The sequence below is a fragment of the Collinsella sp. An271 genome, assembly GCF_002159695.1.
Classification (GTDB): domain Bacteria; phylum Actinomycetota; class Coriobacteriia; order Coriobacteriales; family Coriobacteriaceae; genus Collinsella; species Collinsella ihumii.
Map to the genome: position 1 here is coordinate 1 of NZ_NFJE01000011.1, position 57,671 is coordinate 57,671.

The following is a 57,671-nucleotide window of genomic DNA, read 5'->3' on the forward strand; positions in this document are numbered from 1 at the left end:
GACTGCGGTGCGCGACCGCCGTTTGCGCTGACAACAACGATTGTCGCCCATCCCGCGGGCATCCGGGGAGGCTCCGACCGATCAGTTATCGGTCATATCTTCTAAGAGCCTTTGTTGACCTCCTTTAGCGTGCTATTCTGCCCAGTTTGTGTCATCGACCCCCTGCTTTCGTGTTTGAGCGCATGTTCACAAGGCGGACGGCGGGCCGATCGGCGCCTCCCCTACGCGTTGAACACGTACCGGTCCAGACGCTCGAATGCTTCCTTCACGCGGGCGAGCGGCAGCGCGAGGTTCACGCGAATGTGGCACGGGCCGTGGAAGGGGCGGCCGTCCTGCCAGCCCACGCCCACGCGCCAGCCGGCGTTCAGAACCCAGTCGATGTCTCGGCCGCAGCGCTCGCACCACTCGGTGCAATCCAGAAAGAGCATGTAGGTGCCCTGGGGCTTGGACACGCGCACGCCGTCGAAATGCGCAGCGATGAAGTCGCATGCCCAGTCCACGTTGCCCGCGATGACCTCGCGCAGCTCGTCGACCCACGCGTAGCCCTCGGGCTCATAGGCGCCGAGCAGCGCGTGCATGGAGAGCACGTTCATCTCGTTGTAGTGCGGCTTGGACGACTGAGAGGTCACGCGGTCGCGCAGGTAGTCGCTGTAGATGATGTGGTAGCTGCCCACGAGGCCGGCCAGGTTGAAGGTCTTGGAGGGGGCGTAGAGGGCCACGGTGCGATTGCGGGCGTCCTCGGACACCGACTGGGTCGGGACGTGCTTGTGGCCGGGCAGGATGATGTCGGACCAGATCTCGTCCGAGATCACCACGCAGTCGTGCTTGGCGTAGATCTCCATGGCGCGCTCGATCTCCTCGCGCTCCCACACGCGACCCGTGGGATTGTGCGGCGAGCAGAAGATGGCGGCGTGGACGGTGCGCTCGGACAGCACGCGCTCCATATCCTCGAAATCCATGCGCCAGACGCCGCTCTCATCGAGCTTGAGCGGCGAATGGACGATGCGGAGGCCCGCGTTGGTGAGCGAGTTGGTGAAGCCGATATAGGTCGGGCTGTGGACGAGCACCTCGTCGCCGGGTGCCGCGAAGGCGTTGAGCGTGGAGATGACGCCGCCCAGCACGCCGTTCTCGTAGCCGATGTGCTTGGGCTCGAGACCGACGACGTCGTTGCGGCGGCTCTGCCACTCGATGATCTTGGAGAAATACTCCTCGCGGGGCGTGAAGTACCCGAAGTGCGGCTGCTTCACGCGCTCGATGATGGCGTCCTGGATGGTGGGGACCACCGGGAAGTTCATGTCGGCGACCCACATGGGGATGAAGTCGAAGCCGTCCTGGGGCGCGGCGGGGGCAGCGCCACTGGGTATGCCGATGCCGTCGACGGCGATTGCATCCTGTCCGTGGCGGTTGATGATTGAGGTGAAATCGAAGCTCATGCGTCCGTCCTTTCATAGAAGTCCGTTCGCAATGATACCCCGATGTGGCGAGACGTTTGGATCGGTGTTTCTACCTGGCGCCCTCCGTTGGGATGACCGGCCGTCATCCCAACGGCGCTATCTCTTCACCGCTTGCAGGTACTTATAGAGGGTCGGCACCGAAACGCCCATCTCCTCGGCAACCACGTGCACGGCGCCTTTCATAAGGAATACGCCCTCGTTATAGATCTTGCGCAGTACTTCGATTCGCTCCATGCAGCTCATGCGGGGCTGGTTGGAGACGGGTTCGTTTCAACCCATCGAGAGTACGCTATAGGCACGCCGCCCTGTCGACGGTACGCCATAGGCACACTTTTGGGCGAAAAACGTGCCTATGCCGTACCGTGGATGGGACGGCGTGCCTATAGCGTACTCTCGATTCGGACGGCACTGCGGGACGCGCGGGAAGCGCCCTGCGGCGCGGGCGGGCATCAGTCACTACATCAGCGCGTCAGCGACTCTAATCTTGCCGTTTCTGGACCAGCGCGCCGACGATCGTGAGCACGACCGTGCCGATGAGGATGGACGTTCCGTGCGCCGCGGAGAATTCCCCGCCGATGTAATCGGAAAGCGCGGTGAACGTGGCCATGGCGTCCCCGGGAACGGCGAGCGTGCCCAGGCTCCCAAAGGCCAAGACCGCCGCGAGCACGTTGGAGACCACGAACGTCGAGCCGGCGTAGGCGGTGCCCAGGCGCACGAACAGGTCGCACCAGCGAAGCGCCGCAAGGCCCACGAGCAGCGCGCCGAGGGCGATAACCACGCCCAGGTAGGCGCTGGCCTCTTGGGGAAGCAAGATGTCAATCACGAAACCAAGAGCCGCACCGGACACGGCGCCGACCAGGAAGACGCCCGCCTTATAGACGAACTTGGACAGCAGGGCCGCCACGACGCCAAGCACCACGGCGACCACGAGCGAAACCGATGAGCCGTCGGTCGACGACAGGCCGATATTCAGCACGCCCAAGAACACGAGCGCGCCGAGCATGAGGTAGAACAGCTTCTTGCCGTAGAAGCACGCGGCAACGCCGACCGCGATGTTCACGAGCAGATACAAGACGACATACTCCATGAAGACAACCCCTTTCAGATCGTCGAAGAGGACCCGCACATGGTACACGACATCGACCGCGCATTTATATATGAGCGGACGCGGTTCCCGTCCATTTACGCAGGGGCAGGCCGCGCGGCGCGCGGAAGAACCCTCGGCGGCAGACAAGAGCACCGAGAAGAGAAGGCGACGCCTCCGCCCAACATGCCGCCCGCTCGCGAACGGCACTGCGACGGCGTAGACATGCGGAAGCAAGGAAAGCGCAGGTGAACCATACCGGTGCAGCCCGAGCCCGCAGGCGTCCGGCGCGGAGGCGCGAGCGCAACGCGAAGCGAGGAGCATCTCCCCGTGCGAGACATGCGCGCATTCGTGAGGTGCGAGGGCGCCGTTCGAACACGAAATCGAGCGCTCGGCCTAATATTCTTGCCCCCTCTCCCCCGTCCACCCCCCGTCCACCATATATTGAACGTGTACGTACCCACCGCGCGCCGCACGGCGCGCACGCAGAAAGGGTTCCCTATGGGAGATGCACACCTCACCTGGAGGGCCGGCGCACGGATCCCGTTGGCGCGACGGCTCGCCTTGGCACTCTGCGCCGCAGCGCTTGCCATCGCGTGCCTGCCGCAGGGCGCGCTCGCGGCGGACGGCACCGCATCCGGCGTCATCCAGATCCTGCACGTCAACGACACGCACGGTCATTACGAGCTCACGCACTATGCCGGCGAGGATGATGAGAAGGGCACGCCGGTCAACGCATACGCGGTACTCGCGGGCCTCATGTCCGATGCGTCGTCCACCGTCGTCCTGGACGCTGGCGACACGTTCCACGGGGACTCGTTCGCCACGGTGAGCGAAGGCGCAAGCATCGCCGAGCTCCTTGACGCCGCGAACGTAGCCGCCACCACGCCGGGCAACCACGACTGGAGCTACGGGGCCGACCGTCTGGCGGAGCTCGACGCCGACCATGACTTTGCGGTGCTTGCGGCAAACGTGGTGAACGCGGACACCGGCGCGCCGTTTTTCGAGCAGCAGTACCAGCTTGTCGACCTCGAGGTCGCAGGTGAGCAGCTGACTCTCGGCATCGTGGGCGTCATCGACGAGTCGTTCTACACCTCGACGCCCGCGGCGAACGTCGAGGGCCTGGCGTTCACCGAGCCCGTCGATGCCGCCGTCGACGCCGCCGAGGCCGCCCGCGCTGCCGGTGCGGACATCGTCGTCTGCCTGACGCACAGCACCGATCCCCAGAGCTTCGCCTCCCACGTGAGCAGCATCGATGCCGTCGTCGCCGGGCATGAGCACGTTCTGATCGACGAGGTCGTGACCGCCGCGGACGACCGCGAGGCCCCCGTGGTCGAGGAGCCCTCGAGCCCGTCCGGCGAGTACTTCGGATCCATCGGCGCGCTCGCCCTCGCCGTTTCCGAAAACGCCGACGGCACCTGGTCGGTCGCCGGCAGCGAAAGCGAGCAGATCGACACCGCGGGCCAGTACGCCCTCGCCGACGAGGGCGTCGAGGCCCTTACCGACGAGCTCGCCGCCCGCAACGCCGAGATCCTCGACGAGGTCGTGGGCACGAGCAGCACCGAGTACGCCTACTCCACCACCGAGCTGCCGGGCGGCTGGGAGCGCATCCGCACTGAGGACATGCCCATCGGCCACGTGGTGACCGGTTCGTATCTGGCACTTACGGGCGCCGACCTCGCCTTCGAGAACGCCGGCGGCATTCGCGGGGGCGTGCCGGCGGGCGACGTCACCGCAGACGACCTCATCTCGATCTCGCCCTATGGGAACACGCTGGCAACCTATGAGCTGACCGGCGCGGACATCCTCGCGACCATCGAGCACTCCCTGTCCATCTCCAAGGCCTGCCGCGACGTCCTGGCCGCGCAGATCGAGGCGCTCGAATCGGGCGAAGACCCCATGCAGTACAGCTGGCCGAGCAACTCCGGCAGCGTGCTGGTGGTGGGCGGCGCCACGATGGAGATCGACTGGGACGCCGCGGACGGCGAGCGCATCGTATCCATCGAGATGGCGGACGGCGGCGCGTTCGATCCGGATGCCACCTACACCGTCGCCATGAACAGCTATCTGCCCGGCGCCACCGACGAGTACCCGGCCTTCGCGACCATGCGGCTCGCGCAGGAATGGGGCAGCTGCGAGCAGGCGCTGCGCGCGCTGGTCGCCGACGCCTCCTGGGAGCAGCAGGTAGACGACCTCACCGGAACGATCACCTACACCGAGCGCGTCTTCCCCGACGCGGACCCGACCGCATGGTATTACGAGGCCGTGGTCTGGGCGGCCGAAAACGGCGTCTTCCACGGTTACGATGACGGCACTTTCGGCGTGGACGACCCGCTCGCGCGCGAGCAGGCCGCCGCGGTGCTCTACAACTATCTGGGCGGCGAGCCGGGCGCGCCGGGCTCCGGACTGGCCGACGTCGCGGACGAGTGGTATACCGACGCCGTGAACTGGACGGTGGCGCACGGCGTCATGACCGGCTACGAGGGCACGAACCTGTTCGGCGTGGGCGAGGCGCTCACCCGCGAGCAGTTCTGCTCCGTGATCGCCAAGGCCACGGGCGCCGACCTGGCGCATGTCGACGAGACCGTACTCGGCGAGTTCGCCGACGCCGAAAGCGTCTCGGACTGGGCGCGGCCCGCCGTCGCCTGGGCCATCCAGCAGGGCATCATCAACGGCGTGGAGCACGACGGGGCCCGCACGCTCGAGGGTGCGCGCGGTGCCACGCGCGCCGAGATGGCCGCCCTCATGAAAAACGCCGTGGATGCGGGCGTCCTGCAGGCGTAGCGCCTTCCCGCGGTTCGGCACGCATCGGAAATGCAGCACGGGGGCGCCCGCGATTCGTCGCGGGCGCCCCCGTGTTTGGAGATGTTTTCCTAGGGAACCACCGGTCAATTGCTTTCGCGGCAGGCGCCCGCCACGGGGCCGACCGGTGCGGAATGAATTGACCGGTGGTTCCCTAAACACCGTCCGGCGTCCCCTAATGGATGCGCGGCAGCAGCACCGTGCGGCGATGCAGGATCATCTCGGCGGCGATGCTCACCGCGATCTCCTCCGGCGTCTCGGCCTGGATGGGCAGGCCGACGGGCATGTGCACCTGCGCGATCTCCTCGTCGGAAAAGCCCGCCTCGGCGAGCTGGGCGCGCACGAACGCGGTCTTCTTGGCGCTTCCGAGGCATCCCAGATACGTCGGGCGGCACGCCAGCGCCTGCGCCACGACCTCGCGGTCGCTCTTGTGGCCGGACGTCGCGCAGACGACGAAGTCGCGCGGCCCGATGGAGCAGAAGTCCCCGATGCTGCCGTAATCGACCAGGCGGCGCTCGACTGTCGCGGGCATGAGGCCCTCCTCGAGCATCTCGGGCCGGTCGTCGCAGGCGACGACGGCAAAGCCAGTCGCCGCGAGCGTCGAGGCGAGCGCGCGGCCCACGTGACCGCAGCCGAAGATGTAGGTGTAGCCCTCGGGGCTGATGGGCTCGAGGTAGCGCTCGCCGGAGATCCCCGCCTTGATGTCGGCCTGGCGCTCCGGGAACACGATGGACGCCGGGACCGAACCCGCAACGGCGCGCTTGGACCCCTCGCCGTGCTCCGTGGAGCCTGCCGCCCCCTCGCCGAACACCGAAAGGTCGAATGAGAGCACGCCCTCGCTGCGCTCGGCCAGGATGCGTCGCTCCTGCACGAAGACGTCGCGCAAAGACGCATCGACCAGCACGTGGCACAGCGTGACCGCTCCCCCGCAGATCATGCCGGTATCGCTCTTCTTTCCGCCGATCGTGTAGCGGACCAGGCAGCTCTGCCCGGCATCGAGCAGGCCGCGCGCATCGGCCATCGCGATGTTCTCGACGCTGCCGCCGCCGACCGTGCCCAGAGCCGACCCGTCGGAGAACAGCGCCATCCATGCGCCCGCCGAGCGTGGCGCCGAGCCGTGCGTCTGGGCGACAAACGTCAGCTCAGCCGGCTCTTGCGCATCCAGCGCCCCCAGCAGGCGGTCAACGATCTCAATCTTGTTCATAGGTCTATCCTTTGCGGTTGAATGCCCGGAAACGGCGCCGAAGGTGTGTCCCCTTCATGCAAACATGCACGCCGAAGGTACGTCCCCCTTGTGCAATAACGCACGCGAAAGGTACGTCCCCGTCATGCACGGAAGTGGCAGAGGGCCTCCAGGACGCCGCCGCCCACGGCGGTCGCCTTGTCCGAAACGGTCTTGACGAACGACGCGTCTCCGCGCGGATCGATGTCGCCCGCCTTCATCCCCTTGAACGCGGGCACGCCGGGCGCCAGCAGGCCGCGCAGCACGCCGTCGATCGTGGCGAGCATGGGCTCGCCCGCCACGCGCCCGACCACCTCGCCCGCCGTGACGATGTCGCCGATCTCGCGGACGCACTCGAACGGGCCGTCGGCGGGGCTCCGCAGCACGCGCTTCGCCCCCACGCCGGCGATGATGCCGGGAACACCCGTGTTGGCGATGGGCGAGCCGGTGTAGAGCACGCGGCCCAGATAGTGGCCGCGCTTGGTCTCCACCGCCGCATGGCAGTCCTCGCCCGCGGTGAAGCCGGGGCCCACGCCGATGACGATGGGCGCCATGTCCATCGTGGTGCCGAGGTTGCGCTTGGCGAGGATGGCGTCGACGACCGCGTCGGGCGCCAGGTCCGCCACGAGCTCGGCGTCGGGATCGACCGCGACCGCGACCTCTCCTTGCTCCATGATCGCACGCAGCTCGTCGGGGGTTGCGCCCAAGCTGGCGCGCACGTCCTCGACGCACGCGCTGCCGCACCGGATGGCCTCGGAGAACGCCACGGTGCGCCGGATGCATGTGGGCTCGGCGATATCCGCCATGACGACCGAGATGCCGGCGCGGTGCAGGCGCAGCGCGATGCCGGTCGCCAGGTCGCCCGCCCCTCGAATGAATGTCAACATGCCTGTTTCGTCCTTTCGCTTATCAGATGCCGCCCGCGCCGTTGCATCCGTGGTACCGTGTCCCACAAACCCCGTAGGCAGGGAGGACCCATGAGCGACATCACGACTCTCGTCGATATCCTGGAGCCGATTCGCGGCATCACCGCCGTGATCGGGGGCGGCGGCAAATCGACGCTGCTCGCACGCGGCGGGCGCGCCCTCTCGCAGCGCGGGCACCGCGTGGCGCTCGCCACCTCGACCCATATGCTTCCCGTAGACGGCCTCGCCTATGCCGCGACGCTCGAAGAACTCGCCCCGGAAGCGCGCAGGGCCCCGCTCATCCAACTCGGATGCCTGGAGGCATCGACCGGCAAGCTCACCGCGCCGGCCGAGCCCTGGGACTCGATCGCCGCGGCCGCCGACTACGTTCTCGTCGAGGCCGACGGGTCGCGCGGCCTGCCGTTCAAGGCGCACAGCGAGCGCGAGCCCCAGATTCCGAGCGGCTGCGCCCGCGTCATCTACGTCGCGGGCGCGACCGGGTTCGGCCTGCCCATCTACGACGTCGTGCACCGCCCCCAGCTCTTCCGCGATCTGCTCGGCGTGGCGATCGACGAGCCGGCGTCGCCCGAGCTCATCGCGGCGGGCATCGTCGCCGAAGGACTCGTGGGCATGCCCGACGACCTCGTGATCGTCAACCAGGCCGAACGCCCGGGCGCCCAACGAGATGCCCGTGCGCTCGCCGCGGCGCTCACGCCGCTCATCGACTGCCCGGTCTTCGCCGGAAGCCTGCGCGACGGCGAGCTCGTCCGCCTCGCGTAGGCGTCAGGCGGCCTCAGCCGGCGCATCCGCCATCGGGGACGGATGCACGCGGCAGGTACGTCCCCGATGATGCACGTCCGGGCTATCCGCGCTCGACGTATCGGCCCGGCTTCTCGCCGGTCGGCTCGCCATCGCGCGCCGCGAGCACGCCGTTCACGTACACCAGGCGCGCGCGGCCGTGAGCCTCGAGGCCTTCATAGGGCGTGTAGTCGACCGCCTGCTGCTGCGTCGCCGCCGAGATGGTCCACCGCGCCGCGGGATCCCACACGCAGATGTCGGCGTCAGCGCCCTCGGCGAGGCGCCCCTTGGCGGGCCACATGCCGAACACCCGCGCCGGGCCCTCGCTCATGAGATGCATGAGCTCCATGGGTCCAAGCTGCCCCTCGAAGCTCGTCGCCATGACGGCGGGGCGGTGCTCGATGCCCGGGCCCCCGTTGGGAATGCGGGTGAAGCTGTCGCGCCCGCGATCCTTCTGGCCGTGAAGGTTGAAGGAGCAGTGGTCGGTCGCGATGGAGTCGACCTCGCCCGCCAGCACGGCCTCGCGCAGGGCGGCGATATCGGCCGGCTTGCGCAGCGGCGGGCTCATCACGTACTTGGCCCCCGCGAACCCGTCGTCGCCCTCCTCCAGGTACCTCGTGTCATCGAGCGTGAGGTACTGCGGGCACGTCTCGACGAAGATGCCCTGCTGGCCGCGGGACCGCGCCGCACGGATGGCGTCGAGGCCGAGGCGCGTGGACAGGTGCACCACGTTGACCTTGGCGCCCGCGATGTTCGCGAGATACAGCAGGCGGCTCACCGCATCGGCCTCCGCCTCGGCGGGACGCGACAGCGGGTGGCCCTCCGGGCCCGTGACGCCCGCCGCCAGCACCTCGCGCTGCAGCTCGTTGACGATGTCGCCGTTCTCGCAGTGCACGCACAGCACGGCGTCCAGATCGCGCACGCACTCCAGGCACTGGAGGGTCTCCGCGTCGGTCAGGCGCAGGTGGTCGTAGGCGAGGTACGTCTTGAACGAGCTCACGCCCGCCTCGCGCATGCGCCGCATCTGCGCCGCGCTGTCCTCGCCCCATTCGGCGATGGCCATATGGAATCCGTAGTTCGCCGTGCACGTGCCGTCGGCGCGCCTGTGCCATTCCGCAAGCGCCTCGTCCATGGTCACGCCGCGGTCGGCCGTGGCGTAGTCGACGACGGTCGTCGTGCCGCCGCAGGCGGCCGCACGCGTACCGGTCTCAAAGCTGTCCGCGGTCCAGTCCATGCCGGTCCAGCACTGAAGGTGCGTATGGGCGTCGATGAAGCCGGGAAAGATCCAGCACCCCGCGGCGTCCTCGACCGTATCGTCGGCCCCGGGCTCTATGCTCGCCGCGATGCGGGCGATCTTGCCTCCATCGAGGGCGATGTCGCCGCGCCGCAGGCCTTCGGGGCACACCAGGGCCCCGCCTTTGATGATGATCATGTGCCAAGCTCCTTTCTTGTTCGGTTCGCGCATGTCGTGTCAGCTCCCGGATGCGCGCTGCCCGCGAGCGCGCATCCGGCAACCGGCCCGAAGCGCCAGCCCCCTATCCCGCCATGCCCTCCAGGGCGCGGCAGACGGCCGCAAGGTCCTCCGGCGTGTCCACGTCCATCAGCTCCTCGGCGCGCATCGCCTCGACCGTAGACACGTCCACGGCCCCGCAGCGCAGAAGCGAGGAGCCCCCGTCCTTGCCGGCAAGGCCCATGAGCGCGCCGAAGCATGCGCGCGGGAACAGCACCGGGCTCGCGGGAGCACCCTGCCATGCCAGGCGCCATGCGCGCGCCGAGTCGCCCTCGAACGCCCGCGCGAGCGCCTCGTAGCTCGCAGGCGACACCAGCGGCTGGTCGCCGGGAACGAACAGGCAGCCGTCCCAGCGCGCGGCGCCCGCCGCCAAACCGGCTCGGACTGAATCGCTGCGAAACCCTCCCTCGTGCAGGGCCACCGGCACCCCGGGCGCCATGCCGTCGAGCACGCGCGCGACCTCGGGCCAGCGCGTGGAGACGACGACCTCGAAGCGCGCCGCGGGCACCGAGCGCACCGTGCGCACGACCAGCGGCACCCCGCCCGCATCGGCGAGCAGCTTGTTGCGCCCCGCGCCGGCGATCCTGGCAAAACGCCTGCCCTCGCCCGACGCCATGATCACGCACCCGATCCGCATCCTGCACCTCCGTCCGCCGCGGCCCGTCCCGTCAGGCCCCGCTTCCACCATAGCAAAATGGGATGCCCCGCAGGGCATCCCATTGGAAGGAGAGGTATCCGAACCTTATGCGCGCGCGATCGTGGTGCCGGTCTTGCCCGCAAGGCCGTCCGCCGCCTTCTCGAGCAGCGTGATGAGCGACGTGCGCCCCTCCTTGCTCTCGACGAACGCGGTGGCAGCCTGGACCTTGGGCAGCATGGAGCCGGTGCCGAACTCGCCGGCCTCGCCGAGCTCGTTGGCGCGCTCGGGCGTCAGCGTGTCCAGCCACTCCTCGTGGTCGGTGCCGAAGCCGATGGCGACCTTCTCGACCGCCGTCAGGATGACGAGCGAGTCGGCGTCGAGCTGCTCGGCGAGCTTCTCGGCCGCGAAATCCTTGTCGATGACCGCTGCCGCGCCCTTGAGGTGATGGCCCTCGGTCGGGATGACGGGGATGCCGCCGCCACCGCAGCAGACGACCACGTGATCGGACTCGACGAGCGCGGAGATGGTGTCGAGCTCCACGATCGAGACGGGCTTGGGGCTCGCCACGACGCGGCGGTAGCCCTTCTTCTCGTCGTGCATGAAGTCGTAGTCGCGCTCGCGCGTGAGCTTGTCGGCCTCCTCCTCGCTCATGAACGGGCCGATGGGCTTGGTCGGGTTCTCGAACGCCGGGTCGGCGGGGTCGACCTGGATCTGGGTCAGCACGGTGGCGACGCCCTTGTTCATGCCGCGGTTGAGCATCTCCTCGCGCAGGGCGTTCTGCAGGTCATAGCCGATGTAGCCCTGGCTCATGGCGCCGCACACCGACAGCGGGCAGGGGATGTACTTCTCGGGATCGGAGCGCGTGAGCTCGGCCATCGCGTTGGCGATCATGCCGACCTGCGGGCCGTTGCCGTGCACGATCACGACCTCGTTGCCCTCCTCGATGAGGTCGACGATGGCGCGCGCGGTGATCTTGACCGCAGCCATCTGCTCGGGAAGATTGGATCCCAGCGCATTGCCACCAAGGGCAACAACAATACGACGAGACATGAAAATCACCTTTCACGATGTGCTTTAAAACTGCAGCAGCGCCCGGGCGCGGCAGAGCGCACCACCCGGGCGCTGCGGCCACGAGAGAGGACAAAGGGTATGTCCGCTTCATGCGGGCTTTACCTGCAAGATCGAGAAGGCATGGGGAGAAAGGAGCAAACCCATGGCGGAGAGGGAGGCAAATGAGCACAACCTTGCAGGTAAAACCCGCATTGCGGGTTCCGGGACGGCCCCTTCTGAGCAGGAGCCGTCCCAAAGATGGGCGATTACGCCTGGTACCAGCGATCCTTGCCGGCAGCCTCGAGAGCCTTGAGGGTCTCGACGGGGTTCTTGCACTTCTGCAGGAAAATCATGGCCGCGATGGCGTAGGGCTTGTACGAGGCCTCCTTGTACATACCGACGCGGTGATCCTCGAAGACGTCAGCGTCGACCTCGCCGTGCTCGCAGGACAGGCCGGAGATGTCGGCCGGCAGCGGATGCATGTAGATGGTCTCCTGGCCGTGAGCGGTCTTCTCCATGAGCTCGCGGGTGGTGCACCAATCCTGGTGAGTGGCGTTCTGGGCCAGCAGCTCCTTCTCGAGCGCCTTGATGCCCTCGTCATCGCCCTCGGCGTAGAGGTTGGTGCGCTTCTCCATGGCGGCGTAGGGAGCCCAGCTCTTGGGGATGACGATGTCAGCGCCCTCGAACGCCTCCTCCATGCTGTGGGTCTTCTTGAAGGTGGCGCCGGACTCGGCGGCGAACTTGCCGGCGATGTCCACGAGCTCGGGCATCAGGTCGTAGCCCTCGGGGTGAGCGAGCGTCACGTCCATGCCGAAGCGGGGCAGCAGGGTGATCAGAGACTGCGGGCAGGACAGCGGCTTGCCGTAGGAGGGCGAGTAGGCCCAGGTGACGGCGACCTTCTTGCCGCGCAGGTTCTCGATGCCGCCGAACTCGTTGATGAGGTAGAGGATGTCGGCGGTGGACTGGGTCGGGTGGTCCATATCGGACTGCAGGGACACGAGCGTCGGACGATGGTCGAGCACGCCGTCGGCATAGGACTCGGCCACGGAGTTGGCGACCTCGCGCATGTAGGCGTCGCCCTTGCCGATATACATGTCGTCGCGGATGCCGATGACGTCAGCCATGAAGGAGATCATGGTCGCGGTCTCGCGGACGGTCTCGCCGTGAGCGATCTGGCTCTTGCCCTCGTCGAGGTCCTGGAGCTGCAGGCCGAGCATGTTGGAGCCCGAGGCGAAGGAGAAGCGGGTGCGGGTGGAGTTGTCGCGGAACAGGGAGACGGCCAGGCCGGAATCGAAGATGCGGGTGGAGATGCCGCGCTCGCGCAGGTTGCGCAGGGCGTCGGCGGTGGCGTACAGAGCGCGGAGCTCCTCCTCGGACTTCTCCCAGGTCAGCAGGAAGTCGCTCTCGTACATGCCGGAGTAGTCGAGGCCGGACAGGGTCTCGAGCAGCTCGTTGAACTTCTGGTCCATGGTCATATCCTCTCTCTTTTCGCCCCTGGCGACAGGGCGGCTGATACACGAAGGGAAGCGGACGCGCGGACGCGTCCCTCGGGAGGGTCCGCGCGGCGAAGCATGGGATGAAGCCGCGCGGACACTCCTCGAAATGGGGTCTTACTGGATGTCGTTGTCCGTGGCGCCGGCGCGGAACACGGTCACGTCATCGATCTTCTTGGACTCGTCGTACAGGTTCAGCGCGGCGGTGTAGAGCGCGGCGCAGGTGACGAGGTCCTGCTTGTAGGTGACCTCGTTGGGAGCGTGGGCCTGGCTCTCGGCGCCCGGGCCGAAGCCGACGCAGGGGATGCCGTAGCGGCCCTGGATGGACACGCAGTTGGTGGAGAAGGTCCACTTGTCGGTCAGCGGGCGGCCGGCGCGCTTGTCCATGGACTGCTCGACGCCGATGCGCTTATCGCCGTACAGGGCGTGGTGGGCGTCGACGAGCGCCTGCACGTGGGCGGCGTTCTCGGCGTTGATCCAGGTCGGGAAGTAGGCCTCGGTCTCGTAGACGGTGCCCTTCCAGCTCGGACGGTCGTACATGTACATGGAGACCTCGACGTCGTCGCCGTACTTCTTGACGGCCGGCAGGTTGCGGATCTCGTCGAGGCAGGAGTCCCAGGTCTCACCGGCGGTCATGCGGCGGTCGATGGAGATGGCGCAGGAGTCGGCGACGGCGCAGCGGCTGGGGCTCGTGTAGAAGATCTGGGAGACGGTGCAGGTGCCGCGGCCCAGGAAGCGGGCGTCCATGTAGTGCTCGGGGTTGTACTTGGGGTCGAGCATCTTGACGAGGCCCTTGATGGACGTGGACTCGTCGCAGCCGTTGTTGTTGAGGGCGCGGACATCGGAGATGATGTCGGCCATCTTGTAGATGGCGTTGTCGCCGCGGTCGGGAGCGGAGCCGTGGCAGGAGACGCCGTGCACGTCGACGCGGATCTCCATGCGGCCGCGGTGACCGCGGTAGATGCCTCCGTCGGTGGGCTCGGTGGAGATGACGAACTCGATCTTCTCGCGAGCGTCCTCCGGACCGTCGAAGTACTTGTTGACGATGTACTGCCAGCACATGCCGTCGCAGTCCTCTTCCTGGACGGAGCCGACGACCATGATCTTGTAGCCCTCGGGGATGAGGCCCATGTCCTTCATCATCTTGGCTGCGTAGGTAGCGGAAGCCATGCCGCCCTCCTGGTCGGAGCCGCCGCGGCCGTAGATGACCTCGTCGTCCTCGTAGCCCTCATAGGGGTCGTGGGTCCAGTTGTCGCGGTTGCCGATGCCCACGGTGTCGATGTGGGAGTCGATGGCGATGATCTTGTCGCCCTCGCCCATCCAGCCGATGACGTTGCCCAGACCGTCGACCTCGACCTTGTCGAAGCCCAGCTTCTCCATCTCAGCCTTGATGCAGGCGACGACCTCGCCCTCCTCGCAGGACTCGGACGGATGGGAGATCATGGCGCGCAGAAACGCGGTCATGTCGGGGCCATAGGCCTCAGCAGCCTTCTTGATGGCGTCGAAATCGAGTTCCTTGGTCATTGCAGAAATCCTCTCTCGCATGAGTTGATACACGACTTGCCTTCTCGATGGGGCCTCTCCCCCATCTGGTTTGCACTACTCGGCGGGATACGCGCCGTCCCAGACGACCTTGCGGTAGTTCACCGGGTCGGTGTCGCCCTCGGTCGAGAACATGAGCACGGAGCTCTCGGAGGTGAGACCGATGGCCTCGCGCAGGTCGGCGTACTCATCGGACTCCATGAGCGTCGTGATGAGGCCGGCTCCCACGGCACCGGACTCGCCGGAGATCACGCGGGGGTCGCCGGAGAGCGGGGCGCCGAGCACGCGCATGCCCTTGGCGGCCACCCAGTTGGGGCACGCCACGAAGACGGACACGTGGTTGCGCAGGATGTCCCAACCGAGCGTGTTGGGCTCGCCGCAGGCGAGGCCGGCCATGATCGTGGGCATGTCGCCGTCCACGATGCGGGGCTCGCCGTCGCCGGCAACCGCGCCCTTGTACAGGCACGCGGCCTCGTCGGCCTCCATGACCACGAAGGTCGGCGGGTTATCGGGGAACAGGTTGGTGAAGTAGCCCACCACGGCACCGGCGAGGGAGCCGACGCCCGCCTGGACGAACACGTGGGTCGGACGCTCGACGCCCGCGGCGGCGAACTGCTCGGCCGCCTCGGAGGCCATGGTGCCGTAGCCCTCCATGATCCAGCTCGGGATCTCCTCGTAGCCGTCCCATGCGGTGTCCTGGACGATAACGCCGTTCTCGCAGGCGTCGGCCTCGGCGGCGGCCATGCGGACGCACTCGTCGTAGTTGACGTCCTCGATGGTCACCTGGGCGCCCTCGGCGGCGATGTTGTCGAAGCGGCTCTTGACCGAACCCTTGGGCATGTGGACGACGGCCTTCTGGCCGAGCTTGTTGGCGGCCCATGCCACGCCGCGGCCGTGATTGCCGTCGGTGGCGGTGAAGAAGGTGGCCTGGCCGAAGTCGCGGGCGAGCTCCTCGCTGGTGAGGTAGTCGTAGGTCATCTCAGAGACGGGCTTGCCGGTCTTCTCGGCGATGTAGCTCGCCATGGCGAACGATCCGCCCAGGACCTTGAAGGCGTTGAGACCGAAGCGGTAGCTCTCGTCCTTGACCGCAAGGTTCGCAAGACCAAGGTCTGCCGCCAGGCCATCGAGCTTGGCGAGCGGGGTCACCGAGTACTGCGGGAAGCTCTGGTGGAACGAGCGGGCGGCGCTGACGTGCTCGAGCGACATGATGCCCAGGTGGGCGTCATCGCTTTTAGGCATCTTGTTCGCAACCCATTTGATCTGATCGGCCATGCTGTTGTTCTCTCCTTTTTGGCTCACTTTGCCGGTGTGTGGGATACGCGCTCGCCCTTTTGGCAGTTGTGGCCGACTGGGCTGAACTTTTATCTGAACACCAAACAAAAAGTTTTGCTGACCTAGTTTTACCACAGGGGATAAAGCTGAGTCCAGACAGATTGTTTGGTTTCATAAACGGTTGGAATCTGCCGGTAAACGGTATATTCCTTGGGCATTTGTGCTCTAACTATATTTATGTCAGGATATACCTAACAAAAAGTTTGGAAGGAGGTTACATGTCCCCAGCGCAGATTGAGTTCTATCGCCGTCTTGCCAAGGGTCTTGCCCTTCAGTTCGGCCCCAACTGCGAGATCGTCATCCATGACTTGGAGTCCGACGATCTCGACCATTCCATCGTGGCGATCGAGAACGGGCACGTGTCTGGGCGCCATCTGGGTGACGGCCCCAGCCATGTAGTCCTCGAGGCGCTCCACGACGCGCCCGACAAACTTGAGGACCGCCCGCCGTATCTCACCAAGACGTCGGACGGCAAGCTCCTGAAGTCGAGCACCATCTTCATCCGCAACGACGCCGGCTGGCCGTGCGGGATCCTGGCCATCAACTTCGACATCACGCTGATGACGGCGTTTTCCGGCACGCTGGCCTCGCTCATCGGCACCGGTGAGCACAACGAGCCGGAACCCATCGCCAAAAACATCGGCGACCTGCTTGACGACCTGTTCAGCGAATGCGAGCAGATGATCGGAAAGCCAGCCGCCCTCATGACGAAGGAGGAGCGCGTGCGGGCCATCGGCTACCTCGACCAGCGCGGCGCGTTCCTGATCAGCAAGTCCAGCCAGAAGGCATGCGACTTCTTCGGGATCTCCAAGTACAGCTTCTACAGCTACCTGGACGAGGCCAAGGCCGCCTCGGACGATGGTCAGAAGTAGCGAAACCGCACATACGCGCGGCAACAGGCGGGGGCGGGGCTCGATATGAGTCCCGCCCCCGCCTGCTTTTGGTACGCATACCATGGTATTGGGGTATTGTTGACGAACCTGGAGCGTTCGGGCTCCGGTGCGCATCAATTTGGTATCAAGTTCGCGTATATCAGCCTGATTGGACAAAACGGACCAGCCGTTGACCTGCGGTTTTTATGATACGCTCGAGATGCGCCGGACCGCTCTCCCCGCCTCGTGGACGATCGGGGCTTGAAATGGCCCGATCATTGATACCAAATCTTCTTGTTCTCGCGAACAGATGCCCGATTGCCCGCCGAATCCGCTTCGCGCTCGGCGAACGCGACGCCGAGCACCGCGATGAGCAGCGGGGCGGTGAAGATGAGCGCGCAGGCGTAGCGTGCATCGTACATGGGCGACAGCACGACGCTCGCCATGCTCAACAGCACCGGCATCATGATGGGCAGCCAGCGGCGCATGCGGCAGATGAACAGCCACAGGGCGAACAGCGGAATCCAGATCACATACGGCGGGCAGGTCATCGCCAGCCCGATGACCGGGATGTCCACCCAGGCGTCCCAGACGTCGCGAGCGGCTTCGCGCAGGCTCTCCAGCTGCCAGGGCCGGCGCAGCAGGCTCGTGCCGTCATGGTCCTCGTCCCATGTCTCGATGCGCAACTGGATGGGCTCGGACGGGGACGCGAAACCCGAGAGCATCGAGAGCGTCGCCTCCACGTAGACCTCGGGATGGCGCAGGCCCTGCGCGGCCCAGACCTTGAGGTACTCCTGGATCTGCTCGTCGGTGGCGCTCGCGTTGTACTCGTACTTCACCGAATCCGCCCACTCGGGCTGGTAGCGCTCGTTCAGCGTGTCCACCACCAGCACGTCGTCGATGGCGCGACGCTCGCTCGCGCCCATCTCCACCCCATGCAGGGCGACGTAGCGCGCGGTCTGCTGGAACAGCGTGCCGAGCATCTCCTGACGTCCGCCGGGAACGACGTCGAGCGTGGGGAACACCACGTTCGGCATAACGCCCCACATGAGGACGGCGGAGAGCGCCGCGGGCACCAGGCTTCTCCACCACACGCGGCGGTACACGACCGCGTAGATAACCATGGTCGGGATCACGATGTAGATACCCGTCTTCTTGGTGAGGGCGAGCAGCAGCGCCAGCACGATGTTGCCAAGAAGGAACGGCACGGACCGCAAGGCGTCGCCGCGCGTGTGGACCACCGCGATCGCCATGGTGAACCACGCGACGTAGATGCCCGAGAACAGCATGTCCTTGATCACCACAGGCGCATAGCCACCGAACACCGGGACCACGCAGACCGTCGCGAACAACCCAATCGTCAGGCCGCGCGGCGCGCCGATATGGCGCAGGTAGGCGAAGGCGACCGAAAAGGCGATGGCGGTCCCCAGCGCCTGCAGCACGGAGAAGATGAAGATGCCGGCGTTCCATGAGCCGGTCAGCTGATCGCTCGTATAGGCGAACCAGCCGTACAGCAGCGTGTCGAAGATGGGATGGTGGTCGCTGAACTGCGCATATGCGCGCCTGCCGGGCACCGCCCACAGCTCGGCGCGCACCTCGTCCCCGCGCGGATAGAACTGCGTGATCTGGTAGTAGGTGTCGTAGATCATCGAGCCCGGGTAGAACGCGACGATCCAAAACGACCAGCAGAGCATGAGGATGAGCGCCGCGAAGACGACGGCGCGGAAGCGCCAGGAGAACACGAGGCGATCGACGGTGGCGGCAAGGCGGAAGGCGACCGCGCGCGGGCCCGACTGCGCGATTGGAGCGGGCGGGCGGGAGATGCGCCTCAGGGCCATCGCGAGCAGGGGAACGATGATGGCCGCCGGAATCACGATGCCCACGGTCGCGAGCGGCACCAGCTCGTCAAGCGAGCCCCGGAACCAGCCGTCAGACGCAAGCGCGGAAGCATAGACCCCAAGAAACGTCGCAAAGACGATGAACGCCAGCATGAGCAGCACGCACGGTGCGTAGCGAAGCGCGCGCTGGGCACACGACGAAAGCGCGCGCTGATCGGACTTGCGTTGTATCTCAGCCATGGGCATCCTTGACGATATGCAGAGGTAATCTGCGCTGCAGTATAGCATTGGGCGAGGTCCAGCCGCAGTTCGCACGAAGCTCGCAGGCAGCTCGCCCCGTCCTGCTTGTCGCCGCGCCCACCCCCGTGGCGCTCACCGGCACCGGGGCGGCAATCTGGTGTTGCCGCCCCGGCGCTCCAGGATTCCTGCCGCACCCCCGCCCTCCACTTTTTCATGAATTACAGAGGGGCCGAACGAGCGTTTCCCCAGGTATCTATTGTTTGACCCCATGCATTTTCATGAATAAACGACGGGATGGACACAAGAGCACGGCGCGCAGAGGACAGGAAGCCCTCGACCTACTCGCTAAACGGCCACTCCCCTGCTGCCAAGGCCTCGATGGCCGCCGCCACCGCATCGTCCTCGCAGCAACCGATATGCCAGCGAGCAGCAGCCTTCGCCTCGGGCGTCGCATTGCCCACGGCGACCGCGTGGCCGGCAACCGAAAACATCGTCAGGTCGTTGCCCGCATCGCCGAAGACCACGACCTGGTCGGGAGTGATGCCGAGATGGTCGCACAGGGTGAGCAGGGCGCTGCCCTTGTTCCAACCTGTCGGCATGATGTTGGCGTACCCGACCATGGGGATATCGAAATCAAGCCCATCGACCCCGTCGTTCAAGCGGGCGACGAACGCCTCGGTCCCCGCCATGTCGGCATCGATGAAGATATTCGCCTTGAGGACGTCCTCGGCGGGCAGTGCGTCCGCGGGCACGCATGCGCAGGCGTACGCCGGGGTGATCCGGGCGAGCACGTCGCGGTCGCCGGCGACGAGCTGCGGCGTCGTGCCGTCAAAGGCCAGCAGGCCCGCGCCCGGCGTGTCGCGCACGATGTCGAGCGCGCGCTCGAGGGCGGCGATCGGAAGACGGTGCTCACAGATCTTCTCGCCCGCGCAGTAGACCTCCAGGCCGTTGGTGGCGATCGCCGTCTGGCAGCACGCGGCGTCCCCTCGGAAGAACGGCGCTATTTGCACCAGGCCGCGCCCGCTCGCAGGACCGGCCATGATGCCGGAGTCCAGCGCGGCGCGGAACGCAGCGACGGTGCGCTGGGACACCGTCGATGCGCCCGCAGGCATGATTGTTCCGTCGATATCGGAAAGGATGAGCTTGATGGCGCTCGCCTGCATGATTCACCTGCACTTTCCCGGTAATACTTAGGTGGCCATCCGCGAATGCCACGGCCATTGTACGGCAACGCACGGCTCTCCCCTTCTGCGCACATAAGTCGAAACACGGCCTGGGGGGATGCGGTCGAGTGTCTCCGTGTGCCGCGGCTTTGCGAAGGAACCGATGCGCCTGCGCTACGAGGTGGACGCAGCTGGCCCGCGGCGACGCCGTCCGAGCGCGCGTGCGCCAGGAAGACACCCCGGGTGCATAGCGCAAGAAACTTGGTATGCGGAACAATGAGCGCTACCATGTCGTCGCGTATCATCCATCATGTATGAATCTGTCCCCGAATGCGCAAAGGCGGCCTGTCATGAAAACGTCCACGTTCGTCGGCAACCTCATCTTCTGGATCGCCATCGCCGCCGTGTGCGGCGTTTTTGCCGCATGGTACTACACGACCGACGTCGCCACCGTGACCGCCGCTGCCGCCGAATCGAGCTGGACGCTCGTCGGAACCATCGCCGCCACGCCCCTGCTGCTCTATGCGATCGGCGCCATCATCGGCCTCGTCGTCATCAAGATCGGCAAATTCCGCATCAACCAGTCCCTCAAATCGCACGCGTTCATCGTGGCGAGCCTTATCCTCGCGCTCATGATCGCCGGCATCGCCCCCGTCATCGCGCTCGGCCCGACCTCCGGCTACTCCATGCCGACACTGCTGCTCTCCTACGCCGGTGTCTATGCGGCGCCCGTGTTCCTCATCATCGGCGCTGCGTATTCGGTCGGGATCGCGCCGGCGAAGTAGGTACGCAATGGGGCGGGCTTGATGGATCCTCGACCATCCCCTACGGCGAAGCCTCAAACCGAAAGGCCCCTCTTCCGCGCAAGGAGGGTGACGTCTTCGACAAGCGCCTCCCTACCCATGGCGTGAAGCACATCGTAACTCGGATACAGATATCCGCTCACGATGTCCACGCTTTCAAGGAGACGGTACGTTTCAGCGGTCGATTTACCCCATTCCCTCGCAACATGATTGAGCAACCAGACGACGAAGAAGATCGCATCATTTTTGCTCTGGGCCATATAGTCTCCTTCGCAGCCCGTCTGTTCATTACACCAGCCTGTTAAGAATCCCATCAGAAAAGAGGCCTCTGAAACCTTTACTGAGGGCAGCCTCAATCGGCCGTGCGGTCATAAACGAGCACCTTGTCTCTCATAATCGGATGGAACAGTTTTCCGAGCTGATCTGGGGCAACGGCAGTCACGCAATCGGTGGGACACTTCAGCGCATGTCTTAATTCCGTCTGGATGTCCACGTATTCCGTCATGGGGATATCGAAGTTATCCCTGTCGAGAATGATCCAGAGGTCGACATCGGACAGCTCGTTGAAGTCGCCGCGCGCATACGAACCGTAGACGTACGCTTTCTCAACGCACGGATGCGAAGCGCACACGGGTCGGATAAGTTCGGCTATGGCGCGATGCGCTCGCTCCCTCATGGAAACTTCATCCGCTGCGCTCATCTTGATCCCCCGTCCTTTTACCTCGTCACATCGTACTTATACCATGCTCGAGCCGAAGACAGCCCCACCACTTCAACATCCGTTTGTCGCCTCTCGCTTGAGCTAAACGTTCTCAACACCATCAGTATCCCAGTAGCGAATTGCGCTCATCGACAAGGGCAATCGCGCATCCTCCAAGCAGCAACGCACCGCAAATGACCGCAGTGAGTTCGGTTGAGAGACCATTCGCTATCATGGGAATAAACAAACCGCCTCATGCCGCGTTGGCCGCGGATCCTTTCGAGAAAGGCTTCATCGATGTCGAACACCGTATGGGGAATCCACTGCAAAGACGAGAAGCTCATGCTCCAGGGCAACGTCATGACGATCGGGTGGGAGGACTTCGGCAACCTCTCCTCCCCCGCTGCCACGCGCGACGCCTTCAAGGAGCACTACGCCAAAACCTACCCGGATGCCAGCAAGGGGCAGATCGCCACCTGCGCCGGCGTGCTCTACCGCTTCGCGCATGAGGTCAACGTCGGAGATTACGTCGTCTTCCCGTCGAAGTCGGACCGGAGCATCAACATCGGCATCATCGAGGGCGAATACGAATATGTGGGCGACGGCGTCCTCTACCCTAACCGACGCAAGGTGAAATGGCTCAAGCACATCCCCCGTCTCTCCTTTTCCCAAGGAGCCCTGTACGAGCTGGGATGCGTGCTGAGCCTCTTTCAGGTGAAGAACTACGCGGACGAGTTCCTCGGCGCGATCGAGAAGGGCTTCAGCGCGAAGCACCTGATGGATGACGACGTCGACGAGACCGTCGGCACGACGGCGGACGAGATCATCGAGTCGACGCGCGACTTCATCCTGAAGGAGCTGAGCCGGAACCTCAAGGGATACGCCCTCGAGGAGTTCGTGGCGAACCTGCTCGACGCGATGGGCTACCGCACCACCGTCTCGCCCCAGGGCGGCGACAGCGGCATCGACATCACCGCCTACAAGGACGAGCTGCCCCCAAGGATCCTCGTCCAGGTGAAGAGCGGCGGCGGAGACATCAAGGAGAGCACCATCCAGTCGCTCAAGGGCGCCATGCGCGAGGGCGACTACGGTCTGTTCGTCACCCTGTCCAACTACACCAAGAACGCCCGGAAGTACCTCGAGAACACACCCATCATCCGCGGCGTGAGCGGCAGCGAGCTGGTGGACCTGATCCTCAAGTACTACGAGCTGCTGGACGGCAAGTACCGGCGGATGATCCCCCTGAAGAAGGTGTACATCCCCGTACCGAAGAACGAGTAGAGCGAGCTGCCGAGGCGCAACGGAGGAGCTACATGCAGGCCGCCCTCAGACGAGGTCGAACTCGGGCTCGAGCAGGTTCTCCATGCGGCAATGCAGTGTGCGAGCCAGACGCTGGAGCACCTGGCCCCGCGCGTGGTTGATATCCTTGTTGCGCTGCTCGTACATCTGTATCGACCGAAGACCCACCCCTGAGAGCTCGGCAAGCTCCCGTTGGGTGAAGCCGTGCGCGTCGCGCAGACGGGCGAGATTCGTCATCGGGAAGCGCTTGCGCCATCGCTCGGCCACGAGCGCCGCGACACGCTGCTCGGACGCCTCGTGCCACGGATGATAGAGCGGGACGAGTTCCTCGAACGGGAGAGCGGCAAACAACAGGCGAAACGGCTGCGCCAGACGCCACTGGACATAGGCGGCGACCCATCCGGCCCAATACTCGGGCGTGCGGTCGATCCGGAACGACGGCTCGGTCATCTTATCCGGTTCGGCATAGCCGAGGCTGCAGCTCACATCCCAGAACAGCTCGACGCCGGAGCGCCCCGACACTACCCACGGGGCGCCGCGTTCAAACTGGCGGGCCTGGGGACTCGCCGCAAAGACGTCGGCGATCTCCGCCGCCTCGGCACCGTAATCGTTGATCGCATAGTCGAAAAAGCCGCCCAGGCACCCCATCGCGTCCTCGAGATACAGCACGTCATAGGCAGGCTGCAGCGCATCATGAGCAGAACAGGCGCTCGTCATGCGGATCGACCTCCTCCCTAATGATGTCGCGCACGTAGAGCCCATCGCGATCAAACCGGGCTGCCAGCGTCTGGTACTGCCCACGCGCCCTTGCATCGCGCTCCATGCGCTTCTGGCCATATATATCGCAGGAAACGGAGTCGGCGCGCTGGAAGCTCAGAGCCTGAAACGCCTTCGGGCTCTTAAGCACCACCTGCTCACCGAGCTCACCCAACCTCATTGCTTGAGATAGCTGATTCACAGAGATCGTGTTGTTGAGGAAAGCGCGTGCAAAGGAGAAGTAGGAATCGTCCGCCCGATACCCGCGAATCAGATCATACGCCGCGATATCTACAAGAAAATGGTCAAGAAGGTATGAGCGCGCTTCCTTTGCGACGGCATTCGAAAGATCGACGACACGATGCGCCAGGAGAAGGGCCAGCCACGTGAGGACCGAATAGCCCGAATCCGACAAGTCGAGCACGCGAAGATCCTCCGTCTTGAGCTCATATCTATTAGCGAAGCCGTCCTCGTCGCCCGGACAAGCCCACTCCCTTGCCAGCTCCTCATGCTCGGTGCAATAAAAACCGGGGCCGTAATCGTTGTGGGGACGACACAACTCAAGACGAGGCCTTTTCACAACGCAAGGCGAACCGTGCCACAGAATCACATCTACCTCCTCACTACTATCACTAAAGTGATAGTACCCTTATAGTGCCAGAAGTAGACTCTGGGATAATTGCCAACGTTCAAGTATTGTTATGCCATTAGAGCCAGCAATCAAACAGGCCGAAGAATTGATAATGCGCCGCGGTCAAGAAACCCGGTAACACATGCATATGGCGACTACAACTAACACTAGTGGAGCACAGGCTCTGCAATGTGGCGAGAAATCAACCACGGAGAACGTTCTCACGAAGATGGATTAGTTGTAAAACAATCTCAAAACCCAAACGGAAATACCACTGGAAGAATTGTTGCTGACAATCAAGTACACAGGCATAAGCCCCGATGAGATTGCTAAGAATCGTCACGCCCATCAATAGCAGAATGCTCTTCCTTACTCAAGCCTCTCTTATCTTTAATCAAGTCTAAGGTTTCTTCCATCTTAGTTATACAGCGAAATTGCGCCCTCTTAAACTGTTCGATGTCATCATCTCGTTTCTTCTTTACACCAGCAGCCACGCCTCCAATGATCTTGTCAAGACGAGAATGATCAAGTTCAAGCGCTTCCAATTGAACGTCAACAAAGGCATGGTAACGACGGACTTGCTCCTTGAACGCAATGGACAGGTATTGAAAAACCTCTTCCAACCACAGACGCTCCGATTCCGAAGGATGTCCCCAATCTATACGCTTTATTTCGTTTTGTATCTTTTCGAGACCACTGGTGCACTTTTCAGCCGACTTTTCGGCTGTCCTAGTATTATATCTTAAATTAATTCCCATTATTAATGCTCTAATAAATACTTTAATTCGTCTTACTATGGATGAGACAAAAAATATGGTGATGTCGACCAGCATTCCGCACAGCAAACAGCCAGCAAACAACACAATTGCAACTCTATAGAGAACCTGTGGGTTTAATTCTCCACTCAAAACGGCATCGACCATCATCATTACGTACCAAAGGCAGAATAGAGTTGTCATGGGAAATTCTTTAATGCAGTATAATATTCTATTTTTTGTATTCGTTTTTTTCTTAATTTTGCTTACTATATGATCGCGAATCTGATCCATCACTTCCGGATCGATCCCCTCAATTAACTCAACCGCATGAAGCAGGTCGATTTCTTTGTCGATTCTTCTATGCCAATCATAATCTGCAATTTTGTTTATTGCTTTATATAGACTGTATATAATAACAAAACTAATTACCGCCGGCAGAAATGTCTGCAAATTCCCAGCGCTATTCGAGGCAACCCACTCAATAAAGTCGAGGAACTGAGTCATATGATATGCATCTCCCAGGCCAATCCTTTCTTATAGATTGTCTAATATTAGTATAAGAAAATTGCGCAGCCGATTCGCTATTTCTAGAATCTCTCGCATTCTTTTTCTCGCTTTGTTTGCGCCCCAACTAGGGGCGGGTAGACTGGACCACAGGCGCAGCCTGTATCCCTCTTCGCATTATTAAAGAGGATATAATAAGCCTCTGCCTGAAAACGGGCAATCACTCTATACACACCCCCTCAGCCAGAAGAAACCTGGATGCAATCACATCGAGTTGCGCTCGAATGCCCTCGAACGGTTGTGCCAGGTCGAGTGTTCGGACTGCGATGGTGTTGCTGCTCAGTGAGAACTCCTCATCCGGCACGGCCTCCTCATCCGTCTTGGCGTACAGGAGCATCCCCGCAACGGGAGGCGCGCCGGCGGGACGTGCCGCCTGGGCGTTCTTCACGTACGAGAACATCTGGTACAGGTTTCCCGAATGGTACGTCCACGCACCGTAGTTGCGCTGCATGCTGTGCGTGTAGTACTTGGCGTCGATGATGAGCACCCGCTCCCCCGCTCGCAGCGTCACATCGGTCTGCATGACGGGAAGCGCCGGCGGGACCTCGCCGTCCACGCACCAGGGAATCTGCTCTGCTCGGGCGGACAGGTTGGGGTGCTCCGCGCGGTAGTACTCGAGGATGAACTTCTCGTACAGTCGATGCATCGCCTGGTCGTCCAGCACGCTGCGCAGCCTTTGGCCGCCCTCCGACCTTGCCTGAAGGGCGCCATCGATCGCCAGTCGGCACACGAACATGATCATACGGGACGTGCTGTCGGCGCGGCCGGACACCATACGCCAATTGATATGGCGAACGTCGAGATCCGCCACCTCGGCAAAATACATCGACAGCGACCGCAGCCGTTTGCGGTACCGCGCATCGACGGAAGAGCAACGGACCAGAAGCGACATGGTCGCCTTGATGATCCGGTTCTCGGGGCAGTCCACCGAGTACTCGTCATACTCGCAGACGAGCTGCCGGCGCAGCGGTGCCTGCGAGGCGACCGTGGCCGTCACGTCCACCTTGCCGCGCAGAGCGGACATGGCCTCGCGGCGCGTCCGGTAATCGCGCTTGACACCCTGCTTGAGCCGCAGCTCCACCGCGTGGCAGAGGATAGCGGCGCATAGCTCTAGCGAGTTGTCGAAATCCTCTGAGGCCAGCCGCTCGAACCCGCCCGACCGTAGGGACCGGAACGCGTAGGCCAGCATGTAGTAGACGTTTCGGATAGGAATCATGGCGCGCTACCCGGCGGATACGGAACCCTTGAGCAGCTGCTCCCAATGGCCCACCTTGTCGGGCTCATCGAACCAGTACTCGCGCAGCAGGGGCACGAGCTCGTAGTCGACGATTCCGGCAAGGCGGGAGCCGAGCGACGGGTCTTCCGCATCGAGCCCGCAGAAGAAGCTGTGCCCGATCCGGTACCCGCGGCCGAGCGACTCGTCGGATGCGATCGCGTCGTTGAGCTGGCGCACGCATGAGACCAGCTTATCGAACACGGGGCTGGCGAGGGACTTCTGGTACTGACGGAAACCGGGCGTGTCGAACCCAGGCTCCAGCTCGAAGAACGCGAAGCGGCGCCGCAGCGCGAAATCCATCAGCGCCAGGCTGCGGTCGGCCGTGTTCATGGTGCCGATAAGGTACACGTTGGGCGGGACCGTGAAGCGCTCGTTCGAATACAGCAGGCGCATGCCCAGGCCGCGCTTGTCGGGCTCGATGAGCATGAACAGCTCGCCGAAGATCTTGCTCAGGTTGCCGCGGTTGACCTCGTCGATGATGAAGAAGTACTCGTTGTCGCCATCGTCGGCGGCGCGCTTGCAGAAGTCGTAGAACGCACCGGTCTTGAGCTCGAACCCGCTCTCGTTGGGGCGGTAGCCCATGATGAAGTCCTCGTACGAGTAGCTCTGATGGAACTGGATGAGCTCGACGCGGCTGGAATCCTTCACCCCCATGATGGAGTACGCCAGGCGCTTGGCCATAAAGGTCTTGCCCACGCCGGGCGCACCCTGGAGGATGACGTTCTTCTTATGCTTGAGCAAGGCAACGAGCTCGCGATAGGACGCCTCGGGAAGGTAGACCTCGGACAGGAAGTCCGCGTCGGAATACCGCGGATAATCGACCTCGGGCGGTTCGGCCTCGATCGAGTCGTCCTCGATATCGAACAGCGCCTCGATCTGATTGACCTTGTCGGTGAACACCGTGATGTCGGTCAGGGTCTTGGTCGCCATGTTCCCGGAGAACTCCCAGCTCCCGCGGTGCGTCCATTCGACCCCGCGAACATTTCTGTAATCATCATCACGGGATTCATCGAATACGGGTTCCGACGTGACCACGCCCCTGCCCACAAGTCTGGACTTGCCCGCCTTGGCGAAGACGATATCCCCCGGCTGCATATCGTGAACGAACTGCCAGAGCGCCAAAGCCGAGTTGGCATACGTCGACGAGCCGCCGAATTTGCTCTTAAGGCAGGCTTTCAAGTCGGACCGGGTCTTAAAGGAAGCCGGGTCACCGATCTCGCCCCAGCCGATCGCCATGATGTCAGCGGTATAGAACTCATCCCATTTCGAGGCGAAGGGACCGGGCGAATACACCCAGTAGTGAACGGGCCTGACGGGATCGTCGCCCATGGACGCCTCCCCCATCTGAGCAGCAGCCGCATCTTTCTGGGCGGCCTTCTCCGCGTTGGCACGTTCCGAGACGGTCCAGGCGTTATACGACAGAGTTGGGAAGTCGGTCGATCCATCCTTGACGTCACCGGACGCGAAGGCCTCGCGGCACACATCGCGCATGCGCAGGTAATCGCTTCCACTAGGAACGTCATTCCCAAAAGACTTGACGAGGTTCGAGCACTCATCGTTGAGGGAGTTCTGGTCTCCAATGTACCAGCGGTTGCGCGAATCGAGATTGATGAACGCGTAGGGACGGATCCAGAAGAGACCCATGGTCAGGTTCCATTTGACGCCGTGATGGGAAACGGCCTCATCGAATACCTGCGCGAACGCTTGGCGCTCTTGCTCTCCGTCTTGCTCGGCCAACGCGAGCGCGCAGGCGAGCACATCCCACAGTGTATCGATGTCATGATCCCCGCGCATACCTTCGAACCAGTAGAACGTGGCGGACAGATTGTTGAGCACGGGAATGCCATCGAAGTCCTCCGGCTTCGGCGCGGCAACACCGAATTCATCCTTAAAGCCAGCGATGATTTTCAAACGCGTGGTATCGGAAACGCCCTTATTGAACAGACCGAATACCGTAAAGGGGTCGATGTCGACCGGACGGCCGCTCGACTCAAGCTTTGGAAGCTTGACACCGATGCGCTCATACACGGCGCAAATGCGCTCAATCAAGGCCGCCCGGTCATCCCGGAACGGCAGGAGCTTATCGGCGAACTCGGTGTAGAACGGAATCCAGGTCAGCTTGTCAGACATAAGGCGCTCCTTTAGATGGCAATCAGCCTGATTATTGCATAGCAGACAGTGTCTTTCCCCTATATGGCTGCCACCGCTCAGGCCATGTGCTGAACGATTGAATCCGGCACCTCAACGCGTAGAAATCGCCCGGACGAATAGCGCCTAGCTAGCGCCAACGCTCTAGGGGCCAAACGGAACGTTGGGCCCCTATGTGTGCGCTGCCGTTGCGACAAGCTTGGAGGGGCTGCTCGGCAGGAGGGTAAAGCATGGCTCTCAGAGTCAGCACGACGCTCTCGGCCAGAACCTATTCCTGCGGGAGCGATATGGAAAGAAGCTCGCGACTTCTTCCCGCGTTTGGATTGGCGCAGGAATACCACCGGAACCCATGAGCTTCGCCAAAGCTCAATTCAACACTCAAGCGTATACCCGAGCAGGAGCGGCTCCTTTCTCACTCGTCAAATTCAGACGTATCTTCCTCATCCGATAATCTTTCATCAGGAACTTCCTCATCCACGTACCCTGTATCGGCGGAAATCGAGCTGATGCCACCGGAAGGTGGAAATATAGGCATGGCGGCATTCGGCAAAGCGTTTGCTTGCAACGCAGGAAAATCGATAGATATTGCGGGACGTGCAAGATTGGCAAAAGCCTCGTCAGATATCAGCTTCTGCAGCTGAGTCTGCTGACCGATAGCGTCAATTGCCGACGTGAGCCCAGGTGTTTGAGCGATCCCAAGCGAAGACGCCACCCTCGCTACCGATGCCCATGTCTCCCGATTCTTGTCAATCATCTCCTGAATTCCGGCCGTTTGCGCAACGATCGACGCGAGCTCGCTCGTGTCGATCAGGCTCGCGGCCTTTTGCGCAGCAATGGCCACGGCGGCGAATTGCTCTGAGCTGCCGCCAAGATTCTGGAACATGGACTCGTAATTCTCCCGGATGAGCTTGGCCGCGCTCGCAGCGCGTGCTGCATGTTGCTTCGGATAGCTCACATCAGAACGAATCTTCTCGACATACGCATCGAGCTCGCCGATTGACGCCGAAGCATCCTCCGAGCGCGATCATAGGCCTCTTCAGTAATCAGCTTATGGTGCATCACCTTGTTGCGCATGTCACATAAGGCGTAATAGTTCTTGCGAACAGAAGGCAACGTTTCCTCGCGGAAAAGCTGAATCCAGACGGTATCTTCTTGCAGTCCCGTTATGAAGTCAACAATCTCGCATTTTGTGAATAAATCTTTTATCTTACTTTTGACCTTGCCTTGAAACGACGTATCGAAGAACAGTTGCCTCCCGAGACCCTCGAGAGTCAGCTGCTCGAGGCTCTTCACTAAGCTGTCATCGAAGTTGTCGTGTTCGGCGCACGTCGCAAGGGTTATCGCGAGTCTCAACTTTCGCTCGTACTCTGCGAAACGCGGATACAGGGAATTAGCAAACTTTAATGACACGTCGTCCACAAGCAGACGGGCGTTGACGGCATCGCGCAGGCTGCCCCTTAGCTTGGACAGCGCCCTTGCACCAGCAAGGGTCGACCCATTGACGCTGAAGGAGAGAATGTACAGCTCGCCACCGTCGGCTTCGTACGTGCCAACGACACCACGCTTCACCCCGTCAGGCAGCTTCTCGCTGATAAACCGATCCCTCACCTCGGCGCTTTTGATGAGATATGTAAGCTGCATCAGTACGACCCCATATAATACTCGCCATCGAAAAGGAACATGTGGCTGAGCGCATCAGCACACCAGGTCTCAGTCTCCCAGGCGAAGTCACCGAAACAATTATGCGTGGCCCTTCTGTTCGGAAAATGCGGCTGGTGGATAAGGTCGAACCCGCAGCAACCAAACAGGTTGACGAGTCCGTGCTTACTTGTAAGATCCACCAGACCATACGACGGGCACGCTTCCATGAGGTAGAGCTGACCCTCGCCCTCACGCCAAACGATGAAATCTGACCCCTTATCGCGACTGGGCAACTTAACTCTAACGAACCCGAACATCGCCGCATCGATGGCATCGTGTGGGCGCCCACGGCGCAACCAATAAACAGCGTAGTGTCTTTTGCTCTCGACGCCGGAGAACATCGGCGCGGCGAGCTTCGCCATCTGGCTCGGCGTGAGATGCCGGGGTAACTGGGACGAGCCACCTTCGCTGTGGTCGACGCCACGTGCGAACACGCCCTCTCCGCCGTCATAAGAGCACTTGGCGCCATCGACTCACCTCGACAAGTCACATATCGGCTTTGTCTTATCTCAGACAGTCTATCAAACCGTCCAGACAAAACCTTGAATCGCAAGCGGCCGCGTTCGTGCGACACTTATTTTGCGTTCTGCTTGCAACATACAAAAAAGCGATACTGAGCAGCACAGGCAAAGCGAACGGTTACCGTGCATCCACCAAGTAATTGGCGGAACAAACGTCCTGCAGACAACGCCCGCATCCCCGCAAGCCCCTGTTTTCCGCTCACGAAACGCACCGCCCACCCTGCCCCGTTGAGAAGTGCCAACCTTAGGTTGGCAGACTTTCTTCTACCTCCACAAGAGAATGGCATCGTCAATTCAACCCCGATGAAGGGAGCAACAATGTCGTTCATCCTCACCCGCGACCTGATCAGCAACCGCCACGACGAGCCCGGTCCCGACATCCCCGCTATGTTCGAGCAGACAGACCGGCTCATCCGGCTGCGCGACGAGGCACCCATCGACAGCGAGGAGTTCGCTGAGACGGTGCGCGCCATCATCGATTTCCAGCGCGAAGACGGGAGCTTCTCCTACCTCTCCAGCTATGAGGTTCCCTCCGATGCCCGCGTCGACTTCGTCTATCATCCGACCTATATCTGCTGCCAGATCCTCATCAAGGCTATGCTCTCCGGCAGCCCCAACAAGAACATCCTCCCCGCACTTCAGCGCGGCCTCGAGTTCAGCTGTTCCCGTCGCCTCATGGGACACGGCATCGACGGGCTCCGGGACCAGATGCGGACCGTTCAGGATTTCATCGACTCCGGTATCATGACCATCCTCGACTATCAGCCCGATCTCTGTCCTGAGTTCACGGCAATGCTCATCGAGATCGCCGAGGAGTACGCCAAGATGATTGAAGATTGCGACACCATCCTTCCTTTCGGGAATGACGTCACCGTCAAGATGATTCGCATCGTCAAAACGCTCAATGGCCCCGTCTCCGTGCCCGTCTTCGTCTATGGCACCCTCATGTCGGGGGAGGCCAACCACTACCTCATCGAAGACTGCGAGCACCTCGGTCCGGCAGCCATCTTCGGCTTCGCGCTGCATGACCTGGGCGCCTATCCTGCCGTCAAGTACACCGAAAAGCCCTTGACCGCAACCGGAGAGCTCATCCTGTGCGATGCTGACGCGCTCGAGCGGCTCGATATTCTTGAGCAGCTCGGCAGCCTGTATGACCGGGCCGTCGCCAACGCCTTCATGGACGATGGGCCCGTCTTCAAAGCCTATGTCTACGTGTACCGCAACGAGGTTACGGATGATTCCCGGGTGCCCGAAGAGCTGCAGCCTTGGCCGTATCTCAAAGAGCTCCAGAGGACGCACGTCTGGTATGTGGCGTATGGCTCGAATCTTCTGCGCGAGCGCTTCATGTGCTACATCGAGGGCGGCTTCTGCGAGGACAACGGAAGGGCTTATGACGGTTGCCGTGACAAGACGGCGCCGCTGTTCGATATCTCGGTCACCATCCCTTATAACGTGTACTTCGGAAACAAGAGCGCCTCATGGGGCAATTCGGGCGTCGCGTTCCTCGACACCTCGCGCACGGGACTTGCCTTCGGCCGTGCATACCTTGTTACCAAAGAGCAGCTCGCGGACATTCATGAGCAGGAGGGCAATGGCGCAAACTGGTATAGCAGCAAGCAGCTTATCGGCAAGCACGCCGGCATCCCCATGATCACGTTCACCAATACCCGTGAGCGGGAACATGTCATGCCTAGCAAGGCCTACCTCGATGTCATGCAGAGGGGTCTTACCGAGGGGGCGGGAGCCCTCACTGATGAGCTGGCAGAGGAGTACCTCCAGCAGGCAATCGAGCGCTAACGACAACCAGGTTCCGGAGCGTCCCCTCCATCTGGGACGCTCCGGATATCTACAACGTTCTCCCAGCTTACAGCGACACACGCGCCATCAATGTCTTTGACCAGGAAGCAGTGCCTGGGATCGACTCCGGCATCTGCATCCACATAGGGCGACGCATCGGTCCATCCGTCCATAAAGCCAACGTACGTCGACTCCTCCCCCTCCCCGTCAGCACAAATCACCTCAACGCGTTTATGCGCCTTCTCAAAGAAGGCCCAGGACATCGAACAGCCGGTTGTCCCCCGCACATGAGCATGTTGATCACCCACGTAGATAGGAGGCGTATCTCCCTGTAGATGGAAACCCTGCTCGGCAAGCCGGCCATCGATACGATCGCGAGCATAGTCGGTCAGTTGGAAATAGATCTTCTCGGCAACGTCGTTCAGGATCGCCCAATGCGGATCCTCCCTGCTCAATCCGCTCGTCTGCGCTCCCAGGGCACTCAACAACACGTAGACCTCGGAAAGATTAAGCGGAAGCAGAATGGGATGAACTGTCGATTGGAGCCTGCCGCCACGCTCGGGAGCAATTTTGACGCTCATGTCCCCAAGCCGGTAACCGTCCTGCAGCTCCTTCAAGCGCTCGCCAACCGTCTGACGCGAACACCCGAGAACATCGTTAGCCAGCCTATCCTGCGTAATAGGCTCCTGCATCTCTTTGAGAATAATAAGATTGACCTCGTCACGGCTGAGAAACGAATCCTTGAGCTCATACTTAACCGTTCTGGGAACATAGCCCTGATCGCGCAGAGCGTCGATGAGATCGCGGACCTCCAGATAGAGATCGAGGCGGTCTGCGCCGTATAGCTCACGAGCGTAGGACTTGACACCGCCCTTGAATGCCGCAAACCACTCGGATTCGAGTTGCCTACCAATCTGCCCGGGATGTCGGCCGAACAGCCATTCATCTACCTGTCCGGTGCAAAAGGGACTGCTACGCCCACTCAATAGACGATCGAGCAAGCGATGACCGAGCGCATTTCGGTTGATGAAGGTTCGAATATCCATTACCCCTCCCGGAAGCTTGAGTGGCAACAGGATAATCGGAAAGGAGGTACGTGACCCCGCTCACATCAGCCAAAACATCCGTTCGAGCATTTCCCCGGGATGCCGATACCCAGCTGAGCATGACGCCTAAAACGGCCGCAGCTCTTCCGCCCGCCGAACACTGAGTTATCATCCTTTTCGGCACCAGGTATGGCGATATCAAACGGAGCTACTAGCCAATAAGCCATCTTACAGGCGAAAAACGCCCCTGCTCCACTTACCGAACGCCGCCGCTCCGCCACGGAGATGTGACACAATCCTTATAGGACAGCGGCGCTAATAGAAGAATATGCCAGTCAACTTCATCCTCTCTGTATTATGGACAAGAACAATGGCGGAGAAAAGCGCCCCGCACGCGTTTTGCATAATGTATGCGGGGCGGCCCGTCCAAATGCCACCACCAACGCGTAGGCGCTGGCTTAGATCAATGAGTCCAGCCAACCGAATGCATGAAGACCGAATCGCATTCATTTTAGAGACAACCTACGAAAAGCTCCTTCGAAGCTGGCAATAGCTGTTCATAGATTCGTTCTGGCTTTGCATAATCGTGAAGTCTCTCAATTATCTGCCTAGCTAAATTCCTAGCCCGAGCGTCTTCGCTAAGTAAAGCAAGCTCAATCCAGGAACAAAAAGGCTCTTCGGTAGTTTCTGTGGGTGGAATCGGGGGGCTCCTCCGAGCCAGCCTGCAGAAAAGGGCGGGAGCGATAGGGGCGGCCCCTCGCGGGGCCGCCCCGCGCGGTTTCCGGCTAGGATTTGAGTGTCGAATTCAACCAGGCTGGAGGTCCCGCGCATGGGGAAGATACTGCGCTACGCGCTCGGATTGGTCAAGACCGTCGTGACCGGATGCAGGATGGAGGGCGGCGGGGTCGTGCTCTCGGTGCGCCCGTGGGCGCGGGAGGCGCGCCGGTGCCCGGTCTGCGGCAGAAGGCGCCCGGTGCACGACGCGGCCCGCTCGCCGCGGCTCTGGCGCGCGATGGACCTGGCGCGCTCCAGGTGCCATCTCGAGTACGCCCCGAGCCGCGTGCGCTGCCCCGAGCACGGCGTCGTCACCGAGCGCGTGCCCTGGGCGCGGCCGCGCTCCAGGTTCACGCGCGACTTCGAGGACTGGGTCGCGTGCCTGGCGGTCCGCTGCTGCGCAAGCGCCGTCGCCGAGCTCGCCCGCGTCGAGTGGCACACCGTGGGCGGCATATGCTCGCGCGTCTTCGCCGACCTCGAGGCCTCGCGGGGCGCGGGCCGCCACGACGGGCTGAGGCGCATCGGCATCGACGAGACCGGCTACAGGAAGGGCTGCAGGTACGTCACCGTCGTCGTCGACCACGACACCGGCAGGCTCGTCTGGGCCGGCGACGGCGTCGGCAAGGAGGTGCTGCGCGGGCTCCTCCGGCGGCTCACCCGCGAGCAGCGCCGCGGCATCGGGGCGGTGACGGCCGACGGCGCGCGCTGGATGCGCTCGGTGGTCCGCCGCTGGTGCCCCAGCGCCCGTTGGGTGATGGACCCGTTCCATGTCGTCGCCTGGGCCGACGACGCGCTCGAGGCGGTGCGCCGCGGCGAGTGGCGCGAGGCGAAGCGCGCCGCCGACGCGGCGAGGCCGAGGAGGTCGCGCCCGGGCCGCCCGTCCAGGGGCGACGAGACGCCCCGCGAGCACCTCGAGGCCAAGGCCGCGGCGGACGCCGTGAGGGGCACCAGGTGGGCGCTGCTCAAGGACCCCGCCGGCCTCACCGACGCCCAGCGCGCAAAGCTCGAGGCGCTGAAGGGGCGCGCCGGCTCGCGCCTGCTGCGCGCCTGGGAGCTCAAGGAGGACCTGAGGGCGGTCTTCCGCGCGCCGACGGCGGCGGAGGCGTCGCGGAGGCTGGACGGCTGGCTCTCGCGGGCGTCGAGGTGCAGGATAGAGCAGATGGCGGATGCGGGGAGGAAGGTGCGCCGCAGGAGGGACGACGTCCTGGCGGCGGTCGAGCTCGGGATCGGCAACGGCCGCGTGGAGGCGGTGAACAACAAGATCAAGGTCACCGTCCGCATGGGCTACGGCTTCCGCAACGTCGACAACCTGGTCTCGCTGCTGATGCTGCGATGCTCCGACGTCAGGCCGGCGATCCCGGGCAGGGCGATGTGATCGTCCCGCCCACAGAAACTACCGAAGGCTCTGTTTTATTGGAAATATTTGTTCTATTCAACATTCAGCGCCGGCACACAGGGCCCTCTCGTGCTCCTGATGCCCCGCCGGAAACGACGCTCCTACCGCTCTGGCTCCGATATCAACCGCACGCGGCTGCGGTCCGCAAGCATCTCGAAATTCGGCCCCAGCCATATGCTCGACTCCCCGGGTCCCAGCACGAGCGGCATGCGGTTGTGCACGGGTGCGACCGCAGCATTGGGCTCGCAGGTCACAATGGAAAGCTTTCCATCCTGACACACGCCGGCAAGAAGAAACGCTTTGGCACCCGGCATGAGAAACCGATATTGTCGGCGCACGGGCTTACCTGTACGCTCGCTCTTTACGCGCTCGGTGGCGTGTCCTTCATAGAACGCTCGCACCGGAACCAAGCAGCGCCCGTGCGCGATAGCCCCGGCCCACATGCCGCGTCCGTCGCGCAGTTGCGCCAGCGCTGTCTCTATTCGCGTGTTGAACACAGCGCGCGACCCGTTTGGAGCGTCGAAACCCCATATCAGTTTCGTGGCGACAAGCTGCCCGCTCTCGTTGGGAACAAGCGCGGGAACCATCGAACCAGGCCACGCATCGCGCGCCGGATCGAACGTTTCGTCCGCCGTCACGCGAGCGCGCCCCGTCTCCTCGCGCGATGCAAGGACCTCTTGGGCCTCCTCGAAACTCAGCGGACACATTCTTTGGCACATCGCGCAACCTCCGGTTTCCGACATTTGTGGTTATGATACGCGCTACTGCTCCGCTGCGGAGCGCGCGGAAAGCGGCGATGGAACAACCCTGCCTCGTCGAGCATTGCGAGCTCATCACTGGCAAACCCTGTACCGACGCGAAGGCCCTTCGCGTCGCGCCGCATCACCCCGCTAGGGCAAAACCTCAGGCTGCGCCTGTCCACCAAGACGATAGCGCGTACGACCAGGAGGCAACACCCGTACCGTACGACACGCGACAAACCCGTTGTATCCGCCCGTAGGGAGAATCGCACCTTGATAAAAGGTTTTATCAAGACATGTGAGGGCACCCGAAAGAATTTGGTATCAATAATTGGGTTATAAAGGCCTCTTTGAGACATTTTGAGCGCCCCGCGGAGACGTTCGGCGGCTGGCGCATGAAAGAATCAGCAGTTCAAAGGGCTTATCAGATTTGGCTGTTTTCTTGAGTACCTTGAGAGTTGATACCAAATTCATTTTCATTAATTATTGACCCCTGCTATCCTGGGGTTTTGCGGTGCGGATCCCCCACCGCACGCATGCAGAACCTCTACCGCAGGAGCTCACGTGCCCGGGACGTCCACAATTGCGGCAAGCAATGCCCATCCCGCGGACGGCGCGAAAGGAGCAGCGCGACAGAGCCCGGCATCCCCTATCTTCCCAGCTCCACGATATCCCGATACAGCAATCGATGCCGTCCGTCCAGCTCCGCGTCCGCGTGATAGTGTCCGAAATACCACCGGCGATACGTCAGCCGATCTTCTAGCATGTCGAACCATTCATTCAGGGCATCCGGCATGTCTCGCCCATCGGGATACGGCGTGCGCGCAAGCGCAGCGTCCAGCATGCGCGTGGAACAGCAATGCGAGACCACGTAGTCAACCCGCCAGTCGGCCGCCTCGAGCCGGTCCTCGGCTGAACCCAGCTCCAACGCGCTCGGCATCTCCTCGGCAAACCAATCCCAACCGGGCGTGCGCCACTGCTTGTCGTGGCTCGCCGCCCCACCCATCGCGAAGATGCGCGCCCCATCGATATCGTAGATCTCGCCGCGCATGAGATGGATGATGCTCGGATGGTCAGGGTACACCTGCACTCGGCCTCCCCACCGATCACTCACCGGCAATTCCGCAAGATGGGGAAAGCACTCGTGGTTGCCGTCCACGAACAACGTGGTCCACGGCCGGTCGCACAGCCAGCCGAGCCAGTACTTCTCCTCGTTGGAACCATCCCACGGCATGCCGAAGTCCCCGCAGATGATGAGCTGGTCTTCAGACGTGAGCATCCGGCCCTCCGGCCAGCGGCGATACGACAGCTTCTTGATATCGATACTGCCGTGGATGTCCCCGGAGATCCAGATACTCATAGCGACCCCTCCTCATCCGCCAATTGTACCTGTCCCCCATGGTAGAGCCCGCCTCCGTGGCGGGCTCTTCGTTAGCGACGCGTGCGGATATCTTCGTCGAGATTTTCGCGCCAGGTGTTCCCCAGCACCCCGCCCGTCGGTGCGCTGCGCACGCTCGCCACAGCCGATGCCATCGCAGCATAGAGCACCTCGGTGCCCTGCTCGTCGGCCAGATAGTCCGCCGCGCGATCGCGCTCGATTCCCAGCTGCTCCGCCTCCGCCCCCGCATCGATGTTGGCACCGATGAACAGGAACTCCCAACCCTGCTTTCGCCGCCGCTCGATCATGTTCTTGATCCGCGCATACGAGAAGCGCCGACTCGCGTTCTCCATCCCGTCCGTCGTGATGACGAACAGTACCTTGTCCGCCTTGTAGCCGTCGGGCAGCACACCTTGCACCACGTCGACATGCTTGATGGCGCCGCCTACCGCATCCAGCAGCGCCGTGCAACCACTGCAGCGGTACTGCCTGCGCGTGAGGCGCGGCACCTCCCGAATATCGATGCGGTCGTGCAGCACGTAACTCTTATCGTTGAAGATGATGGTCGACACCACCGCCTCGCCCGGCTCCTCGCGATTGCGCTCGATCATGCCGTTGAACCCGCCGACCGTGTCGCTCTCAAGGCCGCTCATCGACCCGCTCGCATCCAAGATGAAAACGATCTCGGTGCGAAGACCCTGCTTGTCCTGCTGCTTCTTGCTCATGGTTGCCTCCTTGACATCGATTCGCTTCCGACACCATGAAGACTACCGGTCAACCTCGGACGATAGGTAAACCGCCAGGCGACATCTCGCACACCGCGTTATGCTGAGCCGAGCAGCGGCTGGTCGAACGCGAACAGGGCCTCGTTGACATCGAATATGCTGTAGTCGCCGCGCATGATGAAGAACTCGACGATCACGTCGAACTTGCTGCTGCGCGACAGCGTGAGCCCTGCGCGGGCAAGCAGGTCCTGCAGTTCGTCGTAGGTAAGCTCGAGGGCCATGCCGAGCGCCACCGCCGTCGGCTTGGTCGGCTTATACGCCGGGTTGGAGCGGATCTTGGCAAAGAGCTGTCTGCTGATGTTCGCGCGCTTATACACCTGCGCGTCGGTCAGGCCGCGCGCATCGATAAGGGCGAGCAGCGTCGTGGAAAAGGGTTCGTCGAGATGATCGAGCAGGTCGGCGAGCTCATCCTCGTTCCGAGGAGCACCGGCGCACACGACCCCGGGCGCCTGTCCCAGCGCAACCATGGCGTCCATCGCCGCCGCATCGGGCACATCCATATGCGGCATCTCCGCCAGCCGGCAACGCATGTGCGGGCTGCTTTCCACATACGTATCGTCGATATAGGCGCGCAGGTCCGCAAGATGCCTGCCTCCCTGCACGATGACGTCGCGCGTGAACACGACGAGCGTCGCCCGCACGTCATCGTGCTCATCCAGAAACGCCGCCGTCTCCTCGCGCGCGATACGCAGCGCATCGCGGATCGGATAGCCGTAGATGCCCGCCGATATCAGCGGAAACGCAACTGAGGAGGCGCCCAGGCGAGCAACTTCGGTGAACATGCTTCGATAGCTCCGGCGGAGCAGCTGCTCCTCGCCGTGCGCCCCACCGCGCCACACCGGTCCCACTGCGTGCACGACCCAGCGACACGGCAGGTCGAAGCCCGGTGTGACGGCAGCGCTTCCCGTGGGCGTGTGCCCGATAGCCCGGCACGCCGCGAGCATCTGCTGGTATCCCGCACCCTCGAACAGCGCGCCGCACACGCCGCCTCCCGGAGCCAGCTGCTCGTTGGCGGCATTCACCAGCACGTCGGCATGAACCTTGGCGATATCGTTGCGTTCGATGGCAAACGGCATGACGCACCCCGTCCTATTGCATCGACTGGAACCATGCCCATTGTCCCACACCTGCGCTCTGATGCGTCTTGGAGCGAGGCATTTTGGAAGGAGGGGGCTGTGGCGGGATGCTTCCGTTCCGGTTCGCGGGAACCGCAGGGGCCGCCGGATGGGTTGAAACGAACCCGTCCCCAAGCAGCCCATTGAGACGGGGCATTTTGGCAGGAAGGAGGTCGCGGCGGGGCGGGCGCTGCCAAACGCACCCGTCAATGGCAGGTAATCCCTGTTTATTTCAGAAAGCGCGGCCGCATGCCCGCGCTTTCCGGCGCGCTCATAGACGCTATCTGGCGCGCAAGCTGCTCACGGGGAGTACTGCAGCCGCGCTCGACCCAGTACTAGATGTACATCAGAAACGATCGGGCGGTGCAGTAGTAATAGAAGTCCTCGTCAATCTCGCCCGCTCCCCCGCATACGACGTGGTAGCCAGATGCGCGAAAGCACGCGATGGCCCGACTGCAGAACTCCTCGAATCCGATGCAGTCCACATCGGACGAAAAGAGCGCCCGGTAGAACAGCAGGCGGTCCTCCACATGAATCAGCAGATCGTTCGCCACGCACAGCACGCGGTCGAACTCGCGCTCCAGATAGAGCCCCTGCTCCACCGCCCGACTCACCAACCATACGTAGGCCTCGACCTCGGAAGACATGGGCTGTTCGAGCAGATCATACAGATCGGCGTAATAACGGTAGAAGCTGCCACGACTATACCCGGAGGCCTCGATCACATCGGTTGCCGTCACGCCCGTCGAGCCGCGTTCGAGCGCAAGCCCCAGAAACGCGCGCTCAAACGCCTCGGGCGCGTGGCACTCCCGCATGGTGCGCGTCCGGTCGGCAATCCGCTCAACGTGGACGGATGCCGCAGCACGGCCCGCTTCGATTCGATCAGTGTGGCGCGCCATCGGCTCCCCCTTCCGGGAACTGCTGAATGGACACATCGCTCAGAACCGTACATTGAGTATCCCACGTCGCCCACGAATAATGAACGTAACGGGCGGGACAATCGTCCCACACGCATCATGCTCCTACGCGGAAAGGCGGTTCACCATGGGCAAACTTGAAGGCAAGGTTGCGGTCGTCACTGGCGGCACCGCTGGCATCGGCATCGGTATCACGCAGGTCTTTTTGGAAGAGGGCGCTAAGGTCGTCTTCTGCGGACGGCGCGAGGAGCGGGGCCGCGAAATCGAGGCGGGCTATCGCGCCGACGGCTACGACGCTACGTTCGTCCGCTGCGACATGACGGTCGAGCAGGACGTCCAAAACCTGCTCGACCGCACCGTCAACACGTAAGGCAAGGTCGACATCCTCGTGAACAACGCCGGCGTCATGCACCCCTTCCCCATCACCGATATGGACATGGCCAAGGATTACGACGCCGCCATGAACGTCAACATTCGCGCGTACTTCCTGGCAACCAAGCTGTTCTCCAACGCCATCGGCGAGGGTGGCTCGATCGTCAACATCGCGTCGGTCGGCGGCCTCGGGGCGGCGCCCACGCTGTCCACCTACGCTGCATCCAAAGCGGCAACCATCTCGCCCACCAAGAGCAGCGGCGTCGAGCTCGCGCCCAAGGGCATCCGCGTGAACGCCATCTGCCCGGGCACCATCTTCTCCGAGATGATGCCGCGTGACGGCGAGTTCACCGGCTCGACGCTCTCCAGGATCCCCATGGGCCGCGGTGGCGAACCGCGCGAGATCGGAACCGTGGCGGCGTTCCTCGCCTCCGATGAGGCCTCCTACGTCACGGCAACCTACATCGTGGTCGACGGCGGCATGGTCGCGTAGACCTGACCTTCGACAATCTTCGTATTCGGCCGTCGAGGGTTCCCATTCCCCTCGGCGGCCGTGCTCTTAACGCCCAGACAAAAAACGCGGCGCGGCTTTCCGAAACATATGGCAGATTACCAACAGGACCGTTATATACCTGCGGAAACAGCGGTTTTCGTTTTGTTCAGTTCTTTCCGTTTTGCACCGGAACTTTCATCGTTGGAACTTCACATTTCGTACACATACTATAAAACGGTAAGGAGGTATGTATCAATGCGCATCGGAGCCGAAACGCTCGCTGCATATGTCGAGACCCATCCGGGCATAACGCCGGACGCCCTTGCTGACTACATCGGGGTCAGCGTACGCACCGTCAGGACGTACGTCAACCAGATCAACAGGACGATGAGCGGGTTCGCGGCTATCAAGCTGAACCGCAAGAGCGGCTACCATATGGAGATATCAGACCCGTACGCCTATGACACCTGGCGCGAGGGGGTGGGGGCGTCTTCGGCGGTGCAGACCCCGAAGGCGCGCCTGATGCTCCTGCTCAACGATCTGCTCATGCGCAACGACTGGGTCAAACTGGACGACCTGAGCGGGTTCATGTTCGTATCGCGCGGCACCGTCTCCAATGACCTCAAGCACGCCCAGGAGTTCCTCGACGGCTACGGGCTCTCCATCGAGACGCGCCCCCATTACGGCATCCGCATCACCGGTCCGGAGCTGTCGCGCCGCATCTGCCTGGCGAACGTCATCGTCGACCGCTTCAACGACGCCATGGGCGACATCGAGAGCGAGACGAAACGCTCGCTCGACACGCTGTTCTCTCGCCTGTTCAAAGACAGGCAGGAGCCGGATCCCGATGCGAACGCGGGCGATGGCGCCGACGCCGGTAGCGACACGACGCTCGACATCGTGTCCGACTGCGTCTCCCGCGTCATCCGGGAGGAGCACTTCCAGATCAACACTGCCGCCTACCGCAACCTCATCGTCCATATCGCCGTAGCGCTCGTCCGCATCCAAGAGCACTGCTATGTGCCGATGGCATCCGATCAGCTCGACCAGATGAAGGGCACCGACGAGTTCAGGGTCGCCGAGAAGATCGTCGCGGCGATCGAGGGGGCCATGGGCCAGGAGAGCCTGCTGCCCGAGGAGGAGATCGCCTACATCTCCATCCACCTCGCGGGCAAGCGGATGATGCTCGGCGACTCGCCCAAAGACGAGGGCCTGATCATCACCGACGACGTCTGGCATGTCGTCGAGGAGATGATCGAGTGCGTCTGGAAGGCATTCCGGTTCGATTTCCGCAACGACCTTGAACTCCATATGAACCTCGCGCGCCATATCGTGCCGCTCGCGGTGCGCCTGCGCTACCGCATGTACCTGAAGAACCCGCTGATCGACGACATCAAGAAGCGCTATGCCCTGGCGTACTCCATGGCCATGGACGCCTCGATCGTGCTCGCGCGCAAATACGGCGCCGAGGTCAGCGAGGATGAGATCGGCTATATCGCCCTGGCGTTCGCGCTCGCGCTCGAGCGGCAGAAATCCAAGATTCCCAAGAAGAACATCCTGGTGATCTGCGCGTCGGGCGCGGGATCGGCCCATCTGCTCGAATACCGCTGCCGCCGCGAATTCGCCGACTACGTCGACCGGATCTTCACCTGCGACCTCATGGGTATCGACAACGTCGACTTCTCGCATATCGATTACGTGTTCACCACCGTGCCGATCAACCGCAAGCTTCCGGTCCCCGTTCGCGAGGTCTCCTACTTCCTCGGTGACGACGAGGTCATCGACATGCGCCTGGTCCTCGACTCGCGGAGCAATCCGGGCAAGGTCCCGCCCTACTTCAAGCGCTCCCTGTTCTTCCCGCACATGACCCTGACGTCCAAGCGCAAGGTGCTCGACTTCCTGCTCGACCGGACGTGCGAGACGTGCTCGGTGGCGTCGGACTTCCGCGAACTCGTCTGGAAACGCGAGGCCCTGGTGCCCACGTCGTTCGGCAACCGCGTCGCGACCCCGCATCCCATCGAGGCGGCAAGTGACGAGACGTTCATCTGCGTCGGCCTGCTTGATCACCCTGTGGCATGGGATGCAGACGGCCAGCCGGTCCAAGCGGTGTTCCTGCTCGGCTTCTCCGACAAGAAAAGGAACGGCGAGATGCCACTCCACGAGTTCATGAGTGCGTTCGCGAGCCTCCTTGTCGACAAGGAGGCCGTCGACACGCTCCTGAAGCGCCAGAACTGGGAGACCCTCATGGCGCTACTCGAAAGCGCCCTCTCAGGAGAGCCGGACGGCTCGCCCGGAACGTGAACGCATATCTACGGACCGGGTTCGCACCGGTTTTCTAGATAGGACCTATAAAGCACGAGACCGCACACGAGGAGGTGACGAAGATGGCAGAGGAAAGCATGGAGATGATTTCGTTCGGAATCGTCGCTGCAGCCGGTCAGGCGCGCAGCCTCGCGATGGAGTCGATCAAGGCCGCCCGTGAGGGCAAGTTCGACGAGGCCCGCCAGATGCTCGAGGAGTCCCGCACCGCGGGTCTCGCCGCGCATGACGAGCAGACCAAGCTGCTTTCCCGCGAGGCCGGCGGAGACCACGTTCCCGTGGACGTCCTGCTGGTCCATTCGCAGGACCACCTGATGACCGCCATGCTGTGCCAGGACCTGGCTGAGGAGATCATCAACCTGTACGAGCTCAAGCAGGACAAATAGTCCTGAAAGGGGCCCGGGGTCGAACAGGCCGCACCCCCGGGCCCCTCGAGCGACCGTCGCGGGACCCGAAGATCCCGCTCTACCGAAGGGAGTACTCACATGAAGGTACTGCTCGTTTGCGCAGCCGGTATGTCGACCAGCATGCTCATGAAGAAGATGGAGGCCTACGCCAAGGACAACGGCATCGACCTCGAGATCGCCGCCCGCAGCTTCTCCGAGCTCAAGAACCCCGCCGATGACGGCTATGACTGCATCCTCATCGGTCCGCAGATCTCCTATCAGAAAGACAAGGTCGTCGCCAAGGCCCAGGGCCTGCCCGTCGACGTCATCCCCATGAAGGACTACGGACGCCAGAACTGCCCGGCGATCTTCGAGCAGATCGACAAGATCCTGGCGTAGGCCAGCAACAGATAAGAGAGCTCAAGCGTGAAAAAGGGAAAACGGAAAGAGCGCATTCGCGCGGAGCGTCGCCGGCTTCATGACAGGGCCGGGCGCGGACCCACCGAGGAAGAGATTTCGTTTCGCCAGATGCAGCAGGTGAACACCGCGAAGTGGAACCGCTACATGCTGATTCGATATCTGGATTCAGGGATCTTCTTCGTGGGTCTGTACTGGGGCGTCATGCTGTTCGCGACAACAGACAGCCTCGTTGCGCTCGCTGCGCCCGCCTCGGAGATCGCACTCGGCGCCATCGTGCTGCTCGAGGTCAACCGCGTGCTCACGCACGATATCGAATATCTCAGGGCTTCGCACGTCGCGCTCATCATCGGCTGCTTCCTGTCGGTGCTCGAGATCGCGATCACCGCCGTCTTCGGCAAGGAGGCGTTCTTCCCGTTTTTCTCCACCCCGGTCGTCGGCATCGGCCTGTGCGCGATACTGCTCGCGCTCAAGGCCCTCATTGTCTGGCGTATCGTGCTCGTGCGCGATCGCCGCGACAAGAAGCGCTACGGCCTCTACCTCAAGGCGCTTGAGCATGCAGGACAACGGAAGGGAGAGTAGTCCTGTGTTTGACTTTCTCGAGAAATACATCATGGGTCCGATGACGAAGCTGTCTCAGTTCCGCATGATTCGCTCCATCACCCAAGCCGGTATGACATCGATCTCCTTCACGATCGTGGGCTCCATGTTCCTGATCCTGAACGTCCTTCCCCAGGCGTTCCCTGACCTCCAGGGCATCTGGGCCGTCTCGTTCGATCAGATCACCGAGCTCTACATGCTGGCGAATCACGCCACCATCGGGTGCATCGCCGTGTACTTCCTGATCGGCACCGCGTTCGAGTACTCGCGCATCCTTTCCGAGGAGGACGGCATTGACATCAAGCCGCTCAACGGCGTGCTCATAGCCATCATGGCCATGTTCATGCTCGCCCCGCAGGTCGGCTTCGTCGACGGCGTCATCAGCCGCATCACGAGCATCGTCGCCGGCGAGGACGGCGCCTGGAGCTCCGTCGTGTACAACGGCTGGGAGCTCGGCGGCGACGGCCCGGCGAACTTCGGCGCGACCGGCATCTTCTGCGCCTTCATCATCGCCTGGTTCGCCGTGCGCATCTACGCGACCTGTGTCGATAAGAAGATCGTCATCAAGCTTCCCGAGGTCGTGCCCGACGGCGTCGCCCGCTCGTTCACCGCTCTCGTCCCCGGCTTCCTGGTCGCCATCGTCTGCATGCTCATCCAGACGGTCTTCATGATGTTCGGCACCAACTTCTACGACTTCATCGCCATCCCGTTCGGCTTCGTGGTCAACATCGTCGGCACCTATCCCGGCATCCTGCTGATCTACTTCCTGATCCACGCCCTGTGGCTCGTCGGCATCCACGGCGCCACCATCGTCACCTCCTCGCTGACCGCCATCGCGATCGCCAACCTCGTCGTCAACGCCGACGGCGGTGCCGCGGTGTGGGCCGGCGAGTACAACAACGCATTCGTCATCATCGGCGGCTCCGGCTGCACACTCGGCCTGTCGATCCTCATGGTCACGATGGCGAAGTCCGAGCAGCTCAAGGCCATCGGCAAGGCCGAGATCGTGCCCGCGTTCTTCAACATCAACGAGCCGCTCCTCTTCGGCCTGCCCATCGTGTACAACCCCGCACTCGCCGTGCCGTTCGTCCTCGCGCCCATGGCCGCGGCGACCATCTCCTACTTCGCCATCACGCTGGGCATCATCCCCTCGGTCCTCGTGCAGGTGCCCTGGCCGACCCCTGTCGGTATCGGCGCCATGATCTCCACGGGCGGCAGCCTGGTCGCGGCCGCCGTGGCCGTCCTCGACGTCGTCGTGGCGACGCTCATCTACTTCCCGTTCTTCAAGCGCTACGATAAGCAGCTCTGCGAGGAGGAGGCCGCTGCCAAGGCGGCGGAGTAAACCCGACTCCATCCCCTTTTCGCACCGTATCGACCATCGCGGCACGAGGCCGCCTGGACAACGCGCGCCGGGCGGCCTCGTCGCCCATTGCTCTCACGACGCACCGAGAACCTTCGCTGAAAGGAGACATGACATGGCGTTTCGCACTGACTTCCTCTGGGGAGGCGCCGTTTCGGCGCACCAACTCGAAGGCGGTTGGGACCAGGGCGGCAAGGGCGTCAACATCATGGACGTGACGACCGCCGGCAACGTGAGCACGCGCCGTCGCTATACCGGCGAGGTGCTTGAGGGCGAGAACTACCCCAACCACGAGGCGATCGATTTCTACCATCGCTACAAGGGCGATATCGCGCTGCTCGCCGAGATGGGGTTCAAGTGCTTCCGCACCTCCATCAGCTGGGCGCGCATCTTCCCCGTGGGCGACGAGGAGGTGCCGAACGAGGAGGGCCTGAAGTTCTATGACGACCTGTTCGACGAGTGCCTGAAGTACGGGATCGAGCCGGTCATCACGCTCAGCCATTTCGAGATCCCACTCGGTCTGGTCAAGAAGTACGGCGGCTGGCGCAACCGCAAGCTCATCGACTTCTTCGTGCGCTTCGCCACCACGTGCTTCATGCGCTACAAGGACAAGGTCAAGTACTGGATGACCTTCAACGAGATCAACAACCAGGCCGATTACATGGATGATTTCGCCCTGCTCGTCGACTCCGGCATCGTCGCCGAGAAGGGCGAGAACCGCGAGCTCGCCATGTTCCAGGCCGCCCACTACGAACTCGTGGCGTCGGCGAAGACCGTCATGATCGGCCATGCGATCAACCCCGATTTCAAGATCGGCTGCATGATCGCCATGTGCCCGGTCTACCCCTTCTCCTGCAAGCCCGAGGACATCCTCATGGCGACGAAGGCGATGCAGTTGCGCTACTACTACGCCGACGTCCATGCGCTGGGCGCCTACCCGCCGAACGTCTTGGCGCTGTGGGAGCGCCGCGGCTACGACATCGACATCACGCCGGAGGACATCGAGCTGCTCGCGGCGGGGACGGTCGACTACATCGGCTTTTCCTACTACATGAGCCACACCATCGAGTGGAAAGAGGACAACCCGCACTTCGACTACCACGAGGGTGCGGACTTCGTGCGCAACCCGCACGTCAAGGCGAGCGACTGGGGATGGCAGATCGACCCGGTCGGCCTCCGCTACGCCCTCAACTGGTTCACCGACCGCTACGGCCTGCCGCTCTTCATCGTCGAGAACGGCTTCGGCGCCTATGACAAGGTCGAGACGGATGGCTCCATCCACGACCCGTACCGCATCGACTACCTGCGCGCCCATATCGAGCAGATGAAGCTCGCCGTGGAAGAGGACGGCGTGGACCTCATGGGCTACACGCCGTGGGGCTGCATCGACCTCGTATCCGCCGGCACGGGCGAGATGGAGAAGCGCTACGGCTTCATCTACGTGGACAAGAACAACAAGGGCGAGGGCACGCTCGAGCGCTCCCGCAAGGACTCGTTCGCGTGGTACAAGCAGGTTATCGCCACGAACGGCGAGGACCTGGGCTAGGATTCGTGACTCTGGCTATCGCGGATTCCGACGACTGCACAGTGAGGGCCGGGCTCGACACGGTTGAGTCCGGCCCTTTTTTCTATCTGCGTACGGTGAACGAGGTGTCGTGCTGCAGGGAAACCTCCCGCCACGAGCCGACCTCGAAGCGCGAGGGGAACCAAGCATCGAACTGCTCGTAATGAGCGTCCATACGCGCGATGAGCTGGGCCACGGCAATGCGCGTACCCTCCAGCTCCGCCTCCACGGTGGCTCCGTCGGGCAGGTTCTTCACCCAGCCCGCCACGCCTGCCTCCTCGGCAAAGGACTGCATGTTCCAGCGGAACCCCACCCCTTGGACCGGCCCGCAGAACAGCACATGCACCCGGATGATGTCCTCGGTGCTGCCTGCGCTCAAGATCTCGTCCACACACGTTTGCGGCGTCATGTTCCCCACTCCCCTCGCATGTCACAACTATCGTACCCCGCCAACGGTCCCTGGGAAGACGCGGCCCGTCCGCTCAGCAAGTGTCGCGTGGATGAAACTTGCATTCCACACGACAGAGCCTTCTTTTGGCCTCTCTACCGTGTGAAATGCAAGTTTTGCCCATCCGCCGGCGTGGCAGGTTGGGACAGCCACCGAACCGTTGTACCGCCCTCCCGGTCAAACGGTATGCTATACTTAGTTTTGCACCCGTATAGCAGGAGGAAGCAATGGCTGCAGCGCAGATGAACATCCGCATGGATGCCGCCCTCAAGGCATCCGGCAATGCGGTGATTGCCGAACTTGGGTACACCCCATCCCAGATCGTACGCGCCCTCTGGGAGTTCGTTACCGTACAGGGTACACTTCCCCCCGCGCTCGCACATCTGCTGCGTGCTGAGCATGCCGCTGACTCCGCGCATACCGGCACACCCGACCGCGCGTCCGAAGGCGCTGCTCTCGTCTCCTCGTTCTACCAGCAGGTCGGCATTGAAGAACCCGCACGCGGCGCCATCGATTACGATGAGCTTCGTGAACTCTCCGCCGCAGAGCAGCTTGAGAAATGGGGGCTCGCATGATGGCGTCTACCGGCCATACCGCTCACACCCCCATCAAAATCCTTGTCGACACCAACATATGGCTCGACTACTTCCTTGCACGTGGGACACATCACGATGCCGTCAGTGCGTTCCTGGCGGAGGCCTATAAGCGCGAGGATGTCGCTCTCTACGTCCCGTCGCTTTCCCTCAAAGACCTTGCCTACCAGCTGGCAAGCCTCATGAAACTCGATGCGCGGCGCGCCGGTAAGGACATCACGCCTGAAATCGCCGCAGCGGCCCGCGAGGTATCGTGGGGCTGCGTACGCAATGTGCTGGAAAAGGCCCTGGTGGCGCCCATCGGCCATACCGAGGTACTTGGCGCGTTCACGTACAAGCGCATCCACGATGACCTTGAGGACGACCTCGTTCTCGCGGCAGCAGATACCGTGGGAGCAGATTACCTCATGACGCACGACGCCACACTTAAGCGGCATATGGGCGACCTTTGTCTCACTGCCGAAGAGGGACTTGCGCTACTGGCCGAACGTACGAAATGACAGTTTGGGGACAGGCACCAAACAATTATGCTCCCCACCCCCTTCTCGCTCGACAGCTTTATCCTACCCAGCTGCGCTGACGTGGATGAAACTTGCATTCCACACGACAGAGCCTCCTTTTGGCCTCTCTGTCGTGTGGAATGCAAGTTTTGTCCACCTGCCAGCATGGCAGTCTGGGGCCCGCCCCTCAAACTGCCGCAAAGCGCCCCGCCCGGCGGGACCGGACGGGGCGCAGATGGTCGCTTACGGGAGCGGTGCTACTTGCTGGAGTAGTAGGTATTCTCCAGCGGCAGCTTGGTGCGGTAGACGCCATCGAGCGCATAGTAGGCGCCCGCCACGGCCTGCGCCGTGGGGATCGTGGCGATCTCGCCGATGCCCTTGGCGCCGTAGCCCACGGGAAGCAGCTCGTCCTTCTCGACGTAGATCGCGTTGATATAGGGGATGTCCGTGGAGCGGAACAGCCCGAGCGTACCGAACTTCGCCTGAGGGACGCCGTCTTTCAGCGGGAAGTCCTCGGTCAGGGCGTAGCCCATGCCCATGAGCACGCCGCCCTCGATCTGTCCCTGGATGGCGATGGGGTTCACGACCTTGCCCGAGTCATGCGCGGCGTGGACCTCGGTCACGCGGCCCTCGTCGTCGAGGATGACGACGTGCGTGGCGTAGCCGTATGCCACATGGCTCTTGGGGTTGGGCACGTCGGCGCCCAGCTTGTCGGTCTTCTCGAGGTACTCGTAGGAGAACTCGCGTCCCTCGAGCTTGGCGAGCGAGGTGGTCGGGTCCGCAGGATGCACCGCGGAGCCGGGGCCCTGGTAGGGCGTGCCGTCCGCGTACTCCACGATGAAGCCGTCGCCGTGGGCGACCACGGGCTCCGTCGGCACCTCGTCGCCTGCCTCGGCGGCGAGCATGGCGTCGCGCAGCAGGAAGGCGGCGCCGCGCACGGCCTCGCCGGTGATCAGCGTCTGGCGCGAACCGGAGGTCGTGCCGGAGTCCGGCGCGTTCTCGGTCGAGCACTCGCCGTTGGCGATGTAGGCCAGCGGCAGCCCCGTCGCCTCGGCGACGTCCTGCAGAAAGACGGTGTTGCAGCCCTGACCGATGTCGGAGGTCGCCGAGTACACCACGGCGCGTCCCTCCTCCACGCGGATTTTGCAACGGCCCGCATCGGGCAGACCGACGCCCACGCCGGCGTTCTTCATGGCGCAGGCGATGCCGGCATGACCCGGATGGGCGTCGAAGACGTCCTTCACGGCGAGCAGGGTCTCCTTGAGCGCCGTGGAGCAATCCGCGATCTGGCCGTTGGGCAGCACCTTGCCCGGCTCGATGGCGTTGCGATAGCGGATCTCCCACGGGCTGATGCCGACCTCCTCGGCCAGCAGGTTGATGAGCATCTCGAGGGCGAACTCGCTCTGGCACACGCCGAAGCCGCGGAACGCGCCGGCCGGCGGGTTGTTCGTGTACCAGCCGTATCCGCGGATGTCGGTGTTCTGGTAGCAGTACGGGCCGACCGAGTGCGTGCAGGCGCGCTCGAGCACCGGGCCGCACAGCGACGCGTACGCGCCGGTGTCGAAGTTGATCTCGCAGTCGAGGCCGACGAAGATGCCGTTCTCGTCGCAGCCGAGCGTGAACGTGCCCTCCATGGCGTGGCGCTTGGGATGGAAGTTGATGGACTCCTGGCGCGTCATGCGGCACTTGACCGGACGGTTCACGGCCATGGCGGCGAGCGCCGCCAGATGCTGGACGGACACGTCCTCCTTGCCGCCGAAGCCGCCGCCGACGAGCATGGTCTCCACGACCACGCGCTCGGGCGTGGCGTCCCAGCCGAACATGTGGGCGATCTCCTTGCGGGAGTCGTAGGCGCCCTGGTCGGTCGAGCACACCTTGACACCGCCCTTGTAGGGGAAGGCCACGGCGCACTCGGGCTCCAGAAACGCGTGCTCGGTGAACGGCGTGCTGAACGTGCGCGTCACCTTGTGTGCGGCACCCGCAAGGGCGGTCGCCGCGTCACCGCGCACCACATGGCGCTGCTGGCAGATGTTGTTCTCGAGCTCGACCCAGTTACCGAACGCGAGGAACCTGTCGTGCAGCTTCGGGGCGCCCTCGGCGCGGGCCTCGTCGATGCTGCGCACCGGCTCGAGCTCCTCGTAGGTGATCTTGACGAGCTTCTTGGCGCGCTCGCAGGTGGCCATGTCCTCGGCGACCACGAGCGCGATGGCGTCGCCCACGCAGCGCGTGATGTCGCCCTCGGCGATCATAACGTCCCAGTCGTAGATGAGGTGGCCGACCGCGTTCACGGGAACGTCGGCCGCCGTGAGGACCGCGAGCACGCCGGGCAGGGCGCGGGCCTTGTCCGCATCGATCTTGACCACGCGTGCGCGCGGGTACTTGGAGCGCACCGCGCTCGCATAGGCGAGGTCGGGGAAATCGGTCTCGTCGATATCGTCGGGGTACTTGCCGTAGCCGAGCACCTTGCGGCGCACGTCCACGCGGAAGGCGCGCTCGCCCACGCCGTACTTGTCGCCGCGCTCCAGCTCCGGATCGATCTCGGCGTCGCCGCGCAGGATGGCGGCGGCGAGCGAGATGCCCTCGATGATCTTCTTGTATCCCGTGCAGCGGCACACGTTGCCGCGGATGGCCTCTTTGATCTGATCCTCGGTGGGATCGGGCACGTGATGGATGAGGCCGGCGCCCGCCATCACCATGCCGGGGATGCAGAAGCCGCACTGGACGGCGCCCACGGCTCCGAACGCGTAGACGAACGCCTCCTGCTCCGCGGCGGGAAGGCCCTCGACGGTCACGATGTCGCGGCCGTGCGCGAGCTCGGTCGTGAGCACGCACGCCTTGACGGCGTGATCGTCCACCAGGATAGTGCACGTGCCGCAGGCGCCCTCGGAGCAGCCGTCCTTAGCGGAATGGATATGCAGGTCGTCGCGTAGGTAGCGCAGAAGCGGCTTCTTCTCGGTCACGGTCCGCTCGACGCCGTTGACCGTAAAGGTATAGCTGACCGGTTGCTTGGCCATGACGATACCTCCTCTCTCTATTCGGCGGCGGCGAAAATGCCGAGCCTGTCATGGATCACATGCTTGGGGCATTTGGTGGCGCACATGCCGCAGCTGATGCAGCGATCGTAATCGATGGCCGCCTGCTTGTCGGTCACGTGCATGGCGCCGCACGGGCACACCCGCTCGCACATGCCGCACCCGATGCAGCCCTCGGCCGCAACCCAGATCTGATGGGTCTCGGGACTCATGGAGCCCTCCTCTCTCCGAACTGCCTCTCGTATGCCACAGGGGACGGGGACGCACGGGCATCTGCCGCCTGCACCCGTCCTTCACGGCTACGCGCAGGCGCGGGCACGACCACGATGGCCGCGCCCGCGCCTCAAACTTCTACTCGACGAACAGGTACCCGTAGGAGTCGCGCACCGCGGCGATTGTGCGGCGCACGGTCTCGGGCAGGCCGCAGGATGCGTCGTCCACGTCGACCACGCGGATCTCGCCCGCGAGGCGCACGGAGAACTTGCCGTCGGCGAGCCTCATGAAGCCGTCGTTCTCGGAGGCGAGCATGTCGTCGCCGCTCCAGAACAGCGTGAGCTTGTCCTTGTAGGGACGGCCGGTCTCATACGGGCAGAACACGGCGCAGTTGCCGCACTCGTTGCACATGCCGTCGACATGGATGACCTGGTGCTTCTCGACACCGGGCACCTCGATGGCCACGTTGGCGCGGTTGGGGCACACGTCGCAGCAGACCTCGCAGACCGCAGCGCAGCCCAGGCAGCGGGTGTGCGTGCAGTTGGCCTTGTCGCGGCAGAGGCTGCCCTTCTTGCCGATGTAGGACTCGACGTCGAGCTGCTCGTTGGCGTCCGCGTAGTGGTTGAAGTCGACGTTCGCGATGGCGCGCGCGACCTCGGCGGCGTCGGCGATGGCCTCGACCACGGTCGCGGGACCGCGGCGGCAGTCGCCCGCGGCCCACACGCCCTCGACGCCGCAGGCGACGCCGGCAGGACGGCCGCGGCGGTCGACCTCGACGCCGGCGCCCTCGTACAGGGAGGCGTCGATGCGCTCACCCACCGCGCAGATCACGGTGGTGGCGGGCACGGTCACGGTCTCGCCCGTCGGCTCGGGCGCGCGGCGGCCGGAGGCGTCCGGCTCACCGAGCTTCATGACGTTGCAGGTGAGCTGGCCGTCGGCGAGCGACACCGGGGCGAGCAGCTCCATGAACTCGACGCCGTCGGCGAGCGCGAAGTCCAGCTCCTCCTCGTCGGCGGGCATCTGGGCCTTCGTGCGGCGGTACACCAGGCGCACGTTCTCGACGCCGTCGGCGCGCTTGGCCACGCGCGCGGCGTCCATGGCGGTGTTGCCGGCGCCGATGACCACGACGTCCGTGCCGAGATTCAGGGTCTCGGGAGCCTTCTTGGCGGCCTCGAGGAACTCGAGGACGTCCATCTCGGCGCCCTCCGTCAGACCGGCGGAACCGGGCAGCCAGGCGCCGGTCGCCACGACGACGTCGGTGTAGCCCTCGGCCTTGAGCGCGTCGACGGACTCGACGCGGGCGTTCAGCTTGACCTCGACGCCGAAGGCGCGGCAGAGCTCGACGTCGGCGTCGATGTCGGCGCTCGCGATGCGGAACTCGGGGATCACGTGGCGCACGATGCCGCCCAGGGAGTCCTTGGCCTCGAAGATGGTGACGGGCACGCCGGCGCGCGAGAGGAAGAACGCCACGGCCAGACCGGCGGGGCCGCCGCCCACGACGGCGACGTTCTTGTCGGACGCCACCTTGCCCGCCTGGGCCTGCAGCTTGGGCAGCACGGTCGCGAACGCCTCGCGTGCGGCGCGCAGCTTGCTCGCGCGGATCTGGGCGCCCTCAGGCTCATAGAAGGCGCGCTCGCAGCTCTTGCCGCACGGATGCGGGCAGATGGTGCCGGTGATGTGCGGCAGGGCGTTGCGCTCGATGATGATGGAGAACGCGTCCTCGAAGCGGCCCTCCTCCACGGCGGCCAGGTAGGCAGGGATGTCCTGGGAAATCGGGCAGCCGGTGCGGCAGGGCGCGGTGAAGCAGTCCGTCAGCGGCACGCCGCCGGGGACCTTGGCGGAGGGCAGCTTGCGCAGCGGGTTGCGATACAGCGGGTTCACGAGCGAGTCCGCCTGGATCTTGGTCACGGCCTCGAGGGAGACGCCCTCGAAGGCGCGGCCGTCCAGGTTGTCGAACTCGCCGGAGATCTGGCTCATGCGCTCGTAGCCGCCGGGCTTGAGCACATCGGTCGCCAGGGTGATCGGCCAGATGCCCGCGTCGTACAGCGAGCGGATGTTGTAGATGGTGGCGCCGCCGGAATAGGAGATACGCAGGCGGCCGTCGAACTGCTCGGTGATGCGGCGCGCGAGCTCGATGGTGAGCGAGAACAGCGTGCGGCCGCTCATGTACATCTCGTCGCTCGGCAGCTCGCCGCGGGTGACGTCGACCGGGAAAGTGTTCGTGAGCTTGACGCCGAAGTCCAGGCCGCGCTCGGAGGTGAGCTTGATCAGGCGCTCGAACATCGGGACGGCGTCGGCCCACTGCAGGTCCTCGAGGAAGTGCTTGTCATCGAAGGCGATGTAGTCGAATCCGAGCTCGTCGAGGCGCGCGCGGGCGAAGTCGTAGCCCAGCAGCGTCGGGTTGCACTTGATGTAGGTGTTCAGGTTCTTCTCGGTGATGAGATAGGTCGCGATGCGCTCAATCTCATCGGGCGGGCAGCCGTGCAGCGTGGACTCGGTGATGGAGTTGGACACGCGCGCGGGGATGGCGTCGACGAAGTCGGAGTCCACGTGCTCGAAGCGGTCGAGGTTCGCAAGCGCCCACGCGCGGCACTCGGCCCAGACCTCGGAGCCCGAGGCGTCCTTCATGCCCTCGATGTAGGCGTCGACCTTGGGCGACTTGATGCCCTCGAGGTCGTACCCGACGCTCATATTGAACACGAAGCCGTCCGGCTCGCCCAGCCCGTACTCGCGCGCGATCAGGTGGCAGGCGAACCACGCCTTGACGTACTCGGCATAGGCCTGCGGCACCTCGAGCTCGGTGGACCACTCGCAGTTGTAGCACTCGTCGGCCGCGGTGATGCAGGGCTTGTTCACGCAGGCGGACAGCTCCTCGCCGTCCATGATCTGCACGGTCTTCAGCTCGAAGAAGCGCGAACCGGCCACGTAGGCGGCGATGATGTTCTGCGCGAGCTGCGTGTTGGGGCCGGCGGCCGGGCCGAAGGGCGTCTCGATCTTCTCGTCGAAGATGGGGAGCGCGCCCTCCTTGTTGGCGGTCACCATCTTGCGCACGCCGAAGATGGAGCCCTGGGTCTCATGCTCGGTCAGCACCCAGTCCATCAGGTTCGAAAACGGGATGGGCCTCATGATGTCGCTCATACTGATCTCCTCTGTGCCATGCGGGATCACTTCCCCCGCATGCGTTGCGCCCGCGATGCGCCCACGGGCGAGTACCGATTGCAAGCGGGGCCGCCGGTCGGGTCGCTGCCGGCGATGCAGCGCCCCGACCGCGGTTGCGCGGCCCCGCGTGATGCCATATCGTGCGAGCCCGGGCGTCACCGGGGCCGCACGGGGCACCCGCGCCTAGTAGACGCGGTCGTTGAGCGTGCCCCAGAGCTTCTTGGACTGCTCCATCGTCCAGGAGTTGATGCGCTCCTCGTCGAACGCGACGAACTCGCGGTCCTTGTAGAGCACGCGGCCGTTGACGATGGTGGTGCGGCAGTTCTTGCCCATCATGCCGAACAGCATGTGGCCGTCGACGTTCTCCTCGGAGAACGGCGTGAACTTCGGGTAGTCCATCACGATGACGTCGGCGGCGGCGCCGGGCGCCAGCACGCCGATCTTGCGGCCGAAGTACGCGCTCGCCATGGCGGGGTTGTTCTGGAACAGCATCGTCATTGCCTCGCCCCAGCCCACGTTGGGCATGGCGGCGTTGTGGCGCTGGATGGTGAGGAAGACCTTCAGGCTCTCGAGCATGTCGTGCGTGTAGGCGTCGGTGCCCATGTGCACCGGGATGCCGCGACGGAAGAACTCGAGCACCGGCGCGCAACCCACGGCGTTGCCCATGTTGGACTCGGGGTTGTTGACGATGTTGGTGCCGGTCTCCTTGATGATGTCCATCTCGGCGGGCGTCACGTGGATGCAGTGGCCGAGCATGGTGCGCGGGCCCAGCAGGTCGTGCTGCAGCAGGCGCTCGATCGGGGAGATGCCGCCGCGGTTCAAGCGGGAGTCCCACACGTCGTTCATGCCCTCGCACACGTGGATGTGGAAGCCCGTGAGGCCGTTGTTGGCCTCGGCCATCTTGTCCATGGTCTCGTCGGACAGCGTGAAGGTGGCGTGCCCGCCGAACATGGCGGCGATCATGGAATTGCCCTCGGCCTGGGCCTTCGCCGCCCACTGGGCGAACTCGGCGTTCTCGGCGATGGACTGGTCACGCTTCTCGTCGCCGCGGCGGTCGGAGGTCTCGTAGCACAGGCACGCGCGGATGCCCGTCTCCTCGCAGACGTCCTTGATGGCGAACAGCGAGCCGGGAATCTCGCAGAAGCTCGCATGGTGGTCGAAGATCGTG

Annotated in this window: 49 protein-coding genes and 1 pseudogene (1 of these 50 running past the window's edge); 16 read left to right on the forward strand and 34 right to left on the reverse strand. The window is 63.2% G+C overall.

All coding sequences use genetic code 11. The features are described from left to right. Positions 1-221 precede the first annotated feature (221 nt). The 3 genes from B5F74_RS09625 to B5F74_RS09635 all read right to left on the reverse strand — a co-directional run bounded on the left by B5F74_RS09625 (position 222) and on the right by B5F74_RS09635 (position 2,541). Positions 222-1,433 (reverse strand): aminotransferase class I/II-fold pyridoxal phosphate-dependent enzyme, encoded by a 1,212-nt coding sequence (locus B5F74_RS09625; RefSeq protein WP_087202008.1) that lies wholly within the window; start codon positions 1,431-1,433, stop codon positions 222-224. A gap of 117 nt (positions 1,434-1,550) precedes the next feature. Continuing rightward, a complete protein-coding gene (locus B5F74_RS09630; RefSeq protein ID WP_079989280.1) occupies positions 1,551-1,697 on the reverse strand; it encodes a helix-turn-helix domain-containing protein in 147 nt (48 codons plus the stop codon). 235 nt (positions 1,698-1,932) lie between these two features. After that, positions 1,933-2,541 carry a DUF4203 domain-containing protein gene (locus B5F74_RS09635; RefSeq protein ID WP_087202010.1) on the reverse strand — a complete coding sequence of 203 codons (609 nt, stop codon included), beginning with the start codon at positions 2,539-2,541 and terminating at the stop codon, positions 1,933-1,935. A 498-nt stretch (positions 2,542-3,039) separates the two neighbouring features. Here B5F74_RS09635 and B5F74_RS09640 point away from each other — a divergent pair, with 498 nt between their 5' ends. Then, entirely contained in the window at positions 3,040-5,322 is a 2,283-nt protein-coding gene (locus B5F74_RS09640) for a 5'-nucleotidase C-terminal domain-containing protein (protein WP_158095743.1), read from the forward strand. A gap of 193 nt (positions 5,323-5,515) precedes the next feature. Here B5F74_RS09640 and B5F74_RS09645 read toward each other — a convergent pair whose 3' ends face one another. After that, on the reverse strand, positions 5,516-6,544 hold the full coding sequence (locus B5F74_RS09645; RefSeq protein WP_087202014.1) for an XdhC/CoxI family protein: 1,029 nt from the start codon (positions 6,542-6,544) through the stop codon (positions 5,516-5,518). A 122-nt stretch (positions 6,545-6,666) separates the two neighbouring features. Then, positions 6,667-7,449: a selenium-dependent molybdenum cofactor biosynthesis protein YqeB gene (yqeB, locus tag B5F74_RS09650; protein WP_087202016.1), complete on the reverse strand. Its 783-nt coding sequence runs from the start codon at positions 7,447-7,449 to the stop codon at positions 6,667-6,669. Positions 7,450-7,539: 90 nt separating this feature from the next. On the opposite strand from yqeB, the gene yqeC reads away from it, so the two are divergent. Further along, complete coding sequence (gene yqeC, locus B5F74_RS09655; protein WP_087202018.1) at positions 7,540-8,247, forward strand: selenium cofactor biosynthesis protein YqeC; 708 nt, start codon at positions 7,540-7,542, stop codon at positions 8,245-8,247. An 82-nt stretch (positions 8,248-8,329) separates the two neighbouring features. Here yqeC and hydA read toward each other — a convergent pair whose 3' ends face one another. The 6 genes from hydA to dpaL form a co-directional block, all read right to left on the reverse strand. Further along, a complete protein-coding gene (hydA, locus tag B5F74_RS09660; protein ID WP_087202020.1) occupies positions 8,330-9,697 on the reverse strand; it encodes a dihydropyrimidinase in 1,368 nt (455 codons plus the stop codon). 103 nt (positions 9,698-9,800) lie between these two features. Further along, positions 9,801-10,412 carry a nucleotidyltransferase family protein gene (locus B5F74_RS09665; RefSeq protein WP_158095744.1) on the reverse strand — a complete coding sequence of 204 codons (612 nt, stop codon included), beginning with the start codon at positions 10,410-10,412 and terminating at the stop codon, positions 9,801-9,803. Between the two features lie 105 nt (positions 10,413-10,517). After that, the gene (gene arcC / locus B5F74_RS09670) at positions 10,518-11,462 is read right to left on the reverse strand and encodes a carbamate kinase (protein ID WP_087202024.1); all 945 of its coding nucleotides are present in this window, start codon (positions 11,460-11,462) and stop codon (positions 10,518-10,520) included. A gap of 266 nt (positions 11,463-11,728) precedes the next feature. Then, positions 11,729-12,931 (reverse strand): knotted carbamoyltransferase YgeW, encoded by a 1,203-nt coding sequence (ygeW, locus tag B5F74_RS09675; protein WP_066834338.1) that lies wholly within the window; start codon positions 12,929-12,931, stop codon positions 11,729-11,731. Between the two features lie 141 nt (positions 12,932-13,072). Then, positions 13,073-14,479, reverse strand: a complete 1,407-nt coding sequence (locus B5F74_RS09680) for a YgeY family selenium metabolism-linked hydrolase (protein ID WP_087202026.1) — start codon at positions 14,477-14,479, stop codon at positions 13,073-13,075. 75 nt (positions 14,480-14,554) lie between these two features. Further along, the gene (gene dpaL, locus B5F74_RS09685) at positions 14,555-15,769 is read right to left on the reverse strand and encodes a diaminopropionate ammonia-lyase (RefSeq protein ID WP_087202028.1); all 1,215 of its coding nucleotides are present in this window, start codon (positions 15,767-15,769) and stop codon (positions 14,555-14,557) included. Positions 15,770-16,047: 278 nt separating this feature from the next. Between dpaL and B5F74_RS09690 the strand changes: the two genes are divergently transcribed. Continuing rightward, a complete protein-coding gene (locus tag B5F74_RS09690) occupies positions 16,048-16,701 on the forward strand; it encodes a helix-turn-helix transcriptional regulator (protein WP_087202030.1) in 654 nt (217 codons plus the stop codon). A 275-nt stretch (positions 16,702-16,976) separates the two neighbouring features. On the opposite strand, the gene B5F74_RS09695 is transcribed toward B5F74_RS09690, so the two are convergent. Both B5F74_RS09695 and B5F74_RS09700 read right to left on the reverse strand, forming a co-directional pair. Further along, entirely contained in the window at positions 16,977-18,779 is a 1,803-nt protein-coding gene (locus tag B5F74_RS09695) for a DUF6020 family protein (RefSeq protein ID WP_087202032.1), read from the reverse strand. A 338-nt stretch (positions 18,780-19,117) separates the two neighbouring features. Next, complete coding sequence (locus B5F74_RS09700) at positions 19,118-19,942, reverse strand: HAD family hydrolase (RefSeq protein WP_087202034.1); 825 nt, start codon at positions 19,940-19,942, stop codon at positions 19,118-19,120. Positions 19,943-20,292: 350 nt separating this feature from the next. Here B5F74_RS09700 and B5F74_RS09705 point away from each other — a divergent pair, with 350 nt between their 5' ends. Next, positions 20,293-20,727, forward strand: a complete 435-nt coding sequence (locus tag B5F74_RS09705; RefSeq protein ID WP_087202036.1) for a hypothetical protein — start codon at positions 20,293-20,295, stop codon at positions 20,725-20,727. Positions 20,728-20,780: 53 nt separating this feature from the next. On the opposite strand, the gene B5F74_RS09710 is transcribed toward B5F74_RS09705, so the two are convergent. Further along, the gene (locus tag B5F74_RS09710) at positions 20,781-21,005 is read right to left on the reverse strand and encodes a DUF3791 domain-containing protein (RefSeq protein ID WP_066834017.1); all 225 of its coding nucleotides are present in this window, start codon (positions 21,003-21,005) and stop codon (positions 20,781-20,783) included. A 92-nt stretch (positions 21,006-21,097) separates the two neighbouring features. Next, positions 21,098-21,445, reverse strand: a complete 348-nt coding sequence (locus B5F74_RS09715) for a nucleotidyltransferase domain-containing protein (protein ID WP_204212541.1) — start codon at positions 21,443-21,445, stop codon at positions 21,098-21,100. 297 nt (positions 21,446-21,742) lie between these two features. Between B5F74_RS09715 and B5F74_RS09720 the strand changes: the two genes are divergently transcribed. After that, complete coding sequence (locus B5F74_RS09720) at positions 21,743-22,726, forward strand: restriction endonuclease (RefSeq protein WP_204212542.1); 984 nt, start codon at positions 21,743-21,745, stop codon at positions 22,724-22,726. A gap of 45 nt (positions 22,727-22,771) precedes the next feature. Here the strand turns inward: B5F74_RS09720 and B5F74_RS09725 are convergent, their stop codons facing one another. The 8 genes from B5F74_RS09725 to B5F74_RS09760 all read right to left on the reverse strand — a co-directional run bounded on the left by B5F74_RS09725 (position 22,772) and on the right by B5F74_RS09760 (position 31,012). Beyond that, positions 22,772-23,461 (reverse strand): helix-turn-helix transcriptional regulator, encoded by a 690-nt coding sequence (locus B5F74_RS09725; protein ID WP_239283455.1) that lies wholly within the window; start codon positions 23,459-23,461, stop codon positions 22,772-22,774. Next, on the reverse strand, positions 23,436-24,110 hold the full coding sequence (locus B5F74_RS09730) for a DUF3990 domain-containing protein (protein WP_087202042.1): 675 nt from the start codon (positions 24,108-24,110) through the stop codon (positions 23,436-23,438). Before B5F74_RS09730 ends, B5F74_RS09725 begins: the two co-directional genes overlap by 26 nt. Positions 24,111-24,460: 350 nt before the next feature. Then, positions 24,461-25,393, reverse strand: coding sequence for a hypothetical protein (locus tag B5F74_RS09735; protein ID WP_087202044.1), 933 nt, complete (start codon positions 25,391-25,393; stop codon positions 24,461-24,463). Between the two features lie 220 nt (positions 25,394-25,613). After that, positions 25,614-26,669 carry a 5-methylcytosine-specific restriction endonuclease system specificity protein McrC gene (gene mcrC, locus B5F74_RS09740; RefSeq protein WP_087202046.1) on the reverse strand — a complete coding sequence of 352 codons (1,056 nt, stop codon included), beginning with the start codon at positions 26,667-26,669 and terminating at the stop codon, positions 25,614-25,616. Between the two features lie 6 nt (positions 26,670-26,675). Further along, positions 26,676-28,859 (reverse strand): AAA family ATPase, encoded by a 2,184-nt coding sequence (locus tag B5F74_RS09745; RefSeq protein WP_087202048.1) that lies wholly within the window; start codon positions 28,857-28,859, stop codon positions 26,676-26,678. Positions 28,860-29,289: 430 nt separating this feature from the next. Further along, the gene (locus B5F74_RS09750; RefSeq protein WP_087202049.1) at positions 29,290-29,832 is read right to left on the reverse strand and encodes a hypothetical protein; all 543 of its coding nucleotides are present in this window, start codon (positions 29,830-29,832) and stop codon (positions 29,290-29,292) included. Then, the gene (locus tag B5F74_RS09755) at positions 29,829-30,518 is read right to left on the reverse strand and encodes a hypothetical protein (RefSeq protein WP_087202051.1); all 690 of its coding nucleotides are present in this window, start codon (positions 30,516-30,518) and stop codon (positions 29,829-29,831) included. The genes B5F74_RS09750 and B5F74_RS09755 overlap by 4 nt, the downstream gene beginning before the upstream one ends. After that, the gene (locus B5F74_RS09760) at positions 30,518-31,012 is read right to left on the reverse strand and encodes a BsuBI/PstI family type II restriction endonuclease (RefSeq protein WP_066833985.1); all 495 of its coding nucleotides are present in this window, start codon (positions 31,010-31,012) and stop codon (positions 30,518-30,520) included. The genes B5F74_RS09755 and B5F74_RS09760 overlap by 1 nt, the downstream gene beginning before the upstream one ends. 405 nt (positions 31,013-31,417) lie before the next feature. Between B5F74_RS09760 and B5F74_RS09765 the strand changes: the two genes are divergently transcribed. After that, entirely contained in the window at positions 31,418-32,896 is a 1,479-nt protein-coding gene (locus B5F74_RS09765) for a gamma-glutamylcyclotransferase family protein (protein ID WP_158095745.1), read from the forward strand. Here the strand turns inward: B5F74_RS09765 and B5F74_RS09770 are convergent. After that, on the reverse strand, positions 32,893-33,942 hold the full coding sequence (locus B5F74_RS09770) for an Lrp/AsnC family transcriptional regulator (RefSeq protein ID WP_087202055.1): 1,050 nt from the start codon (positions 33,940-33,942) through the stop codon (positions 32,893-32,895). The genes B5F74_RS09765 and B5F74_RS09770 overlap by 4 nt on opposite strands. 829 nt (positions 33,943-34,771) lie before the next feature. On the opposite strand from B5F74_RS09770, the gene B5F74_RS09780 reads away from it, so the two are divergent. Then, positions 34,772-36,091, forward strand: a complete 1,320-nt coding sequence (locus B5F74_RS09780) for an ISL3 family transposase (protein ID WP_087202059.1) — start codon at positions 34,772-34,774, stop codon at positions 36,089-36,091. 122 nt (positions 36,092-36,213) lie between these two features. Here the strand turns inward: B5F74_RS09780 and B5F74_RS09785 are convergent, their stop codons facing one another. From B5F74_RS09785 to B5F74_RS09805, 5 genes are all read right to left on the reverse strand, one after another. Beyond that, positions 36,214-36,855, reverse strand: coding sequence for an SOS response-associated peptidase family protein (locus tag B5F74_RS09785; RefSeq protein WP_343217554.1), 642 nt, complete (start codon positions 36,853-36,855; stop codon positions 36,214-36,216). 646 nt (positions 36,856-37,501) lie between these two features. Beyond that, a complete protein-coding gene (locus B5F74_RS09790; protein ID WP_087202063.1) occupies positions 37,502-38,212 on the reverse strand; it encodes a metallophosphoesterase in 711 nt (236 codons plus the stop codon). A 71-nt stretch (positions 38,213-38,283) separates the two neighbouring features. Further along, positions 38,284-38,955, reverse strand: a complete 672-nt coding sequence (locus tag B5F74_RS09795) for a vWA domain-containing protein (RefSeq protein ID WP_087202065.1) — start codon at positions 38,953-38,955, stop codon at positions 38,284-38,286. Between the two features lie 98 nt (positions 38,956-39,053). Beyond that, the gene (locus B5F74_RS09800; protein ID WP_158095746.1) at positions 39,054-40,091 is read right to left on the reverse strand and encodes a macro domain-containing protein; all 1,038 of its coding nucleotides are present in this window, start codon (positions 40,089-40,091) and stop codon (positions 39,054-39,056) included. A gap of 374 nt (positions 40,092-40,465) precedes the next feature. Next, positions 40,466-41,029 (reverse strand): TetR/AcrR family transcriptional regulator, encoded by a 564-nt coding sequence (locus B5F74_RS09805; RefSeq protein ID WP_158095747.1) that lies wholly within the window; start codon positions 41,027-41,029, stop codon positions 40,466-40,468. 145 nt (positions 41,030-41,174) lie between these two features. Here B5F74_RS09805 and B5F74_RS12680 point away from each other — a divergent pair. The 7 genes and pseudogenes from B5F74_RS12680 to B5F74_RS09845 all read left to right on the forward strand — a co-directional run bounded on the left by B5F74_RS12680 (position 41,175) and on the right by B5F74_RS09845 (position 48,540). After that, positions 41,175-41,912 (forward strand): annotated as a pseudogene (locus B5F74_RS12680) (SDR family oxidoreductase). Positions 41,913-42,167: 255 nt separating this feature from the next. Next, the gene (locus B5F74_RS09820; RefSeq protein ID WP_158095749.1) at positions 42,168-44,213 is read left to right on the forward strand and encodes a BglG family transcription antiterminator; all 2,046 of its coding nucleotides are present in this window, start codon (positions 42,168-42,170) and stop codon (positions 44,211-44,213) included. Between the two features lie 83 nt (positions 44,214-44,296). After that, positions 44,297-44,617 (forward strand): PTS lactose/cellobiose transporter subunit IIA, encoded by a 321-nt coding sequence (locus B5F74_RS09825; RefSeq protein WP_087202078.1) that lies wholly within the window; start codon positions 44,297-44,299, stop codon positions 44,615-44,617. Positions 44,618-44,716: 99 nt separating this feature from the next. Next, positions 44,717-45,016, forward strand: a complete 300-nt coding sequence (locus B5F74_RS09830; protein ID WP_066833939.1) for a PTS sugar transporter subunit IIB — start codon at positions 44,717-44,719, stop codon at positions 45,014-45,016. Positions 45,017-45,145: 129 nt separating this feature from the next. Continuing rightward, entirely contained in the window at positions 45,146-45,616 is a 471-nt protein-coding gene (locus B5F74_RS09835; protein ID WP_087202080.1) for a hypothetical protein, read from the forward strand. A gap of 31 nt (positions 45,617-45,647) precedes the next feature. Beyond that, positions 45,648-46,976 carry a PTS cellobiose transporter subunit IIC gene (gene celB / locus B5F74_RS09840; protein ID WP_239283456.1) on the forward strand — a complete coding sequence of 443 codons (1,329 nt, stop codon included), beginning with the start codon at positions 45,648-45,650 and terminating at the stop codon, positions 46,974-46,976. A gap of 133 nt (positions 46,977-47,109) precedes the next feature. Continuing rightward, positions 47,110-48,540, forward strand: coding sequence for a 6-phospho-beta-glucosidase (locus tag B5F74_RS09845; RefSeq protein ID WP_087202083.1), 1,431 nt, complete (start codon positions 47,110-47,112; stop codon positions 48,538-48,540). Between the two features lie 82 nt (positions 48,541-48,622). Here the strand turns inward: B5F74_RS09845 and B5F74_RS09850 are convergent, their stop codons facing one another. After that, the gene (locus B5F74_RS09850) at positions 48,623-48,967 is read right to left on the reverse strand and encodes an acylphosphatase (RefSeq protein WP_087202085.1); all 345 of its coding nucleotides are present in this window, start codon (positions 48,965-48,967) and stop codon (positions 48,623-48,625) included. A 266-nt stretch (positions 48,968-49,233) separates the two neighbouring features. Here B5F74_RS09850 and B5F74_RS09855 point away from each other — a divergent pair, with 266 nt between their 5' ends. Continuing rightward, positions 49,234-49,581 carry a type II toxin-antitoxin system RelB/DinJ family antitoxin gene (locus B5F74_RS09855; protein WP_087202087.1) on the forward strand — a complete coding sequence of 116 codons (348 nt, stop codon included), beginning with the start codon at positions 49,234-49,236 and terminating at the stop codon, positions 49,579-49,581. After that, entirely contained in the window at positions 49,578-50,099 is a 522-nt protein-coding gene (locus tag B5F74_RS09860; protein ID WP_087202089.1) for a PIN domain-containing protein, read from the forward strand. Before B5F74_RS09855 ends, B5F74_RS09860 begins: the two co-directional genes overlap by 4 nt. 257 nt (positions 50,100-50,356) lie before the next feature. On the opposite strand, the gene xdh is transcribed toward B5F74_RS09860, so the two are convergent. From xdh to ssnA, 4 genes are all read right to left on the reverse strand, one after another. Continuing rightward, positions 50,357-53,113, reverse strand: coding sequence for a selenium-dependent xanthine dehydrogenase (xdh, locus tag B5F74_RS09865; protein ID WP_087202091.1), 2,757 nt, complete (start codon positions 53,111-53,113; stop codon positions 50,357-50,359). A 17-nt stretch (positions 53,114-53,130) separates the two neighbouring features. After that, complete coding sequence (locus B5F74_RS09870) at positions 53,131-53,343, reverse strand: 4Fe-4S binding protein (protein ID WP_066829281.1); 213 nt, start codon at positions 53,341-53,343, stop codon at positions 53,131-53,133. A gap of 139 nt (positions 53,344-53,482) precedes the next feature. After that, the gene (gene ygfK / locus B5F74_RS09875; RefSeq protein ID WP_087202093.1) at positions 53,483-56,482 is read right to left on the reverse strand and encodes a putative selenate reductase subunit YgfK; all 3,000 of its coding nucleotides are present in this window, start codon (positions 56,480-56,482) and stop codon (positions 53,483-53,485) included. Between the two features lie 204 nt (positions 56,483-56,686). Beyond that, positions 56,687-57,671, reverse strand: partial view of a putative aminohydrolase SsnA gene (gene ssnA / locus B5F74_RS09880; RefSeq protein WP_087202095.1) — the 3' portion only. The gene runs 368 nt beyond the window's last position; the window shows 985 of its 1,353 coding nt (coding positions 369-1,353); the start codon falls outside the window, past its right edge; the stop codon is at positions 56,687-56,689.

Coding starts and splice junctions, on each gene's coding strand:
- B5F74_RS09625 (WP_087202008.1), bottom strand. CDS start 1,433: ATGAGCTTCGATTTCACCTCAATCATCAACCGCCACGGACAGGATGCA.
- B5F74_RS09630 (WP_079989280.1), bottom strand. CDS start 1,697: ATGAGCTGCATGGAGCGAATCGAAGTACTGCGCAAGATCTATAACGAG.
- B5F74_RS09635 (WP_087202010.1), bottom strand. CDS start 2,541: ATGGAGTATGTCGTCTTGTATCTGCTCGTGAACATCGCGGTCGGCGTT.
- B5F74_RS09640 (WP_158095743.1), top strand. CDS start 3,040: ATGGGAGATGCACACCTCACCTGGAGGGCCGGCGCACGGATCCCGTTG.
- B5F74_RS09645 (WP_087202014.1), bottom strand. CDS start 6,544: ATGAACAAGATTGAGATCGTTGACCGCCTGCTGGGGGCGCTGGATGCG.
- yqeB (WP_087202016.1), bottom strand. CDS start 7,449: ATGTTGACATTCATTCGAGGGGCGGGCGACCTGGCGACCGGCATCGCG.
- yqeC (WP_087202018.1), top strand. CDS start 7,540: ATGAGCGACATCACGACTCTCGTCGATATCCTGGAGCCGATTCGCGGC.
- hydA (WP_087202020.1), bottom strand. CDS start 9,697: ATGATCATCATCAAAGGCGGGGCCCTGGTGTGCCCCGAAGGCCTGCGG.
- B5F74_RS09665 (WP_158095744.1), bottom strand. CDS start 10,412: ATGCGGATCGGGTGCGTGATCATGGCGTCGGGCGAGGGCAGGCGTTTT.
- arcC (WP_087202024.1), bottom strand. CDS start 11,462: ATGTCTCGTCGTATTGTTGTTGCCCTTGGTGGCAATGCGCTGGGATCC.
- ygeW (WP_066834338.1), bottom strand. CDS start 12,931: ATGGACCAGAAGTTCAACGAGCTGCTCGAGACCCTGTCCGGCCTCGAC.
- B5F74_RS09680 (WP_087202026.1), bottom strand. CDS start 14,479: ATGACCAAGGAACTCGATTTCGACGCCATCAAGAAGGCTGCTGAGGCC.
- dpaL (WP_087202028.1), bottom strand. CDS start 15,769: ATGGCCGATCAGATCAAATGGGTTGCGAACAAGATGCCTAAAAGCGAT.
- B5F74_RS09690 (WP_087202030.1), top strand. CDS start 16,048: ATGTCCCCAGCGCAGATTGAGTTCTATCGCCGTCTTGCCAAGGGTCTT.
- B5F74_RS09695 (WP_087202032.1), bottom strand. CDS start 18,779: ATGGCTGAGATACAACGCAAGTCCGATCAGCGCGCGCTTTCGTCGTGT.
- B5F74_RS09700 (WP_087202034.1), bottom strand. CDS start 19,942: ATGCAGGCGAGCGCCATCAAGCTCATCCTTTCCGATATCGACGGAACA.
- B5F74_RS09705 (WP_087202036.1), top strand. CDS start 20,293: ATGAAAACGTCCACGTTCGTCGGCAACCTCATCTTCTGGATCGCCATC.
- B5F74_RS09710 (WP_066834017.1), bottom strand. CDS start 21,005: ATGGCCCAGAGCAAAAATGATGCGATCTTCTTCGTCGTCTGGTTGCTC.
- B5F74_RS09715 (WP_204212541.1), bottom strand. CDS start 21,445: ATGAGCGCAGCGGATGAAGTTTCCATGAGGGAGCGAGCGCATCGCGCC.
- B5F74_RS09720 (WP_204212542.1), top strand. CDS start 21,743: ATGTCGAACACCGTATGGGGAATCCACTGCAAAGACGAGAAGCTCATG.
- B5F74_RS09725 (WP_239283455.1), bottom strand. CDS start 23,461: ATGACGAGCGCCTGTTCTGCTCATGATGCGCTGCAGCCTGCCTATGAC.
- B5F74_RS09735 (WP_087202044.1), bottom strand. CDS start 25,393: ATGACTCAGTTCCTCGACTTTATTGAGTGGGTTGCCTCGAATAGCGCT.
- mcrC (WP_087202046.1), bottom strand. CDS start 26,669: ATGATTCCTATCCGAAACGTCTACTACATGCTGGCCTACGCGTTCCGG.
- B5F74_RS09745 (WP_087202048.1), bottom strand. CDS start 28,859: ATGTCTGACAAGCTGACCTGGATTCCGTTCTACACCGAGTTCGCCGAT.
- B5F74_RS09755 (WP_087202051.1), bottom strand. CDS start 30,518: ATGCAGCTTACATATCTCATCAAAAGCGCCGAGGTGAGGGATCGGTTT.
- B5F74_RS09765 (WP_158095745.1), top strand. CDS start 31,418: ATGTCGTTCATCCTCACCCGCGACCTGATCAGCAACCGCCACGACGAG.
- B5F74_RS09770 (WP_087202055.1), bottom strand. CDS start 33,942: ATGGATATTCGAACCTTCATCAACCGAAATGCGCTCGGTCATCGCTTG.
- B5F74_RS09780 (WP_087202059.1), top strand. CDS start 34,772: ATGGGGAAGATACTGCGCTACGCGCTCGGATTGGTCAAGACCGTCGTG.
- B5F74_RS09785 (WP_343217554.1), bottom strand. CDS start 36,855: ATGTCGGAAACCGGAGGTTGCGCGATGTGCCAAAGAATGTGTCCGCTG.
- B5F74_RS09790 (WP_087202063.1), bottom strand. CDS start 38,212: ATGAGTATCTGGATCTCCGGGGACATCCACGGCAGTATCGATATCAAG.
- B5F74_RS09795 (WP_087202065.1), bottom strand. CDS start 38,955: ATGAGCAAGAAGCAGCAGGACAAGCAGGGTCTTCGCACCGAGATCGTT.
- B5F74_RS09800 (WP_158095746.1), bottom strand. CDS start 40,091: ATGCCGTTTGCCATCGAACGCAACGATATCGCCAAGGTTCATGCCGAC.
- B5F74_RS09805 (WP_158095747.1), bottom strand. CDS start 41,029: ATGGCGCGCCACACTGATCGAATCGAAGCGGGCCGTGCTGCGGCATCC.
- B5F74_RS09820 (WP_158095749.1), top strand. CDS start 42,168: ATGCGCATCGGAGCCGAAACGCTCGCTGCATATGTCGAGACCCATCCG.
- B5F74_RS09825 (WP_087202078.1), top strand. CDS start 44,297: ATGGCAGAGGAAAGCATGGAGATGATTTCGTTCGGAATCGTCGCTGCA.
- B5F74_RS09830 (WP_066833939.1), top strand. CDS start 44,717: ATGAAGGTACTGCTCGTTTGCGCAGCCGGTATGTCGACCAGCATGCTC.
- B5F74_RS09835 (WP_087202080.1), top strand. CDS start 45,146: ATGCAGCAGGTGAACACCGCGAAGTGGAACCGCTACATGCTGATTCGA.
- celB (WP_239283456.1), top strand. CDS start 45,648: ATGGGTCCGATGACGAAGCTGTCTCAGTTCCGCATGATTCGCTCCATC.
- B5F74_RS09845 (WP_087202083.1), top strand. CDS start 47,110: ATGGCGTTTCGCACTGACTTCCTCTGGGGAGGCGCCGTTTCGGCGCAC.
- B5F74_RS09850 (WP_087202085.1), bottom strand. CDS start 48,967: ATGACGCCGCAAACGTGTGTGGACGAGATCTTGAGCGCAGGCAGCACC.
- B5F74_RS09855 (WP_087202087.1), top strand. CDS start 49,234: ATGGCTGCAGCGCAGATGAACATCCGCATGGATGCCGCCCTCAAGGCA.
- B5F74_RS09860 (WP_087202089.1), top strand. CDS start 49,578: ATGATGGCGTCTACCGGCCATACCGCTCACACCCCCATCAAAATCCTT.
- xdh (WP_087202091.1), bottom strand. CDS start 53,113: ATGGCCAAGCAACCGGTCAGCTATACCTTTACGGTCAACGGCGTCGAG.
- B5F74_RS09870 (WP_066829281.1), bottom strand. CDS start 53,343: ATGAGTCCCGAGACCCATCAGATCTGGGTTGCGGCCGAGGGCTGCATC.
- ygfK (WP_087202093.1), bottom strand. CDS start 56,482: ATGAGCGACATCATGAGGCCCATCCCGTTTTCGAACCTGATGGACTGG.